Here is a 52,155-nt window from a genome sequence, read left to right on the forward strand (position 1 = left end):
GGCGAACAGGGGGACCGTGGCAGCTCCTGCGGCCAGGGGGGTGTAGCCGAGGTCGCTCTGCATGTAGATCATCAGGGGCAGGAACAGGCCGCCCAGGCCCTGTCCTCCCGAAGCTGCCGTGAAGTGACAAGTAGCTCTCTGTGATCAGAGTGACGCTCGGTCAGAGGTGGCGGGGCGGGGCTCGGGGACCGCGCCGGTCCGGTCGGCGGCGAAGTCGGCGCGGGCTTGCTCGACGGCTTCGGGGTACGCCTCGCGTTTGGCGTGCTCGGTCAGCGCCCGGTAGATGCTGGCGACCGAGGGGTGGTGCCCCTTGCGCTTGCCGGTGGGGATGATCAGGTCGGGCTGGATCTGCTCAACGGACTCTCCCCCCGCGCGGCGTCGGAGCACGGTGTGGAGCATGTCGTCGGTGATGACGGGGGGCCGGCCGCCGTGCTTGCCCTTGCGGGCTGCGGTGTCGAGCCCTTCCAGGGTCGACTCGCGGATGTTCTCCCGCTCGGTCTCCGCCATCGCCGCGAAGAACGCGAACAGCAGCTTGCCCGGGCCGGTGGGGTCGTAGATGCCGGGCAGGGGTCCGGCGAGCATCTCCAGGATGAGGCCGTGGGCGGTGAGGTGGTCGGCGAGCGCGGTGAGTTCGGCGGCGTCGCGGCCGAGGCGCTTCATCTCGTACACGGTGAAGATGACCCGGCAGTGCGGGGCGTGCGCCTTGACCTCCCGCGCGGTCCGCAGCGCCTCCTCGAAGCGGGGCCGGACCCGGACGCGGGTGCTGATCTTCTCGCTGAAGATCTTGTCCCGGGTGATGCCGTGTCCCGCGAGCGCGTCGAGCTGGGAGTCGAGTTCCTGGCCGAGGGTCGAGCAGCGGGCGTAGCCGATGCGGATGTCCGCGCCCGGCAGGTCCGGGTCGATCGGCGCGGGGGGCGGGGTGCCCGGCCGCCACGGCCGGCCCGGCTCGCGGTCGGTCGGGGTTGGCACCCTCAGCGCCTTCTTCAGCCGGGGCACCATGGTGAAGCGGCGGGTGTGGTAGGCGGAGGCGACGGCGCCGCCGCGCGAGCGGCAGGGCGATCCGGGCTGGGCATCGCACTTCGGACACGCGTGCTGTTCCCCGTCGTCCGCTTCCGACCGGTCGGTCGGGGAGGGCTGCTGAGGGTCCGTCATGGGCGGCGATCTTCGCACAATGCAAGTCTCAGAAGGGGGTCCGTGCCGCTTTCGGGTGAGAACGGGTTCTGAGAACGGAACCGGGCCCGGCGGCGGTCTGGCGACCCGTTTCCGATCTTGCTCGGGCAAAGGACCGTTTTTGAGACCGGCGCAGACTCGGTAGAGCTTGAGGTCGCAGGCCCGCGAGCGGCCGGTCGATCAGCGGGGCAGGATGCGCAGTACTGCCTCGCGTTCACCGTTGAGCCGCAGGCCTTGCTGTACTGCGGCGCTCAGATCGAGGTCGCCGAGCAGGGTCGCGGCCAGCAGGTGCGGCGGTCCGGTCAGTGACGCGGTGGGGTGGTCGACCCGGCCGGCGTGTGTGTGCACCGAGCCGTCCTTGACTTCGATAACCAGGTCCTCGCTGCCGTCGGCGTGCAGTTGCAGGGCGATTGCTGGCTGGTCGGGGCGGTGGTCGGTCAGTGCCCGGGCGGGCATGTCCAGCCAGTGGGTGCGGAAGGTGTCGCTGCCGCCCGGCTCACGCAACAGCGGCACGCCCCACCGGCTCAGCTCCTGCAGCACCGGCTCCAGCTCGCGGCCACGCTCGGTGAGGGAGAACAGGGTGGTGGCCACCGGCGGCGGGGCGGCCTTGCGGTGGATCAGGCCGGCTTCCTCGAGTTCGCGGAGCCGGTCGACCAGCAGGTTGCTGGCGATCCCGGGCAGCCCGTTGCGCAGGTCGGTGTGCCGGCACGGACCCAGGGCGAGCAGTTCACGGACGATCAGCAGGGTCCATCGGTCGCCGATGGTGTCCAGTGCTTTCGCGATGCCGCAGTACTGCCCGTAGGTGCGCATGCCACCACCCTACATCGTGGTGTTGAGATTCAAAACTCTCTTGTTGACTTTCTCAACAACCTCGGTCTAGCGTCGCTGCCCATGACCCCCACCCTTTCCGTGCGTCGGCTGGCCTGGGCCGGCGTCGAGATCCGTCTCGGCGACACCCGCCTGCTGATCGACCCGCTCGAGAACGTCGCTCCGCTGACGCCGGTGATGGGGCCGCCGCACCGGCCGGTCGACCCGGTCGATACCCCGCCCGGCACCCACGCCCTCATCACCCACCTGCACCCCGACCACTGCGACCACGACCTGATCGCCCGGATCGCGGCCACCGGCACGATCGGCTGCCACACCCCGAGCGCGGCGGCGCTGCACGAGGTGGGCATCACCCCCGTTGCCCAGGACCTGGGCCAGTCACGCCGCATCGGAGAGCTGACCGTCACCCCGGTGACCTCGCTGGACTGGCGCGGCAACGACTGTGACCAGGTCGCCTGGGTCGTCGAAGGCACCGGCCGGCGGGTCATTCACTGCGGCGACACCCAGTGGCACGGCAGCTGGTGGCAGATCGCCCGCGACCACGGCCCGTTCGACGTCGCGTTCGTCCCGGTCAACGGCGTCATCGCCCACTTCGAGGGCTACGCGGCCAACGTCCCGGCGACCATGACCCCCGAGCAGGGCGTCGAGGCCGCCGTCGCACTCGGCGCCGGCACCGTCTGCGCCATGCACTACGGCCTGTTCCACAACCCGCCGTTCTACACCGAACAACCCGACATCGAGCAGCGGTTCCAGCACGCCGCCGCCGAGCGCGGCATCACCGCGGCCATCGTCGCCGACGGCCAGCCCGTCCTCTGACCATCAGAACCAAGGAGCAACACATGAAGATCGTCCTGTTCGGTGCCAGCGGCAACATCGGCCGGCCCACCACCGAGGAACTACTGCGTCGCGGTCACACCGTCACCGCGGTCACCCGAGCCGGCCACGTCGACGGACTCAAGCACAAGGCCCTGACCGTGACCACCGGTGACGTCACAGACGCCGCCGCGGTCGCCGGCCTCGCCGCCTCCCACGACGCCGTACTGTCGGCCGTCGGTCCCCGGATCGGCCAGGAGAACGACCGCGCCACGATCGTCGGTGCCGCCCGTGCGCTGATCGACGGACTCCGCCGAGCCGGCGTCACCCGCCTGGTCACCATCGGCGGTGCCGGTAGCCTGCGCACGCCGACCGGCGCCCGGGTCATGGACGACCCGGACTTCCCCGCGCTGTGGAAGGCCAACGCTGAGGCCCAGTCCGAAGCGCTCGACCTCTACCGCGGCGTGCACGACCTCGACTGGACGTACGTGTCGCCCGCCGCGGTCATCGGAGCGGGCGAGCGGACCGGGGCCTACCGCAGCGCCGGGGACACCCTGCTCACCGACGACGACGGCAACAGCCGCATCTCGTACGCCGACTACGCGATCGCCTTGGCCGACACGATCGAGAGCGGCACCGCGATCCGCCGCCGCATCACCGTGGCGTACTGAGCCATGAGCAACGACGCCGCCGGCCGGCAAACCCGATTCATCGTCCTGCTCGCAGCGCTCGTGGCCCTGGGGCCACTGTCCATCGACGGCTACCTGCCCGGACTGCCGGACCTCGCCGGCGACCTGCGCGCCAGCGCCGCGGCCACCCAGCTCACCATCACCGCCTGCCTGGCCGGGCTGGCCATCGGGCAGCTGATCGCCGGGCCGCTGAGCGACACCTATGGCCGGCGGCGTCCGTTGCTGGCGGGCCTCGCCCTCTACACGATCGCCAGCGCGCTCTGCGCGGTGGCGCCCGACGTCCGGACCTTCGTCGGCCTACGCCTGGTCCAGGGCATCGGCGGGGCGTTCGGCATCGTCATCGCCAACGCCATGGTCCGCGACCGCACCTCCGGAACCCGCACCGCACGTCTCTTCTCCGCACTGACCTTGATCACCGGCCTGGCGCCGGTGTTCGCGCCGGTCCTCGGCGGCCAGCTACTGCGCGTCACGGCCTGGCCGGGGATCTTCGTGAGCCTGGCCGTACTCGGCGCCGTGATGCTGGCGGCCTCCGCCGCAGGACTGCCGGAGACCCGGTCCTCCGCGTCACGCCAGCCGCTGCTGGCTGTCGTCGGGCAGCTGCTCAGCGACCGGGTCTTCACCGGGTACGTCCTGGCCAACGGCCTGGTCTTCGCAGCGATGTTCGCCTACATCTCCGGCTCGCCGTTCGTCCTGCAGGAAATCCACGGCCTGTCACCGCAGCAGTACAGCGCCGTGTTCGCCGTCAACGCCGCCGGACTCATTGCGGCCGCCCAGATCAGCGGCCGGCTGGTGGCCCGGGCCGGCGCCCGCGTGCTGCTGCTCGCCGGTCTGCTGGGCGCGACAGCCGGTGGCACCACGGTCCTGGGCGCGGTGCTGACACGGGCACCCCTGCCCGTGCTCCTGATCGGCCTGTTCGTCCTGGTCTCCAGCGTGGGCCTGGTCATGCCGAACGCCGCGGCCCAGGCCCTGGCCGACCACGGCGGACACGCCGGGTCGGCCGCCGCTCTGCTCGGCTTCAGCCAGTTCATGATCGGCGGGGCACTTGCTCCGCTGGCCGGCACGGGTGGCGCCACCGACGCCTTGCCGATGGGAATCATCGTCGCCGTGCTGCCGGCGCTCGCTCTGCTCACACTCGGCGTCCTCACCCGGTCGATGCCCGGAGAGCGCACCCCCGGCTGAACTCAGCCCGGCCCTTCCACGCCCGCCCCGGGCTGCCCGAGGCTGCCCGTCAGGCCCTGACGGGCCCCGGCCCGGCGAGCCCGTCAGGCCGGGGCTGTGACCGGCTCGCTGCTGCGCGGGCCGGGCACTGAGGCCGTCACGGCGGCAACGAGGTCGAGGTGGGAGTTCATGTCCAGCTCGAACCGGCCGTAGGGGTTCACGTGCGTCCAGAACAGCGGGGACAGGGCCCGCCGGTCGGCGTCGGTGAGCTTCTTGTGCCACTTCTCCTCGGCGAGGATGTCCTGGAGGAGCAGGGTGTTGACGTGCACCAGCGCGGACTGGAGCAGGTGCAGCGCCAGCATCGAGACCTCCTGGGACTCCTTGTCGGAGCCGGTCAGGTCGCCGTCCTTGCCGTAGAACAGGTCGTGGTTGGCGGAGTTCCAGTTCTCCACGACCTGGAGCCCGTCGTTGATCTCGCGCCGCAGCTCGGCGTCGGCGAGGTAGTCGCAGATGAACGCCGTACGCACCGCCCGGCCCAGCTCTTCGATCGCCCGGTAGGTGGGGTGCTTGGGCCCGCCGCGGGTGAAGCGCCGCAGGACCTGCTCGGCCTCGGCGGTGCCCAGGCGCAGGGCGGTGGTGTACTTCACGATCTGGTCGTACTGCTGGGCGATCAGGTCCCAGTCGATCGTCTTGGTCGACAGCACCGGCGCCAGGTGCGGCCAGGTCTCGTCCTCACCGGCCGCCGGCCGGTACAGCCGTGTGGAGCCGACGTTCTTCAGCCTCGGCAGCAGGTTGAAGCCGAGCATGTGGGCGAAGGCGAATCCGACGATTGAGGCGCCGTGTGTGTCGGTGTACTGGCGGTCGATCTCCACGTCCGTGCAGTGCCGCAGCACGCCCTCGATCATCGCGGAGACCTCGGACGCGGAGCAGGACTTGAGCTGGGAGTAGACGCACAGCGACTTCTTCTCGACGTGCCAGTAGATCATCACGCCGGGCCCGCGGTAGCGCTGGTGCCACTCGGTCATGAAGTTGCTGGACCAGGACCCGAACTTCTTCGAATCGCTCGCGCAGGCGGTGCCCTCGCCCCACCATGCCTGATCACGGGCCGCGAAGGTGGTGTTGACGAGGCGGACCAGGGCGGCGCGCAGGTTGGTGCGGTTGACGAACAGGTGCCGCACCCGGCGCAGGACGGCCTCGCTCTCACCGTGCTTTCCGGTGACCGCGACCCGCTTGATGCCCATGTTCGTGCCCAGCGCGAAGAGCACCAGCAGCAGCCGGCGCCGCAGCACCGCCTTCGGGACCGCCTCCCTCGTGGCGACCGAGGCGAACTCGGACGTGAAGCCGGTGGCGAACTCGGCCTCCTTGAGGATGTCGATCAGGTCGATGGTGCCCCAGCGCCGCTCGATCTCCGCCTTCAGCGCCGCCAGGTTCTCCGGCTCCGCCTGCTTGCCCAGCGGCGAGACCTTGATCCACGGCTCGCCGTGCTTCTTGACGATGTCCACCCCGCCCGTGGTGCCCAGCTCCAGCGCGGTGTCGAGCCGGGTCAAGGACTCCCGCAGCCGCTTCTTCAATGCCCCGATGAACGCCCCGGGGTCCTGCGGCTGGCGGATCGCGTCGTAGTGCACGTCGCGGTTGTCCTCGAAGTCCGGCGGCAGGTCGTCCTCCGGGTTCTGCCACCGGCCCGCGCCCGGCACCCAGATCTCGCGGCGCCGCAGCGCGTCCCGCAGCGACACCAGCACGCACAGCTCGTACGGGATGCGCTCGACCCGTCCGCGCTCGTCCACCACAGCCTTGCGCCACTCCTCACGCACCACCCCGGCCAGCGGGATCCTCTCCGACTCGTCGAAGAACGCGCCATCCTTGGCGATGGGCTGGTCCAGGTAGCGCTTCAGCAGGTCGATGGCGTCCATCACCGGCCGGTAGGCGGTGTTGTTGCACTTCAGCTCCAGCGCCCCCAGCAGCGGGGAAAGCATCCGCCGCCAGTGCCCCGAGTACGACGACCGCAACACCGTACGCACTCGGGCCCGGTAGCGGGCCTCGTTCGCCGCGGCCTCCGCGGCCAGCGCCTTCAGCGTGGACTCCCCGGTCACCGGGAAGATCACCTTGCGGACCGTGCCGCCCGGCTCCGCGACCGCGGCCTCCGCCAGCCGCAGCAGGATGCCCTCCTTGCCGCGGACCCGCTTGAGGTCCTTGGTGAACTCGCCCTCGACCTTCTTCTCCGCCCGCGTGTTGATCCGCTGCACCAGCTGGATGAACAGCTCCACCAGCGAGTCGGTGATCTCCGTCCGCCGCACGTGGCACAGCGCGGCCAGCAGCGTGTACCGCACCGGCCCGGCCGCCGCCCGCAGGTCCGAGGGGTACTCCTTCGACGCCCGCGCCCGCCACGCCGCCACCAGCTTCTCCGACACGTCCCCGAACAGCTCCGGCGCCAGCTCCAGCGCGCGCACCCGCTGGAGCTTGCTCACCTCCGCCAGCAGACTGTCCAAGCCCAGCGCCCCCGGGTCCGCCTTCAGCTCGGAAAAGAACGAAACGCCGCCACCCGCCGACTCCTGCCCGCCGGTGTCCTCGGCGACCAGGTCGTCCAGCCGCGAACGGGTCGCCGCCGACAGCCGGTCCACGGTGGCCGCGCAGAACCGTTCCTCGAAGGTGGTGACCGCCGACCCGACCAGGCGGGCGATACGTCCCGGCGTCGGCGGCTCCATCCGGTCACCCGGCAGCGCACGACCACGGCCTCCGCCAGCCGGTCCCGGCTCAGCTCCACCCCACACAGCTCCGCCGCCAGCCACTCGGCGAGCTGGGCCTGGTCCTCCGCGGTGCACTCCCGGAACCCGAACGCACCCCGGATCTCCACCCGGTGCCGCTTGATCGCCCGGCCCGACCAGTCGTACCCGGCCCACTCCTCGGCCGGCACCTTCACCTGCTGGGCCACGTACGACACCGCAGGCGCCGGGATCTCGCCGGGATCCTCCGGGAACCGGGCCTCCACCTCGAAGAACTTCAGCAACAACGCGAACCCCAGCCGGTTCGCCCCCGACTTGTTCCGCAGCCGCTCCTGGTCCTCCCCCAGCAGCGTCCAGACCTCGATCAGGTCCTCCGGCTCCCAGTCCTGCCGCACCCCGCGCTCCCTCCGGTCGACGTGACCGGACCAACCTCGCGGAACCGCTCCCTCAACAACCCCAGAAGATCGAAAACCCGGACAAGCACACCCTCACCTTGCTACAGAGAGCTACTTGTCACTTCGCGGCAGCTTCGGGAGGACAGGGCCGAGACGGACGGTGGCCGGCCGCTGTGGCGGGTGCAGGGCAGCGGCGAGGCCCACCGTGACCTGGACGACGCGATCCGTTCCCTGCTACGCCCGTCGTCGTGGACCCGCGAGCGCGAGCAGGTCGCCGCCTGGGCCCGCCGCCTCCTCGCCGACGAGACGCTCCTCGCCATCGACGTGGAGACCACCGGGCTGGAGAACGCGTACGCGGTCCAGGTCGCCGCCGTCGACCGCCGGGGCACGGTGGTCTTCAACGAGCGGCATCAGCGAGCTGCCCGAAACCCTCCGCGAACTGCCGCCGCTCGTCGACCTCGACTGACGCCCGACAACTCGGCAGGCCCCGGCGAAGCAGTTGATCGCCGGGGCCCGCTGCTGCTCAAGATCCTTCTCACCGCCAACCGCTGTCCCGCTGTTCCCCGAGACCTCTGCCGATACCGGTGTTCACGCTCTGGGCGCGGTCCGTCGTGGCGGGTTCCCGTGGTGCCCGGATCATGCTCTCCCTGGAAGAGCAGAGCTCGCCGCGGCTGGTGTTGGTGATGAAGCCGAAGCGCTGATAGAACGCGTGCAGCCGATCCGGATCGCCACCGAAATTGCCGCTCGGGCTGAGCGCCACCGGCACACCGCGCAGGTCGGCCGCGGCGGTGATGCGCTCCATGACGCGCGTGCCGATCCCCTTCCCTCGCTCGCTCTCCGGGAGGACGATCCAGAACAGTACGAGATACGGACCGCGATCGAGGCCGAGTTCAAGCCGCACGCCCGGGTAGCCGGTCCGTATCTCCTCGGCCAGGTCATCGGCCCATGAAGTTGCTGGTTGGTCCATGAGCGCTCCTTTCGATGAGGCCCGCGCCGTGCGAGAACCTCCACGCTCGACGCGCTACGCCAGCAGGCCGTGATCGGCGACGGCCGCCAGGAACTCCTTCGTCTGCACCACCGGCGTCCCGCGCAACGGCGGGCTCGACGCCGGCGCCGAGCCGTCCAGGGCCGAGTACCTCGCGGACATGCGGTCGACCGCAGCCCGCATCTGGCGCTGCCGGTGTTCCTCCACGACCTTCGCGTACGGCTCCGGGATCTCACGCTTGTCATGGATGCCGATGAGCGTTGTCAAACCCTGGCCGCCGCCGGCCCCGTAGGTCCCGAACTTCCAGTCGAGCTCACGCGCCGCCTTGTGCAGCGCGGCCCGGATCAGGTCCAAACCGCCCAACTGCGCGGCTGTCTCGCTCGGCACGTGCACCTGGAACGTCCCGCCGTAGCCGCCGGCGCCCTCGGGCCCGTGCGTTGCAGAAGCAGCACCAACACCTTCGCCACTGAACTTGATTGGGTGATGTCGGGGCTGTTCGCCTGACAGTGGCCGTTCGGCTCCGCTAGTTCTGGGCTGTGAGGTACGCGCAGGGCGGCGGTTTGACCGACGCCGAGAGGGCCGCGCGGGAGCGGATCCGGCTGCAGGCCGTGGAACGCTTCGTGGGCGGGGAGAAGAACCGGCAGATCGCGGCCGCGTTGCGGGTGAGCGAGCGGTCGGTGGAGCGATGGCGCCGCCAGTGGCGGGAGGCCGGGGAGTGCGGGGTTCGCTCGAAGGGATCGCCGGGCAGGCCGAGGCTGAGCGAGAGACAAATGGACCGGCTTGAGCGGGAGTTGGAGCGTGGTCCGCTGGTTCACGGCTGGGCGGACCAGCGGTGGACGCTGGCCCGGGTGAAGACGCTGATCGGCCGGCTGTTCCACGTCACTTACACGGTGGAGGGAACGTGGCGGCTGCTCAAGCGTCACGGCTGGTCCTGGCAGCAGCCAGCCCGTCGGGCGATCGAGCGCGACGATGCGGCCGTCGAACTGTGGAAGAGGGAGGTCTGGCCGCGGGTAAAAGCGCCGCGGCGGCTCGCGGGGCCTGGATCGTCTTCGAGGACGAGGCCGGGCAGTCGCTGAGACCGCCGCGTGCCAGGACCTGGGGCCGGAGAGGCGGGACCCCGGTCGTCCGTGTCCGCTGCCGGGGCTCCGGCCGGGTCTCGATGGCCGGGATGACCTGCTTCCGACAGGGCGAGCGGTCCCGGATGTTCTACAGCTTCCACGTCTACCGGGGCCGCAAGGGCGAGCCAAAGGGCTTCACCTGGCGGGACTACCGGGACCTGATCGTGCGCGCACACATCCAGCTCGGCGCTCCGGTCGTGCTCGTCTGGGACAACCTCCGCGCTCACTTGCTGCCGCAGATGAAAGCGTTCATCGAAGCCAACGCCGACTGGCTGACGGTCTTCCAGTTCCCCTCCTACGCACCCGACCTCAACCCCCAGGAAGGTATCTGGTCGCTGGTCAAACGGACCATCGGCAACCTCGCTGCCGCCAACCTCGACCAGCTGGCCAGGGCCGTGAAACGAACCCTCAAGCAGATTCAGTACCGACCGCACCTCGTCGATGGATGCCTCACGGGAACCGGCCTGACCATGGACGACTGACCACGATCAGACCGACGTCACGTATTCAAGTTCAGTTCCAGATAAAATGCTTGGAACGCGCGCTCGGAGTCAAGTTGTTCACTCGGGATTCGAGCGGGGCTCGGCTCACCAGGGAAGGCCTCATGGCCCTTCCCTCCACGCGAGCCATACTGGCTCTCATTGACAACGTTAAAGTGGCTTACGAGGTCTGAGCAGCCATCGGCGGGTAATGATGTGCGGTTGATCATTGCTTGCCGAGAATGTATCGGCTCAGCCGATTTCAAGATTCCAGCCCATGATGACGGTGAGGGAGGATGCCACCACCAGGACTCCGATGAGAGCGACGGTCACTCGGCGAACCCTGCCAATGACGTCCTCTGTCGAACCGGTGTCCCTGAGGTACCGCAGCGCGGAACCGAGCAGGCATACGCCCATGGCGATGAACCAGGGCTCATAGAACAATATGTTCCACAGGTTCATCGAGGTCACATTCAGAGTTTCCCAGTCGTCCGGGTAATCTATCTCGATGGCGCCGCACAGTTCGAGCAGATGTGTGAAGGCTCCAGCGACGCCGTGCGTCACGCTGAAGACTCCGCCCAGCAGTACCGGGCTCAGACATGCGGCCAGCATGAGGGGCTTGGGTATCTGTTTCCCGGGGAGGATCGGCGACTGGTGCGGAATCGTCCGCACGCGCGGTTGGGTGAGGAAGAGGCAAGCCACCCCGCCAAGCAGGATGATCAGCCCGGCCACGTAGTTGGCCATGTACCAGGAGGGCAGGCTCTCTGGCGTGGAGGTCCCCGGCACTCCGATCGTGCCGCCCGCTCCCTGATAGAAGCGCACGAATACGGCGTATCCCACGGCAAGTCCGAAGCCCCAGTAGCCGGCCCGTGAGCCCCGGACGCCCAGCTGCCCGCCTTGGACGGATTCTGTCATCTCTCTCACCGCGGACTCCTCGATTAAAGGGCTGTTGACGGCATTTGACTGGGTCTCGGCAGCCGATGGCGCCCACAATCGCTGCCCGCCTGACGGTCGGCGGGGGCTGATGTGCGACATGCTGGATTCGGTGCGTCGACGTATGTCGTTACTCTGCCGAGGGACAAGAGGGCCGCGCATCCACCCAGGGCACAAGGTGTTCCTCCCCCATCCGGGGGAGATATGGAACCACCACGACCCCAGCCCACCCCAGTGACACCTACCGACTCGGCCAGCCCTCTCGGGCTCGGTCAAGCCGCCGCCCTGCGCGTATCTCACAGCCACAGGACTAGACCTACACACCGTCAGGCAAAGGGCCCGACATCACCCAATCAAGTTCAGTACCTACGAGAGAGGCTACGCCACTGGCTACCGAGTGGCTTACAGGTACTACTACAGGGTGCACCTCAGTCAGCACGCATGCGAGCTCCGGTCCGGACAGGAGCCTCCCGGGCCCATTACCCGCTGAAAGCAACTGCCCCACCACACTCAGCCTGTCTCCGAACGCTGTGCGAGGAAGACGACGGTTCAGCCTTTGATGAAGCGGCTGCACGCCACAGTCGCGGGGGCCGCCCGCCGTGCGGACCCCGTTGTGGCACGCGCGGGCGAGCGCGTGACGGCTCATGGCCAGAGGCAGGACTGTCCGGAAGTTTATGTTTGCCCCGGTGTGACCCGTAAGGCATGAGACGTGGTCTCTGCCGGGAAGGATCACCGTGGGGATCAAGGACGACCGGCCCCGTGAGGGCAACATCGTACGGACGGGAGCCGAGTTGGCCAGGCTTTCGGCATCAAGCGTGACCTGGCAGGTCACTTGGTGGAGCGGGCCCGCGCGGAGGGCTTGAACCTGGTCGGGGAGAACGGCCTGCTGAAAGGGCTGGTGAAGCTGGTCCTGGAAGGCGCTCTGGAGTCCGAGATGTCGGATCATCTCGGCTACGAGGAGGGCGATCGGGCCGGGGCGGGGTCGGGCAACTCCCGCAACGGCACCAGCCGCAAGCGGATCCTGACGGACGTGGGTGCGGTGGGGCTCGATATCCCGCGCGACCGGGCCGGCACCTTCAGCCCGCAGATCGTGCCCAAGCATCAGCGGCGGGTGGAGGGCTTCGACGAGGCGATCCTGTCCCTCTACGCCAAGTACTCCAGCCGTAGATCGTGATCGGTGGTGAGGGGCGCCGAGGCCACAGGTGGCCAGCGTCGATCATCTTGCCCGAGACCGCCCACGCCGTCGCAAGCGTCGGCTCCTTCTCCGCCTACCCGAGTTCACCGAGACGGAGGGCATCCCTTATCGCTGAGCTTCGCGGTCGTGGCCGGGGTCCGCTCCTGTGCTTGTTCAGCGAGTCGGAGGGCGTCGTCAATCTCGCTGAGCTTCACGGAGGACAGGACGGCCGCCCGCTCTATCAGAGGGCGGTACGTGAGCTGATGTCTGTTTCGGTGTCGCCTGATCGTGTGACTGTGGGAGCTTCTGGCTGGCCGACGGATCTGTCCGTGTTGCAGTCGCAGGGTGAGCGAACGCAGGCCCTACAAGAGCGACTTGTCCGACGAACGCTGGGCACTGATCGAGCCGGTGACCACTGGATGGAAGGCCAAGCACCCCTCCGTCAGCGGCCATCAGGGCAGATACGAGATGCGGGAGATCGTCAACGCGCTCCTGTACCAGTCCCGTACCGGCTGCCAGTGGGATTTCCTGCCGCACGACCTGCCACCGCCCGGCGCGGTGAAGTACCACTTCTATAAGTGGCGCGACGATGGCACTGACGAGGTCATCCACGACCTGCTGCGCTGGCAGGTGCGTGAGGGCCGGGGACGGTTAGCCGACCCGAGCCTGGTGGTGCTCGACACGCAGAGTCTCCATGCCGCCGCCGGAGTGCCCGCGGCCACGACCGGGCGGGACGCCTCGAAGAAGGTGCCAGGCCGCAAGCGCGGGTTGGCCGTTGACGTGCTGGGCCTGGTGGTCGCTGTGGTGGTGCTGGCCGCCTCCGTACACGACAACGCCTTCGGCACCGCGCTGCTGGACAAGGTCGCCGCCGGGACCTCCACGGTGACGAAGGCCCTGGTGGATCAGGGATTCAAGAAGACCGTGGTTGACCACGGCGCCGGCCTGGGCATCGCGGTGGAGATTGTCGAGCGCAACCCGGCCGACCGTGGCTTCGTTCCGCAACCGATCCGCTGGAGAGTCGAGCAGACCGACGGGATCTTGATGCTCCACCGCAGGCTGGTCCGCGACTACGAACACCGCCCGGCCTCGGCCGAGTCACGGGTGTACTGGGCGCTAAGCGACGTGATGGCCCGTCGGCTGACGGGCACCTCCGCCCTGGCCTGGCGCGGCGCGTGAGCGGCCACCCGCAGCAGACCCTCGGCGCCCTGCTGGCCCGCCTGGAGGTCCGCGAGCGGCAGATCGCCATGGAAGCGGAGGCTGCTCACGAGCAGATCGCACTGCTGGACGGACTCGCCCAGGCCGCCGAACACATCGCGATCACCCGCAAAACGCTCCTGGAACTGACGGACGAGGTACCCCTGGCGCCGGCTGCGGCCCTGCCGGACGGCCCCGCCTACCAGCAGGTCATGGCCGTGTTCGCCGAAGCCGACGCCCCCTTGCGTGCTCGCAACGTGTGCGAAGCGATAGACCTGAACGTCGCACCGAACAACATCAACAACGTCCGCATCAAACTGAAGCGTTTGACCAGGCGCAGAATCCTGGCCCAAACCGAGCCGGGACTGTTCACCAGGCCACGACCGCAATCGCCCGGAATTCAGCCCTGACCAGCGCGCCTACTCGAGGTCCATGGCCGAGTCGGCCGATGCCTCACGACCCATCGCCTCGGACGGCGCGGTCTTGATGCTGCCCGGAGCCCAGCCGAGGACTTCCTCGAAACTTCGCGCAACGATCGGGGTGGGCAGGTCTCCCCGGTCGCGTTCGAAGGTCCTGATGGTCGCCTCACTCAGCCAGGTGCGGCGCGCGAGTTCACGCTCCGAGATGCCTTCGGCCTCATGGAATCGATGAGGGCTTTTGCCAGCCGTGTCGATTCCTCTCCACTCATGACCGCAGTATGTCGCAGAGCCTGGGCTGGGATAGCCCTCTGGCCCGGCCCCATGCCAGGGGCACCCGGCCGCGGCAACACGCCCGCCAGGCCGTATCCCAGTCGATTTGTTCGTCCTCGCCGCGCAACCGGCGCTCGTTGACAGCCCTGACCTGCACGCTAATCCCATAGCAGAGTCAGATATCAGGCAAAAACTCGCATACAGCCCTCTAATAGTCGTCTCAGGTTCGCTCGGTAGGAAGTAGGCGTCCAGATAAGCGATGCAACCCGTATGTAGGAGGCTAGTGATGGCAGTCAACGCAGCGCCGTCCGGGGAAGCGCCGGCCGGTCGGTTGGCAGGCCGGTGGGTGCCATGGTTGGTGATTGGCTTGTGGCTGGTGCTGGCGGCGGGCATGGTGCCGCTGAGCGGAAAGTTGAGCTCGGTCACCACCGACAGCGCCGTAGACACCCTGCCGGCCAGTGCCGAGTCCACCAAGGTGGCGGTGCTGGACGACAGTCTCCCCGGCGGTGACAACAACACGTTCGTCTTCGTGTACCACCGCGCCAGCGGCATGACCGACGCCGACCGCGCGACGGTCGAGCGCCACTACAACACCCTTGCCAAGCGGTACCCGCCGAAGGCGACGGCGGCGGCCGGCGAGGACGACGAGGGCTCACCGACGAGCCCCTCCACCGACCGCAAGGCGATGATGTTCACCCTCGAGGTGAGCACGACCTACGGCGCACCAGAGGACATCGTCGGCCCGTTGCGTGACGCCGCGAAGGACCGCCCCTCCGGCCTGGAACTCGACGTGACCGGCCCGGCCGCGATCGACGGCGACATGGATGCCGTCTTCGACGGCATCGACGTGCAGGTCCTCCTCACCACCATCGTCGTCGTCACGCTCCTGCTCATCCTCACCTACCGCAGCCCGGTGTTGTGGATCATCCCGCTGGTGGCCGTCGGCGCGGCCGCACTGACCGCGATGGGGACCGTCTACCTGCTCGTCAAGGGCTTCGGCATCGTGGTCAACGACCAGAACTCGGCGCTGCTGACGATCCTGGTGTTCGGCGTCGGCACGGACTACGCGCTGTTGCTCATCGCTCGATATCGGGAGGCACTGCACCACCATGAGAACGTCCGGGTCGCGATGGTCCACGCGCTACGCGGCGCGGCGCCAGCCATTGTCGCGTCCGCGGCCACCGTGGTCGCCGGCCTGCTCTGCCTGCTCGTCGCGGACCTGAACAGCACCAGCGGGTTGGGCCCGATCGGTGCGGCTGGCATCCTGTGCGCGCTGGTGGCCATGCTGACGCTGTTCCCGGCGGTGCTCGTGGTGCTCGGCAGGCGGATCTTCTGGCCGGCCATCCCGCGGTTCAGCACGGCCGTGGAGGAGAAGCCGGGGCTGTGGGGACGGCTCGGCACCGCCATCAGCCGCCGCCGGTGGGTGGCGACGCTCGGCTCGCTCGGAGTCCTCGGCGTGCTCGCCCTCGGGCTGGCGGGCAACACCGGCACCCTGCGGGAGCAGGACCAGTTCCTGTCCGCGCCGGAGTCGGTCACCGGCTTCACCGTTCTCCGCCAGCACTTTCCGGAGCTCGGCGGCCAGCCGATGACGATCTTCACGCGGCCGGCGCACCAGGAGCGGGTGCTCGACATCGTCAGGGACACTCGCGGTGTGGCCCTGGCCATCCCGGAGCAGACCAGCGGTGGCTGGGCCAACATCTCCGTGTTCCCGAAGGACGCGCCGGACACCGTCGCAGAGTACGACACGATCAAGCGGGTGCGCACCGCCGTGCACGCGGTGAGCGGGGCGGAGGCGATCGTCGGCGGGCCGAGTGCGGAGAACCTCGACACCGAGGTGACCACCAAGCGCGACGAGAAGCTGGTGATCCCGCTGGTGCTCGCCGTCGTCCTGATCGTCCTCGGGCTGCTGCTGCGCGCGATCGTGGCCCCGCTGGTCTTGATGGCCACCGTGATCGTCTCATTCGCCGCAGCCTACGGCGGCAGCGTGTTCGTCTTCGACACGATCCTCGGGTTCAAGGGTGTCGACCATTCGGTGCCGCTGCTGGCATTCCTGTTCCTGGTGGCGCTCGGCGTCGACTACAACATCTTCCTGGCCAGCCGGGCCCGGGAGGAGACCGTGCGTCTCGGCACCAAAGAGGGCATGCTCAAAGCCCTCTCAGCCACCGGTGGCGTCATCACCTCGGCAGGCCTGGTCCTGGCGGCCACGTTCGCGGTCCTCGTCACACTTCCGCTGGTGATGCTGATCGAGGTCGGGTTCCTGGTGGCCTTCGGCGTGCTGCTCGACGCCCTGCTGGTGCGGTCGGTCCTGGTGCCCGCCCTCACCTTGCTGATCGGCCGGCGGATGTGGTGGCCGAGCCGGCTGTCCCTTCCAGCGGCGGAGCTGCCGGACGGTCAACAGCCGCTCGCCGACGACGAGGAGCCCGCGCTGCAGCGGTGAGCGCGGCGGCACGGACGAGTTCCGGGACGGGCCCCAGGCCCGTCCCGGATTTTCATGGGCCCGCGACCGCCGCCCTTTGGACCTGCGCCACGCGCCGGGGCCGGGGTCGGCGCATCGCGGTGTCCTGCCCCGACGGTGAGCCGTGCAGGGCCATGCCCGAGGGCCGCCGTCCCTTGTCCTGCGCTGCGCCGCCGGGGCGGGTCAGCGCACCGCGGTGTCCTCCCCGGCAGTGAGCCGCGCGATCGGGGCGGGCGGGGCCGCGGCCGGAAGGTCGACCCGAAGCAGCGCGCCACCGCGTGCGGAGCGGGCGACGGTGGCCCGGCCGCCGTGGGCGTCGACGACCCGCTGCACGATCGACAGCCCCAGACCGGATCCCGGCAACGCCCGGGCGCTGTCGGCACGGTAGAACCGGTCGAACACCCGCGGTACGTCGGCGGCGTCGATGCCCGGCCCGGCGTCGTCGACCTCGAGCACCGCCGACGCACCCTCGGCACGGAGCCGGACCTGGACCGGCTGGTCCGCGGGGGACCACTTGCCGGCGTTGTCGATGAGGTTGAGCACCGCCCGCTCGAGCGCAGCGGGACGCCCGCTCACCCACACGGAGGTCACGTCGAGCGTGACCTCGATGTCGGGCACGCGGGAACGCGCCCGGGTCACGGCGGCCACCACCACGTCGGCGAGGTCGAGCACCTCGGTGCTCTCGTCGCTGGTGTCACCGCGCGCCAGGTCGGTCAGCTCGGCGACAAGGGTGCTCAACTCGGCCACCTGGGCGCCGAGATCGTTGAGCAGCCGGGTCCGGCTCTCCGCCGGCAGTGCGCTGTCCAGGGTGCCGCGCCGATCGAGCCGGATCAGCAGCTCGACGTTGAGGCGCAGGCTGGTGAGCGGGGTCTTGAGCTCGTGGGCGGCGTCCTCTGCGAGCAGCCGCTGGGCCTGCCGGGAGTTCCGGAGCGCGGCGAGCATGTCGTTGATCGACTGGATCAGCCGCCGGATCTCCCCACCGCCCTCATCCGGGATGTCGGCGTCGAAATCCTGGGTGTGCGCGACACGTACCGCAGCGGCGGTCAGCCGGTCGATCGGTGCCAGCCCTGTCCGCGCCACGGTCCGCCCGACAAGGGCGCCGCCGACCACGCAGAGCAGCCCGATCAGCAGCATGCCCAACCCGAACCGGTTGATCGGGCTGTCGTCGACGACGCGGGCCACCTGGACCGCGCCGTCGCCCGCCCGCAGCGTGTAGACGATGTAGCCGTCGTCGTCGCTATCGTTCGACTCCATCAGGTCGGCCGACACGCCCTGCGCCACGCGCCCGGCGTGCTCGCTGACCGGGGGCAGCGCGGGTTGGCCGGCCGGCGTCCGGATCGAGCCGTCGGGCAGGATGACTCGCACCAGCCGACCGGATCCGGGATACGGCGGTAGCTGGACCTGCGCCAGACCGGCGCGCTCCGCGTTCGTCGCCAGGACGCGGGAGTCGGCGCGTAGCTGATTCTCGGCGGTGTCCTGCAGCTCCCAGTCCAGTAGCTCGCTGGCCACCTGGAAGGCCGCGAACACGCTGACCGCGATGGCCGTCGCCGCGATCACCGTCAGCCTGGTCCGCAGGGACCGCCGGCGCCACCATCGGGTCAGCCGGCGCGGTTCCCGGCCGGCGGGCCTGCTCACGGAGGAGTCTCCCGCAACGTGTATCCCAGGCCGCGCAGCGTGTAGATCAATCGCGGCTCACCCTCGGCCTCCATCTTGCGGCGCAGGTAGCTCACGTATACCTGGAGGTTGTTGGCGGTGGAGCTCATGCCGAAGCCCCAGATCGCCTCGAAAAGCGCGTCGCGGGTCAAGACCCGGGTCGCGTTGCGCATGAGGACCTGCAGGAGGGAGAACTCGGTCCGGGTCAGGCGCAGCGGCCGCCCGCCCCGCCACGCCTCGAACCTGTCGGGATCGAGCCGGACGTCGGCGAACGACAGGATCTGCGACTCCCCGTCGGTCGGCGTGCGCCGGCGCAGCAGGGCCCGCACCCGGGCCAGCAACTCCTCGGTGGCGAACGGCTTGGGCAGGTAGTCGTCGGCGCCCGCGTCCAGCCCCGCGACCCGGTCGGAGACCTGGTCACGGGCGGTCAGCATCAGCACCGGCAGATCCCGACCCGCGGCCCGCAACCGCCGGCAGGTCTCCAACCCGCCGAGGCGGGGCATCATCACGTCGAGGAGCAGCAGATCCAGCGTGTCACCGCCGGCCCCACCGACCCCGTCGAGCACGGCGAGACCGTTGGCGACGGTGCTGGTGTCGTAACCCTCGACCTGGAGCACCCGCTCCAGCGACTCACGGATGGCCACGTCATCATCCGCGATCATGATCCGCACGCCGGCCCGCCCCCTTCCAGTCGATGTTTTTACCGCGCATTGTCCCCGATCAACCTGAGACCAGAATTAGAGCGTCGCTGGGGACCGCGCTCTTACGGATGCCTAAGAAATGGAACCTACCTCGGCTCATGAGCAGGGGAGGACCAGATGACCAGCACCGCACCCGGCAACCAGACAGTAGATCCTCCGCGCCGGCGCACGAGAACACCGTCCGGATCGCGCTGTTGGACAAGGTCGCCGCCGACACCGACGCCGTGGAGAAGGCCCTGGTCGACCAGAGCTTCAAGAACGCCGTCGTCGCGCACGGGGAGAAGGTGGGCATCGGGGTGGAGGTCGTGGAGCGCAATCCCGCGCAGACCGGGCTCGTTCCCCAGGCCAAGCGGTGGGTCGTGGAACGCGCCTATGGGATCTTGATGCTGCACCGCAGGCTGGTGCGCGACTACGAGCATCTGCCCCGCAGTTCGCAGTCGCGGGTGGACTGGGCGATGACCGCGGTGATACTGCGTCGGCTGACCGGGGCGACCACACCGGTCTGGCGCACCGCATGACCGGCGGGAAGCTGACGCTCGGCGCGGTGCCGGCGCGGCTGGAGGAGCGGGAACGCGAGATCACCGCACAGGCCGAGACGATGCGGGAACAGGTCGCGCAGCTGACCGCACAGCTCGACGAACTCGGCCGGGCCGCCGAGAAAGTCTGGATCACCTGCAAGACACTGCTGGGGCTACCCGACCCCGGGCCGCCCGCGCTGCCAGCACCGAAGCTGCCGGATCATCCGGCCTACCAGCAGATCATGGCGGTGTTCAGCGCGGCCGACCACCCGCTGCGGGCCCGGCAGGTGTGCGAGGCCATGGACCTGGCAGTCGCGCCCAACAACATCAACAACGTCCGCCTCAAGCTCAAGCGGCTGGCCGACCGCGGGATCCTGACCGAGACCGAGTCAGGCTTGTTCACTCAGCCTCGGCCATAGCCGACCGACGTCGCCACGACCTGCCCGCTCGTCCCGCACGAAACGCAGAATTGGGCATCAGGTCTCATACCGCCCTCTCAGGTCGTCCCGGGACACAGTGGTCAGCCACGTGCACGGGGTGAAGCCTGGACGCGGGAACGCGAGCCGCAGCACGCCTTCGAACGGCAGTCCCTTCACCGGCGCCGACCGTCACTTCGATGCCCAGACCGCTGATGTCGACGCCCGCCGGAGCGACGACCTGCATCACCCGGATCCCAGACGTGTCGTCTCCCGACAGCAGTACGACCAACCTCCGCTCGTCGAACTGGACCCACCAGACTTCGCCACGTTGCACAAGTCCTCCAGACACATGACGGCAGGCAGACGCTGCGCGACCCTGACGCGCTGTGGAGACGGGTGCGGCCACCGTTGATCATCGGTGTGTGAAGACTGAAGATCATGCGGTGGCCGCAGGTCACAGCGTAGACCCTGCCCGCTGGCAGGAGGCGTTCGAGGGCCTGATGGCCCGGATCGCGGGCCGGTTCGCACGGGTCGAACCCCGACGTCGGGTCGGGCGGTTGGTGCTCGGGCTGCTGTCGGACCTGCCGCGCAAAAACTGCTGGACCATCGCAGAGTGGGCCGGAGAGAGCACCCCGGACGGCATGCAGCACCTGCTCGGGCGAGCCAAGTGGGACGCCGACCAGGTCCGCGACGACGTGCGGGCCTACATGGTGGAGCATCTGCGGGACGACCAGGCGGTTCTGGTGGTCGACGAGACCGGCGACGTGAAGAAGGGCACCGACACCGTCGGTGTCCAGCGCCAGTACACCGGCACCGCGGGCAGGATCGAGAACGCGCAGGTCGCCGTTTATCTCGTCTACGCCGGCCGCCGCGGACACGCCGCGGTAGACCGGGAACTGTACGTTCCGCGTTCCTGGACCTCGGACCCCGACCGCTGCCGGGCCGCCGGACTCGGTGACAAGACCGAATTCGCGACCAAACCGCAGCTTGCCGCCCGCATGGTCACCCGATTCCTGGACGCCGGCCACCGGGCCGCCTGGCTCGCGGGAGACGAGGTCTACGGCGGCAACCCGACGCTACGCGCCGCGCTGGAAGAACGCGGCACCGGCTACGTCCTCGCGGTGGCCTGCTCGCACGAAGTCACCACAGGCGCCGGGAAGTTCCGCGCGGACACGCTGGCCAGGAAGGTGCCCAAGAGGGCCTGGCAGAAGCTGTCCGCAGGGAGCGGAGCCAAGGGCCACCGCTTCTACGACTGGGCCGTCATCGGCCTCACTGACCCCCGGCCCGGGAGCCGGCAGTTGCTGATCCGCCGCAACCGCAGCACCGGCGAACTCGCGTACTACCGCTGCTACTCGCCGGCCGCCGCAGTGCCGCTAACCACCCTGGTGCGCGTCGCTGGATCAAGGTGGCGGGTCGAGGAGTTTTTCCAGTCCAGCAAGGGCCTGGCGGCCTTGGACGAGCACCAGGTCCGCCGCTACCCGTCCTGGTCCCGCTGGGTCACCCTGGCCATGCTCGCGCACGCCTTCCTCGCCGTCGTCCGCGCGAACGAACACGACCGCGATCCCGCACCAGACGCCCTCATACCGCTCACCTGCAACGAGAACCAACGGCTGTTCATCACGCTCGTCATCCGGCCCGCCTTTGACCCGGTCCACCGGCTCGGCCGGTCCGACTGGCGACGCCGCCACCAGACCCGATCCCAGACTAGCCACTACCGGCGGCAAGCCGCTCGAACGTGAAGATCACGATTTACGGCTGGAGTACAAGGGCCCGACCACGGGTGAGATTCAGGCTCATCTGGTGGAGATCCATGACGTGGACTTCTCGGCTGAAATGAGTGGGGCCGGTGGCGGGGGCACAGGGGTGGCCGGGGACGACGCCCCCGTTCGGGTAGCACTGTCCACTCGTCGGCGTGTCGGCGCTGACATCGGGTACAGCGGCTGGGGGATCCTTTCCCCACGGGCCACAGGGGGTGGCAAAGTGTGGCAGCAGATGGGGTCGATCGAGGCAGTGGCGGCCCCGCTTCGACAGGTGGTGCGATGTCATGGGGCCATCGGCGCCGTCCTGGGTCAGGTCACCTTCGTGTTCTACGTTGCTGGTGGTGCCCCCGGCGGTGGGCGGATACTGGCTCTTTCAGTCCGACTCCGCACGCTTCGAGGGGTCGGACGAATACCTCGCCTGGAGTGTCTGGGCCGGGGTCGCGATGGCGATCTGGCTCGCCATCGGGGTACGCCTGTCGGGGACGGTGCGGCAGCTTCGTACCTCGTTCGAACCACATACACCTGCCGCCCCGATGTGGGTCCTGTGCGTCGTCTACGCGCTGTTCGCCACGTTGATCGCCATCCCCTTCCATCAGGCCAAGCTCCCCGCGGCAGTGGCCTTCGATAGCTTCCAAGCGCGTGTCTGGGTGGTCGTCGTTATCGGGCTCATGTCCGCTGCGCCAGCCGTCTTCGCCATCTGGCTTGTCGCCGAGCGACTCCGCCAACTACGACAGCTACTCCAAACAGCCAACGGACTCGGCTCGCCAGGCCACCGGATCGATGAACTGCGCAGGCTCTGGCAACACTCGCTGACGGCGCTGGCCGCACTCAGCGTCGCCCTGTCCGTAGGGGTGTTCACGATCGAAGGACTGCGTGCCCTGGCCAGTACCGAGGCGTTTCCGCCATGGAAGATGCTGCTCCTTGGTCTGTTTCTCACTATCGCCTTCGCCTCGGTATACGTGCCCATGCTCCTTTCCTGGCGTGGCTGCTCGCGTCAACTGGTGAACGCCGTCTACATGACGCCGGCGACAGGCAAACCGGGGGAGAGCTGGACCCAAGGACGAGCGCGGCTGATGCGGCTCCTCGGTCTTGAGGTCGGACTCGTGAAACGACTGTCTGACGCTCTTATCGTCCTCGCCCCGCTCGCAGCCAGTCTCCTCCCTCTGCTCCCCGGAAGCAGCTGAGTGAGCCCCGGCCCCCGACCCCCCGTGACCGGGTCCTCCCCCTCCAGTCCACGCGGGCACGCGCCGCCACAGCCGGCGGGCAGGCTGAGGCGTACGGGAAGTTCGTAGAGGCGCATGTCCCGTCTCATTTGATCTTGCCTTTGGACGGCCCTGTAACCAGGGGTGATGCAAGGAAGGGTGAAACGATCTTCGGCTGCAGCGTCTGTGCTCAGCGGAGCGAAGTGCTCGACTCAGTCCATCGTGTTTTCAAGCAGCTCGGCCGACGGCTGGAACCCGGCCCGCTGGTAGAGCGGGACACTGCGCTCGGACGGCCAGACGATGAGGGAGTCCATGCCCCGCTGCTGAGCGTGCAGTTTCAGGGCTTTGAGCAGGGCAGCTCCGAACCCACGGTTGCGCTGGGAAGGGGCGACATAGAAGTTCGTCACATAGCCGGTGGGGGTGTTGTCCTCGTAGGGCTCGGGCACTCTCTCGATCAGGTGGAGGAAGACATGACCGCAGATCTCTCCTCCGCTTTCGACGACCCAGGCCAGCCAGCGTCCGCTGTCGAGTCGTTCCCGGATCCACTGCTCGGCCTGTTTCACGGACCGAGCCGGAGCGGCAGGGTCTCCTGCATGGTCCTCTCGCTTGAATGCCCAGCGCAGTCGGCCCAGGACGGGGGCATCGGCGGCGAGGGCTTGGCGCACGCGGACGTCTGTGGTCATCCGGGCAGTCTTGCGTACTCCGGACTTGTCCAACTCCCAATTTTCCAGCGCCTGGGCGTGCACAGTAGGTCACTGATCTCGGCTGTCTCACGGTGCTTTGTCCACGAGGGGCGAATCGGGCAAGGTCTCGTGAGGCAGAGGCGAGATTGGATGAGACGGGACAGCGCAGACGAGACCTGAGCTGGAGCGGTTCTTCCGCTGGTGCTCATCTATCAACCGATTGATGAGCAAGATCGGTAAGCACCGGTTCGCGGCCGGAGCAGCGCCGGATCATGCCCATCGAACGGTGTCTAAAACTCGGTATGCTGAAGAACTGCCGCACGACCCTTTTCTGTACGATCTGGGGTGCAACAGCCTACGGATGACGACGCCGCCGATCTCCTCGCCCCCGTTCCGGCTGTACGGGCTGGCGATCTTGTGGGATACGCACGTGTGTCCACCAAGGGGCAGCTGCTCGACCGGCAGATCCACGCGCTCACCGACGCCGGGTGCAGCCGGATCTTCTCGGACAAGAAGTCGGGCAAGAACGCCGAGCGCGAAGAACTCTGGAAGGCCCTCGACTACCTGCGGCCCGGCGACACCCTCGTCGTCCCGTCGCTCGACCGGCTCGGCCGCTCCATCCAAGACCTCATCGCCATCGTGTCCGGCCTGCGCAAGCGCGGCGTCGGCTTCACCTCGCTGCACGAGCTACTCGACACCACCACGCCCGGCGGGCGCCTGGTCTTCCACGTCTTCGCCGCCCTCGCGGAGTTCATCCGCGAACTCATCGTGCAGGGCACCAACGAGGGCCTGGACGCCGCCCGCGCCCGCCTCGGCCGCCCGCCGGCCATGACGCCGGAGCAAGTACGTCACGCCCGCGACCTGCTCACCCGCCCCGAGAACACCGTCACCTCGATCGCGAAGCTCCTCGGCGTCTCCCGCAACACCATCTACAACTACGTGCCCGAGCTGAAGGGCGGCCGCCAGGCGCTCGCCGAGGCAACCACCACGGCCGAGCTGCCGCGACCGGCCAAGCCCAATGACTGATCACCGCCGTTTGCGGCTGGTGACACGGTTCTTACCGGCACCCCAACTCCGGGGCACGTCCATGCTGCCGGCCGGGCCGGGAAGTGGGTGTGTTTCAGGCGCCAGCACACCGCCACCGGCTCCTGATCCCCGGCACAGGGAGGCAGGCCCTGACGCTTCACCGGCCGGTCTCGTGTCCGGCAGGCGTCACCGGCGCCCCCGCGGTCAGGCCGTCGCAACCGCAGCGTGATGGGTACGGGCCCGCATGCGTGCCGCGTCTGCGCGCGGCGGCGCGCCGAACTGCCGTTTGTACTCACGGCTGAATTGCGAGGGGCTGTCGTATCCCACGCTGGAGGCGACTCCGGTCACGTCGTTCGGGCGACGGGCCAGCAGCAGCCGTGCCGCCTGCAGGCGGATCTGCTTCTGGAACTGGATCGGGCTCATCGCCGTGACCGACTGGAAGTTCCGGTGGAACGCGGAGACGCTCATGCCGAAGGACCGGGCCAGGTCTTCGACGCGGAAGGCCTCGGCGTAGTTGTCGCGGATCCAGCCCACGGCTCGGGTGATGTGGGTCAAGCCACTGTCCGCCAGGCCGAGCTGCCGGACGGCTTCGCCCTGCTCCCCCGTCATCAGCAGCCACAGGATCTCGCGCTTGGCCAAGGGGACCAGCACCCGGCGGTCGCGCGGCCGATCCAGCAGGCGCAGCAGCCGCACGATCGCGTCGATCAACTCTGCCGGTGCGTCGCTGACCGTGATCCCGGGCCGGACCGACCGGGTCGAAGGCGGCAGATCGCCCGGCCCCGCCTGCAACATCAGCTCCGCGATGACGGCCGGCTCCAGCGTCATGCCGAAACCGAGTTCGGGTCCCTGGGCGATGCGTCCGACCACCGGCAGGTCGGCCGAGGCGACCAGGTACTGGCCGACGCCGTACTCGTACACCCTGTCTCCGAGCGCGAGCCGTTTGGCCCCCTGGGCGATGACCGCGAGCATTACGCCGGACATCGCGTACTCCGGCTCGGCGCCCGGTTCGGCTCGGCAGATCCGGACGCCGTCGATGGCCGTGCTCAGATCGGGCCGCGCATGGCGGCCCAGCAGGTCGCGGAGCTCGTCGAGGGACATGCCCCCATCTCACCACGCGGCCGGCGCGATCCCCCGCCTGGAGCAGGATCGTGCAAGGACGCGCGGAGATCGGGCGAGTTCCCGCGCGCCGGGTCGGAGGGAAAGGCGGGGCGGGCCGCCGGGCGGCTACGCCCCGGTCCCCTGCTCCTCGTAGTGGGCGATCAGCCGGCCGCGGGCGATGGCGTGGAACCGCAGGTGGAATCCCACCAGGGCCGGCGTCGCGTCCGCGTCCGGGCCCAGGTTCTCCCGGTCGACGGCGTACACCGTGAACACGTACCGGTGCGGGCCGTCTCCTTCCGGAGGCGCTGCCCCGCCGAAGTCCCTGCTGCCGTAGTCGTTACGCACCTGCACGGCACCGGCAGGCAATCCTTCGAAGCCTCCGGTTCCGGCCCCCGCCGGCAGCTCGGCGACATCCGCCGGGATATCGAAGACCGTCCAGTGCCAGAACCCGCTGCCGGTCGGTGCGTCCGGGTCATAGCACGTGACCGCGTAGCTGCCGGTACCATCCGGCCCGGCCGACCAGCCGATCTGCGGCGAGGAGTTGCCCTTCGCGTACACATGGGCATCCTGGAGGGTCCCACCGGCGGTCAGGTCCGTGCTGCTCACCGACAACTCGGGCACCGGCGGGTGGAAGTCGTGCGGCAGCGGACGCCGTAGCACCTGATCACTCAACTTCTTCGTCCTTCTTCGTGTCAATAAAGGGGTGTTGCCCCGGAGACCCGGGGCACGTCCCCATCGGAGCACGAATCCGGCGGGAGGTGCATGCCGCCGGGAGGATCATGCAAGAACGCGCGACCTTTACCCGGCACGAAGCGCGGGTGCCACGTCAAGGGCACGACGCCGAGAGCCGGCAGCAGCGGCCCACGGGCGTTGGCCACAGGACACAAGGCGCTCAACCCCCCTCACCGTCAACGTCACCGCGAGCGGCGTCCGGCCCCTCGTACCGGCCGCTGTGTCTGGCGCATGCCAAGGCAGATCATGCGGGAGCCGCACGGGCGGTCCTCGGGTACCCGTGCACCGATGTCGAGTCGCTCGGGCAGATCGACACACCCACGGTGGACACGATGTTCCGCGACAGCTACGCGGCATGGACCCCTGATTTCATCGGGTCATCTGGGCTCAGGCACAAATTCCGAGAAAACGATCAACGGGTTTCGTCTCGGTGACGTAGCGTCATCTGAGACCGTGGTGCGGTGTGATGACCTCGTCGGTGACCTGTTTCCGCACCTCAGCGCGCTACTCGTGGAGCGTGTGCTCTTCGAGTGCGGGATGATTCGCCTGGTCGCGTGAACCCAGGAGATCGGGGTGGCCTGCCCCGGTTGCGCGGTAGTGTCCAGTCGAGTCCACAGCACGTACGGAAGACGCCTTGCCGACACACCGGTCGGCGATCGCCAGTGCTGATCGAGCTGACCGTGCGGCGTCTGTACTGCGAGAACTTCCATTGTCCACGGCGTACGTTCGCCGAGCAGGTCACGGAACTGACCGTGCGCTACGGCCGTCGCACGCCAGCTGCCCGGCGGGTCCTGGAGGCCGTCGGAGTCGCACTGGCCGGCCGAGCCGGAAGCCGTTTCGGCGCCGTCCTGCATGCAGGGGTGAGCCGGACGACACTCCTACGGGCGGTCATGGCCCTGCCCGACCCTGTCTGGACCGTCCCTAAGGTACTGGGAGTCGACGACTTTGCCACCCGTCGTGGACAGCATTACGGCACCGTCCTGATCGACTGCGAGACCGGACAGCTTCTCGACCTGCTGCCCGGCCGCGACGCCGCGACCCTTGCCGGCTGGCTGCATGAGCATCCTGGCTCCGAGATCGTCTGCCGTGACCGGGCCGGGTCCTACGCCGACGGCGCCCGGACCGGTGCTCCGGATGCGGTCCAGGTGGCCGACCGGTTCCACCTCTGGCAGAATCTCGGCACCGCCGTCGAAGCCAGCGTGCGTCTCCACAACACCTGCCTCAAGACGGCTGTCACCAGCCCTGATGGCCGGACCGCGGTGGAGCAGGCCGGCGGCGACCCGGCAGCCTGGTACCTCACCGATCAGCGCATCACAGCAGAGCACTGGGGCAGCGTGATCCGCATCGACACAAACGAAACGCTCCACAGCACGGACCTCGCCGACCAACCGGTCTCGTCCTGGGCGACGATGCCCATCCCCACCCGGATCGCCGAAGCCATCCGCCGCCTCGACCGGCTCAGGCCGTCCGACCCATTCCGCGCCTACCGGATCGATCAGCAGATCGCGACTCTGAAAGCCATCGTCGACCAGGACGAAACACAACAACGCCAACGAGCAGCATGGCGGACGCTGAGGGCCGAACTCGCGGCCTTCCCGAAACCACCGACTCAGTAAGGCCGAAGGAACCACCGATCGCCCCAGAACAGCCGACTTGGTGTACCCACCGCAAGAGGGCGAACCACATGTCAGGCCGAGATCTGCCGACCTCTGCCGGTCGGAATACCCATGGGCGCCAAGCCGAGGACTTGATCAACGTAGAGAGGGGCGTCCTTGGAGCGTCCTCGCTCCGTCCTTGCGGGATCCGTACGCCGGGACGGACCGGGGCGCCGGGAGGCGGGCGGACCGGGAAACGGGGAGACTGAGGGAGAGCGTGACGCCTGACCGCTGCGGCCCGGACGGTCCGCGGCGGACGGTCCCGCGCAGGGGCCGGGCCATCGACCTACGTCCGCGCGCGCCCCCGGGGGTGGGTGCCACGGCCCTGTCCAGGAGTCCCCATCGTGACTTTGACCCCACAGCGATCCGAACGCCCTCGGCGCACGGCCCGACGGGCCGCGCTCCTGCTCGCCGCCGCGGCGCTGCCGGCGACCCTGGTGGTGCCCGCGGCGCCCGCCGCAGCGGCGCCCGTGACCAAGACCTTCACCGCCGGCGCCAACCAGCGGTTCGTCGTCCCAGCCGGCGTCACCCGACTGGCCGTCACCGCCACAGGCGAGCCGGGACGGTCCGCCATCGAGGGCGGAGCGGGCGGGACCGGCGCCACCGTCACCGGCACCCTCACCGTGGTGCCCGGCACCACCTACTACGTCAACGTCGACACGGGCGGCGGAGCCGTCACCGGTCAGCGCCCTGGCGGCAGCGGCGGCGGTGCCAGTGACGTCCGCACCTGCAGCTCGGCGCGCGCGAGCTGTGCCCTGACCGGCGTTCCCGGCACCGACCCTCGCCTCATCGTCGCCGCCGGCGGCGGGGGCGGCGGAGGCGGCTCCAGCTTCACCGGATTCCCCGTCCGCGAGGCCACCGGCGGAGACGCGGGCGACACCGGGAAGCCCGGCGGCGAGCGACCGGACAGCGGCGGCGGGGGTGGCGGCGGAACCCAGACCCTCGGCGGCAAGGGCGGAGCCGCCTGCCCCGAGGGCTTCAGGGCCGGCACCGACGGCACGCCCGGTACCGGCGGCACGGGCGGTGGCGGATTCGGCGGGGGCGGTGGTGGCGGCGGCTGGCACGGCGGCGGAGGCGGCGGCGGCTGCTTCCTGGTCGTCGCCGACGGCACCGCCGGGCCCGGCGGCGGCGGTGGCGGGTCGAACCTCGTCCCGGCGGGCGGCACTTCCGGCCCCGCCATCGGATCGGCACAGGTGTCCATCACTTACGGTGCCTGAACCGTCGCCCGTGGGGTGCAGAGTACCGGTTTCGTAGCAGCACCCGACAAGGCCAAACGCCACCCCGTGTCAGTACAGCAAGGCCGGGCACCGCCTTCGTGTCAGCGAACGCAAGGCCCCTGAGCACCGTGCTAGCGGGAATCTGACCCGCTGTCCCCCGCACCGCCAGTGCCACGAACGCGGCCCCCGGCTCGGCACCTTCATGCCCTCGCGCAGACATGGAGCAGCAGGGCATCGGTGCCGGACCGCCCGCCCGATCACCTCCGCCGAGGCCCTCCCCCGCGCCAACTGATACTCCTCGACAGCAATGGCGAACTCCTCGGGAATCTCCCGCCGGTCCACCACACCCGCCACCGCAACCTGCGGGAAGGAACCACCGAACATCTGCAGCCGCGACCACCCCAACGACCGGCCGGCCTTCCGCAGCGCCGAACAGATCAGATCTACCCAGCCCAACTCCTCCGCCTCGTCAACCCCGAGCCGGAGTTCGTACAACCCGCCGAAGCCACCCCCACCCGGCGGACACGAACGACGCAACAACGGCACCAACACGGCGACAAGACGCCCACAGGGGGCGACAAACACCCCACACACCAAACGACAACAGCTTTCACCGGCAAAACGACACCCCAGTACCGCCGCACCCCAACCCAGCACCAGTGAAAACCAATGACGCACACCCAGTGCACATCACGCGACGCCCATCAACCAGCGAGAGCCGTCTGTCGTCGTCATGGTCCGATCGTAGGCACGCGAGGCCGGCCCCGCACGGGCATCCACCCACACCACCACCGGCGCCGGCCGGCAACGGCCGGCCCCGAGCCGGGACGGATCAGGACGCCCCGGGTACGGGCACGCGCGGCGAGCAGGCCCGGGTGACATCATCGAGCGTCGCGCCAGAGCTCTCCCGCGCGGTCAGAACGGCGTAGACCGCGAGCGTCACCGCCGCCGCCTCGCCCTCGGACCGGCTCAGACGGTCAAGGAGATCAGCACCCCGGTGCACCACCGCAAAGGCACCTTCCAGGCCGTGCGCGAGGAAAGTGCCCCCGGCCGGCAGGCATGAGGATCCCTGGGATTTTGTTCCCGCGCCGGCCAGGGGCACTCAAGCGACGACAGAATCTGCATTGACGGCGAAGACGGCGTCGCAACGGTCGCGGACGCGGTCATCATGGGTGGCAATGACAACGGCGCATCCGGCATCGCTCATCTCACGGAGGATGTCTATGACTGCTGTGGCATTGGCGTGGTCGAGGGCGCCGGTTGGCTCGTCGGCGAGCACTAGAGCCGGTTGTTTGACCATGAGTCGGGCGAGCGCCACACGCTGCTGCTCTCCGCCGCTGAGGTGGTGGATTTTCTCTTCCTCCCGCCCAGCCAGGCCGACGCGGTCGAGGGCTTCGGCGATCGTCACGTTGGTCCTGCCCCGCAAGATCCGCTGCGGTTTGACAGCGACCTCCAGATTGGCGGCGACGGTGGCGTTCTCGATGAGGGCGTAGTTCTGGAATAGGTAGCCGAGAACGTCGCGGCGGAACCGTCGGGTCTCGCGTCGCCCGAACCGGGTTATGTCGTTTCCTTCATGGCGGATCTCCCCCGCACTCGGCTTGTCGAGAAGGCCGATGCAGTTAAGCAGGGTGGACTTCCCCGATCCGCTGGGGCCAACAAGGGCGAGCATCTCGCCGCGGTTGACGGTGGTGGTGACATCGGACCACAAGGTCCGGGTGCCGAATTTCTTCGACAGCTTGACAATATCGATCACAACTGCGCTCCTGCTATGTGGAAGGAATTCCTCTGTGCGGGTCTCACGTATCAATCGCCCCCTCGTTGACGATGCGTCGGTGAAATACGCCAAGAGCGATGAGAACAGCGCAGAATTCAATGGCGACAAGGCCGGCAATAGCACCGAGGTCCAGTCCGGTGATCTGGACGGGAGGGAAGGGGGCAGGGATGCCCTGGGAGGTGAGCTCCTTGAGATCCTGGTTCTGCTGCCACGCCTGAATCGGCACCCACCAGGCAAGGGAAGCTGCCAGAAGCCCCTCCACTGCGAGGATGAAGCGGTGGGTTGCAGTAAATCGCCAACCGCTGATGTGCTGCGCGAACACGGCCTGGGCATGCTTGCGTGAGTGGATTATGCAGACGCCGACCCCGGTGATGAGGAGCACGGCCACGGCTGCAATGAGATTGAAGATCATCAGTCGGAAGTCATTGACTGCTTCTCTCAGCTTCAGTGCAGCGTTCTGCCCCACTGGATTGACTGCTGCCACATATTTTTGCAGTTCGTTTATATTGGCGGCAAAAGGGTTCAGAACGTCGTCGGGCTCAGGGAATATGATTCCGTCCTGAGTCGCGAACGTTGTGTAAGCATCGTCGGTGACGATATTCGAACCGTTTGGAACCACGATAAGGACCGGGTCGCGCACCAAAGACCGGTCATCGTCCGGGCTGTAGGCGGCATTTGGGCTTCGATCGCCGGAGTTATAGGCGAAGATTCGCTGACCGCTCTTCGCTTGGAGTATCTCCACCTTCAGATTCCGGCGGAGATCCGGATCCAGTCTGCCGAATACATCAGGGATCGTCGCCCTGATGTCCGATGCGTGACGGGCAAGGGATTCGGGGATGACCAGCCGCACCGAACGGGTGTCTGCGGTCCCCCCGTTGCGCGGCACTGGGGAGTACCGCTGTCCCCTCGGGTCGAGGACCGGCTGTTGCGCGAGGAAGGTTTCGTTGACGATGAGGATCTCGCCCCGTGGCAGGCGCGCGTTCGAGGAGACATTCTGGAGGTCCTCGCGGCCGGCAACAATGATCTCCCCTGCTGCGTCGGCTTGGCGCAGCCACCGACCCACCTGCGTGATCACCGGCTTTGAGTCTCCGCCCCAGCTGCCGTTGAGGCGGATGGTGACGGCCTCGCCCGCCTTGGCGTAGGTGTCCTGGTTGTCCTGGCGCACCATCACGTGCTGGCCTGCCAGAGTGACCTCCATGGCGAAGCCAAGTGCAAGCAGCACCGCGGGGATGCGCACCAGGTACGTAGAGACAAATGCCGCCCGGGCAGGCAGCTCACCCTTGAGGGCTCGCCGTACCTCAACCTTGAAGGTGAGAGCGAGCGCGGCAGCGTGGGCGGCCAGCGCCAACAGGGCGAGCAGGCCCGCGAGGCATACGGCCACCAAAGCGAACAGACCGAACCAAGCAAGGCCGTTGTAGAGGCCAAGGAAGACCAGTACCGCAGCCGCCACAATGCCGGCTGCCAGCGACCAGAACACCGCCAGCTGCTTGAGATCACGAGCAAGGAGGTCCATGAAGGACTTGCCCTGCAGGCGTAGTACCCCGTAGGCCTTCGCGCTCAGCAGCACGCTTGCGCCGGTCATCGTCACCGCGGCGAGAGCGACCACCCAGAAAGACCAGAGCAGGTCGTCGCTTGAGAAGAGAAGCGCCAGCTCGCTGTATGCGAGGGGGTGCTGAACACTTGCGCCCAGGCCGAGCTCGGCGAGCTCAGCCACCAGCAAATCTGCGGTCTTGGGCGATCCAAAGACGTAGTAGAAGCCCCGTGGGTCACGCTGTCCAATATCGACGATCGGGTGCACGGCCGTGGCGACATTCCTACTGAACGCCGGGTAGCCGTCGTTCAGCCATGACGCTGCATCGGAGTCCGGATCACCCGAGGCCAAATAAAGGTGCCGAAGGCCGTCGGGGTTCTTCACATCGGGCAACTCGCGAGCCACCGCGACCTCATGGTCATCCGAGAATTTGGCGATCGCGCGCGCAATCTGAGCGCCGCTCACTGAATCCTCGGATTGAGAAACCCAGATCTGAGCCGAACTGCCCAGCACCAACTCCTCGTCCAGCCCTCGCACGAACAGAAAGGACATCATCGCCGAGAAGACCAGCATGGCGGCATGGACGAACTTGATACCTCGGTGGAGCATCGGCTACCTAGGATCGGGCACTCTGGAGCGCGCAGGTCAATAACAATTAACTGAAAAGATCTGGCTGCGGGGCGAAACGGATACCCCGCAGCCAGGGGCGGCGACTCAGAGTTTCAGAGCCGCACACACATGGTGTTTAGCAAGCGGGGTCGTAGTACGCCTTGCTGGTCCCCCAGGCCTTCTTCGCAGAGGCCTTAGCCCACACCTTTTCCTTCTGGCAGCCGCTCTTGGCCCAGTACTCCCCTTCAACGGAAGAGGAGTGGTAGTTGTCCTTGTGGTAGTAGTTCGAGTAGACATAGTTGGCTCCGATGCCATGGCTCCACTTGCCACCACCAGCGTCTTCCGCAGCCAGCGCAGGAGCGGCAGCGGCAGCGATTATCGCGCCGGCCGCAGCAACAGCCTTAAGCCCATTTTTCATGTTCATAATTAACTCGCTTTCATTTTGCAGTCTGACTTGCATTTTGATCTTAGGGCGCACCACAGGTATGACCCATTCATGTCTAGGCAACCTGAATCATGCGGCTACTGATCGGTATTTGGCAGAGCGCTTCCGCCTCGCCCGGTCTACGTGCCGGGCGTGTGACAGATGAGCCAGCTTCTTGCCGTATCACCCCGGCGTAAAATCGGGGGGTCCTTTCGGGATTCGCCCTGAGTGCTCTTCCCCGAAGACGTTGGCCGATCATCTATATGATGTGCGGCAGTTCGGCCACTGCAGCTCTGCGGCTAGCGTGACCTGCAAGGTAGCCAGCTCAGGCGGCGATCCATGGAACACGACAGACGTGAGGCGCCGCACCCTCCGGACACAAGGCCTTGATCACTGCCTTACGGATTGCCCGCCATGTCCTCAAAGAGCACGCCAAATAGACGCACAGCTCAACCGGTTCCCGCGCACCGCTGCTCTGGCCAGGATGTTCCCAGGCCCACTGTTCCGCCAAAAATTCGTACGCGTCGGCGGTCGTGAGCTCACTTCCAAAGACCGTGTGCGCGACGGTCTCCCTGACGATACGCGCATTGCGGGAACCCACGACCTCCTCGACAAGCCGCCTGGCACATGCCAGCCCCTGCTCGTCTGCGTACAGGCCGAAGTTCAAGGTGCGCGTCCTCATGGCATCAGCCCCTCGTGATCTTCTTCTTGGTGCAGTGCTTCGCCCGGTAGCCCTGGGGCATCTGGTCGTTGGCGTGCTTGATCGCTGCCTTCCATGCGTCCGGCTGCGTCTTGGCCCAGCCGTGCCCGTTGAAAAACCCATGGCCGGAGCTGTCCGAGATGCGCCACTTGGTGCACTGTACGGTCGCGTTCCATCCGTTCGCCGCATGCGCGGGTGCGGCGACGCCCAGGGTGAGCACGGCCGCTACGGCAGTGGTGACGAGGGGGGTGACGGCAAGGAACTTGCGCATGACTGTTTCTTCTCCAAGGGGTCGACGTGCCGTACGGCAGGGGGCAGGTTGTCGATGCTGTGGCCCACACTCGCCCTACTGCTGCCAGGCACATCCACCTCGGCCGCACAAGCAAGACGGAATCCGAGCGTTGGTCCCCTACCCCCTGAGCGCCACCCGTCGTCGGAGGTCAACCGACCGGGTGGGCATGCGACACAACCTACGAAACGAAAACGATCTTTAGCCAGCGATTATTGACGTGACCACAATCATGGCCAGCGCAATGAACCTTGAGCCCGCCTGGCTGCCGGTTCGTTCACTAAGTGGTGGTACGTCACCTTTGCGGGGAACCTTGCAGCCACGCGACCGTCTGCTGTGGCTGACCGCTGTCACGGACGAGTCCCACTCCTCGGGGCCGGCTCCTCGCCACTCGACGAAGCCGGTGTCGGTGAGGTCGTTGTCTTCGGCGTTCTCCAGCCCAGCCGCGGCGAGGAATCGCGGATATCGGCCGGGCGGCCCGGCCGCATCCGAACGGGTGACGACCATGCCCCGGATCAGCCGGCTTCGGCAGGCATCAGCCTCCGCGACGTCGCCGCTGCGGCTGGAGACGGCGATCAAGGCGCGCTGGGACAGGCCGTAGTCGAATGCGGACCACGACAGCCGGGCCGGTGTCTCGCGTGCGAGACACCTCGGTGCCGGCGGCGACAGCGCCCTGGATCGCGGCCGGGGCGCGGGCGACATCCAGGAGCCGGTACGCCTGGGCGCGGCTGATACCGAACTCGGCATCGCAGAGCGACGCCCAGTCGTTGTGGCCGAGCGGCACCCAGACCCGGGCGGCGAGCACCGCCGCGGAGCGCCGGACGTCGTCCATCGCCTCGCGCAGACCTGCCGTCACCTCCCGGGTCTGCGCCGCAGTGAGCGGCGGCCTCGCCGTTCGGCTACACGCTGGTGCTGGTCGCGGGTGCCCACCCCTCCATCGTCCTCCGAGCCGGCGGGCCTTTGCCAGGGCGTACGGAAACACGGGTGGCAGCTCCACCTCACAGCATCGGGCACATCCAGGATTCTGCGAGGCCGTGGTCGGCTACCTCCGCGAAGCAGGCACCGCCCATGACCGTTGTCGATCGGGAAGGCGACGTTGAGTCGGCCGGGGGGCCAGGTCTGCAGTGAGCGCTTCGGGTTCGGCGTTTCGCTGCTGCTGGTGCTCTCGGTCTGGCTGCTCACGGCTGCTTCGCTGTGGTCTCCGGGACACCGGGCGCCCGCACATCCCGGCGGTACTCGTGCGGGAGGTCTACGCCGTGGCCCGCTTCGCACCCGCCGAGCACGAGTTCGCCGTCACCACCGCTACGTACGCCGCCCGTCCAGCATCAGCCCGCGCAGACAGCAGTCGCCTTTCGCCCGCTGATCCTTGCACGGCACCGACTCGAACACGTCAGCTGCGAATCGCCAACTTCGCCTGGGCACGGTTCACTTCATCTGCATCCACGCCGCCAACATGCCCCCAAGCAGGACCATGAGACAGACCTGACGGAGTTCTCTAGTTGGTCGTGATGTCTGGGATGCCAGTCGGGGCGGGCACGGAATCGAAGGTAAAGACCTGACCGGTCTCCGCCGTGCTGCACGGCAGCTGGACGACGGGGGCGCCGGGAGTGCCGATGCCGCCGGGGATCGTTACGCAGGCACCGGTATGAACGGGCGTGATCCGGTATGTCTGGTCGCCGGACCGGGCCGGGCGGATACGGAACCGCTCGGCGGTGCCGCGCCGGCCACAGTAGTCGTTCATGAGCCGGGCGCCGTTGGAGCGCAGGCCGGAGTCGACGCCGAGGCATCCATGGCCCATGACGGGGTGTAAGGAGCGGATCATGTACTGGTCGCTGCCGAACGGCTCCAGAAGGTAGATCGGCACGCTGTTCGAGCAGTCGAACTGACCAACGCGACCCCCGCTGTCTTGGGTGACAGACTCGGACAGGCACAGGTCAGAGCCGGTTACGCGGATGCGATACGTGCCAGGCTGGACCAAACCGGGCTTCGTGGCCAGCCGGGCGGCAGAGGAGTCCGCAGCTCCCGGGCGACTGGGACCGTCATCGCCGCTGCCGGACTGGAAGGCGTAGCCGCCAATGGCGACAGCGCAGACGGCAAGTACCGCCGCCCCGAGTGACCAGGGGCGGCGACGCAGCCGCAGGATGCCACCCGTGGTACCGCCGTCGGCGGGTGCCATCGCTGGACCGGTGGTCTCGACGGTCCGGAAAGCACCGGCCGCACCCGCCAGCTCCTGCACCCCAGGGCCGCCATCGGCCTCCACGGCTTCAGATGAACCGCCTGCCTGGATTCCAGCACCAGGCCCAGCGGCCCCATCCAACGTCCCCGGCCCCTGCCTCTCATGCGCCCCCGACGCAATGCGGTCCCGTGCCGCCAACCACGCATCAACCGGGCCGTCGTATCCGCAGGCCACCAGAAACGCGCGCAGCACCTCCGGCCGAGGCAACAGGTCATGGCGTAGTACCGTCGCCAGGGTGCTGCGCGGGAGCATCTCTCCCAAGTCCGCCGCGCGCCGCTCCAGGTCGCGGTACGTCAGACCCGAGACGTCACGTAACTGCCGCATGAACGCCACTAGTTCAGCGGTCTGCGTAGCCTGGTCGGGGTCCGGATGGGGAAGCTCGGGATGGCTCATGATCTGAGCATTCCGGTGCGGTGCAGATCAAGACCAGCCGGAATCCGGACGTCGCCCGCGCGCTATGGCTCACTCCCGATACCCCCAGGCCTGAAAAGGGAATGAGCCGCAACCGGCGGAACGCGTCCGGACCGCCCGGTGTCGGCAGCACCCAGACGTCCTCAACGGTGTTGGGCGGTCTCATTCGGGGCCTCCGGGGCGGGTGGCAGGTTGAGCAAGCCTCGGACAGCTCTCTGGGAGAGTTCGACGTCGTAGGGAGCGTGGTCGGCGAGCTGGATCCCGACTGCTTCGACGACGCCGAGACAAGCCGACGCCGTCTCGGCGGGCGGCGGCTCCGGCGGGATGGCCCCGCTGCTGCGACCAGCGATCAGGTCGGCGCAGTCGGCTTCGAGCCGCGCGCCCGTACAGCGCGCCGCATGAGCGGCGTACCCAGCGCCGGGCACCCGCAGCGACCGCGGGCAGCCCATCGTGCACTGCCAAGACTGCGGCTGAGCCCAAGTCGTGGCGGGATACCTGCGGACGTGTGGCCGGTGTTCAACCACAACTGCTTGGCGATCTTCCGTTCGGACTCGGCAGACGGCGGCCTGGACTCCGCGGTGACCGCGAACGCCCGCCGACCGGTCATGAGGCCCTTTCACTGATCAGTTTCGGCTCAGCCGGACCGGCGAGGGGCCGCCCGGTCTGCGTCCGGACAGCCCCTCAGCAGGAACCGCGTCAGCCTTCTAGGCGTTGTTGTTGATCCACGGTGCGGCGCTGATGTCGCTGGGAGTGCAGGAGGTGTTCAGAAGGTCGCGACGGCAGGTCTGGAAGCGAACCCTGCTGCCCTGGCCTTCGTAGTAGTTGGTGCTGGAGGACTCGTAGTAGTCCTTGTTGCACGCACCCCAGTTGGGGGCACCCAGGTTGTTGTTGCACCAGCCGTGTCGGTACGGCTGCCAGACGCCGTTCGCGCCCCTGAGCCAGTTCTCCCAGTAGATGAAGGTCTGGTTCCCTTCCGCGAGGGAGTCCTGGATGGTCCACTTGTCGCCGTACCTGGTGAAGCAGCCTTTGGCGGTCCTGTCGTACGAGAGCGATTTGGGGTTCCAGACGAAGACTTCCGAGCAGGACTCACCCGCCGTTTCATAGGAGAGCGTGGACATCTGATCTTCGAACGGTTTCTCGAAGTCCACAGCAAGGGCCTGGCCCTGCCCCGCTATGAGAACGGTGAAGATGACTGCAGTCGCTGCTACTACCGAACGGATGCGCATCTGTCTCCTCGGAGATCACGCGGACGAATGGAGAGGCTTCGGGTGGCTGCCAGGGAAGACCGCGGCCCGCCTGGCGACGCCGTACCAGGCCGATCACTTCACCTTGGTTTCGGCTTGGTTCCTCGTGGCATCGAGCATGCCGACATCGTCCGCGCCGGAGCAACAGTTTGCGATGTCCCGGACAACCGCTGCCTGTCCGACCTGGTCAGCGGCTTGTCCCGGACACTGTCCGGTTCGCTGGGCGTGACGCCCAAGGCCTCGCGCGCACCGGTTCTGACACACGGCCGTGCGAAGACGGCCTCGCAGTTCATTCCGGGCTGGCCCTACTCCTTCGTCGCCATACTGGAGCCGGGCGCCACCTCCTGGACCGCGATCCTGGACGTGATCCGGCTCGGACCGGCGGATGACGCGACCGCGGTCACCGCCGATCAGCTGCGGGGTGTCGTCGAACGGCTCGTCACCGTGGGGCAGTGGCAGGACGGGGACCCGCATATCGTGATCGTCAGCGACGCCGGCTACGACGTCACCCGCCTGGCCTGGGTCCTGCGCGACCTGCCAGTCGAGCTGGTCGGCCGGGTCCGCTCCGACCGCGTCACGCGTCTGCCGAAACCACCGAGAATGCACGGCGTCAACGGCCGGCCACCCAAGCACGGCCCGGAATTCCGCTTCACCAAGCCGGAGACCTGGCCCGAGCCCGCGAACACCACCGTCACGGACACCACCAACTACGGCAAGGCCGAAACCCAGGCATGGGAGCGGGTCCACCCAAGGCTCACTCACCGATCCTCATGGCTCGATCACGATGGTGAACTTCCCCTGGTCGAGGGAACATTGATCCGGCTGAAGGTCGAGCACCTATCGAAGGACCGGGACGCTCCACCGGTGTGGTTATGGTCTTCGAAGACTGGTTCTACACCGGAGGATGTGGACCGCTTCTGGCAGGCATTTCTCCGCCGCTTCGACCTCGAACACACCTTCCGTTTCGCGAAACAGACCCTGGGCCAGATCACTCCGAAACTCCGCACGCCCGAAGCCGCGGACCGCTGGACCTGGATTCTGATTGTTGCCCACTGGCTCTGTCCACGAGAAGGAGCAGCAATTCGACGTCGGTTGGGGAGCCGCACTCGGCCTGGGAGTGCCTCGCAGTGTTCACGAGAACTGCCAGCACCGGGCCTTCCTCCCCACATAGCCGTCAGTGAAGCGTGATGGGCTCCCTGATCTTGATCTTCGCGCGGCGCTACGTTCATGATCGTCCTATGAGTCAGCACTCGGTAACTTTGGACAAGATTGTTTTGGAGGACTGGCCGGCCGTTCACTCGTGGGCGTGCCTCCCGGAGGTGTGCCGCTATCAGTCCTGGGGGCCGAACACAGAGGTCCAGACGCAGGACTTCGTGGACTCCGCGGTCAAGGCCTGGTCGGGTACCCCTCAGCGCCGGTTCCCCTACGTCGCCCGCGTCGGGCCGGACGTGGTGGGCATGGGTGAGCTGCATGTCCGCAGCCATAAGCAGCGCCAGGGTGAGATCTCATACATCGTGCATCCCCGGGTATGGGGGCAGGGCATCGGCACGGAAATAGGCCGGCAGCTCCTCGCGCACGGGTTCGGCGAGCTGGGGCTCCATCGGATCCATGCCACCTGTGACCCGAGGAATCTCGGCTCCTCCCGAGTGCTGTCCAAGATCGGCATGACGCATGAGGGACGCCTACGAGACACGGCGCTGCTCCGCGACGGCTGGCGAGACTCCATGATCTTCAGCAGCCTCGAAGGAGAAAGCTGGAAGCCCGCGCCGCGCAGGAACGCCAAGCGCAGGCCGAGTGGGCCCTGGGGAAGGCCGGCTTCGCAGCCACCTCCGCCGCAAGCCCACCACCGGCCAGAAAGACGGCAACCGAGTCCTGGCCACCGGACGCGCCCCCGTCAAACACGGCTTCGTCCACCTCAAGGACTGGCGGGCCCTCACCAAACTCCGCACCGACCCCACCCGTGCGCTCCGCCGCCTGCGCGGCCTGCTCGTCCTGACGAACCTCGAAGTCAACCGCTGACAAACGATCTATCCCGCAGACTGCCGCACGCGACCAGCATGAGCACCCCAGAAGACGGTCACACCAGCCCTCCTACCTCGGGCGCCCCGGAGCATGGACTGTCGCTCTCGACGGGCAGGCCATGGGTCTGCTCACCCTCGGGGCGGACCACCGCGTGGCCGGCCGGGCGGAACTGTCCTACCAGTTGACGCCGTCGGTCTGGGGCAACGGAATCGGCCGGGAGGCGGCCGGTGCGGTCCTCGCGTGGTGGAGCGCGGCCGTACGACAGCCCGCTCCGATCGTCGCCGTGGCCCAGAAGGCAAACTCGGCCTCGCGCCGGCTGCTGGAGGCCGTCGGCATGGCGCACATGGACACCATCGTCGAGCACGGCGCACCCCAGTGCGTCAATCTCCTCCCAGGCCCGGAAGGCGACAGTCTGCCCCGGCTGCGGCACACGCCGCAGGCGATGGAGGCGACCGAGCGACAGCGGGCGAAGGCCGTACTGGCGACGGAAGAAGGCAGCAGTCTCCCCACGGAGCTGTCCGAGGTGAATCTCGAGGCGCTTGCCCGGCAGTGTCCGGCACGACACGGGGTGTACGGCAAGATCTGCGCGCGGAAGGCTGGGCATCGTCCTGATCTGCATGTGGGACGTACCGCAGATAGGCAGTGGCTGTGCTGGACTGGGAATTCGGACCTGTGACTCCCCCCGGCCCTGGGCGCGACGAACCCGGCGGTCTCGACCGTGGCAGGGCACTCAGTTACCCGAATTCCGGGCCTGCCCAGGATCTCCACCACCGGGACGCCGACCAACAGCGCGGCATGGAGGAGCCGCACGCGATCCGTCACGAGGGGGTGGTGGTCAAAGACGAGGCGGAGGGCACCTTCCCCCGCATCTACCAGGATGAGACCCGGCCAGCTGCCCTGGGCGGCGGCTTTCAGCACCGACACGATGGCCGGTGCTGCGTGAGGCCTGCGACGGCGACGGGCATCACTACGAAGGGGTCCCCGCGCGGCTCAACCTGGACCGTCGCGGCCTGCACTCCGGACGCAGGCTGGCAGCGCGCTCGGCGTGCGGAACGCGCTGCGTCGCCTTCCCTTCAGGATGCGGCAGGTGGGGTGTGTCGTGTGAGGGCGAGGTCGAAGACGTACCGCTCGTCCTCGGGGCAGGAACGGAAGGCCACGCCCAGGTCGAGGTCGGGGTCCTCATCGAGTTCGTCGAGGACCCTGGCGAAGTAGTCGGCGGTGGCCTGGCGGCCGGACCAGGACACGTGGCCTTCGTAGAGACCGGGCTGAGGAAGGGCGGCCTCCCCCGCCGGGCCCATCGTGAATTCGTTGATGATGAGAAGGCCGGTCGGGGATTCGATGCTGATGGGGACGTATCCGTCCGCGTCGGCCGGTGCGGGTGGGAGGGTGTCCCAGATACGGATCACGACGGTGGTCTTGATGCCGGACTGCAAGCTGTGCAGGAAGGCGTGGCGGCCGTCGCCGCCCACCACGTCCTGATGGGCGGCTTCCAGTGCCTGGTCGCTGCCGCGATAGGCATCGGCGTCATAGACCTGCAAGAGCTGCCGGTCGGGCTTGGCGTCGACGCTGTGTTCGCTCAAGAGTGGCATGCACACACCTTTCACCTAGTTGGTGATCTTCACATAGAAGGGGTCACCGTCGAGGACTCGGTTGGCTGAGTACATCTCGTTGATGCGCTGCCCTCCGAAGTTGTTGTCCTTTCCGTCGATCAGACGGACGGAGAATCGGCTGTCACCTGCGAGCGATCCTTCCTTGGTGCTGGCGAAGGGATACTCGTCGCATTCGAGGCCGGTACCGGTGTAGTTGCCCCAGACCTTCCTGCACTCCTTGATCGACTTCTCGCGCTGGTCGTCCTGCCGCTTCTTGTCGATCAGCCGGTGCAGGGGCTCCTTCTCACCCGGCACGGTCTTGCTTGCGAAGGAAGGGAAGGTGAGCTCGGGCCGCTTCAGCGCGTCGTAGATGTGCTGAGTGCTTGCCTTGATCTCAGGGGCCTTCCGGCTGAGCGCCAGATCGACACGCGCCTCCTTGAACACGGTGCCCTTGTGCTTGCCGACAACGGGGCCGGCGTAGTCGTACCGCACGTTGGAGTGGTGCGCTACGGCCTGCGCGTAGGGGGTGGCGTTGGGAGAGTCCGCGGTCACGTCGAGATAGACCGTGCTCGAGACGCGTTGCTGGTTGCCGTTCGCGTGCTGCGGGCCCTTGTCAGGGGATGTGTAGGTCAGAGCCCATCGGGGCGTTGCGTCCCATGCCTTGAGGAGTTCGTCGCGTTGGGTCGTCTGGGGCCGGATCACTGTGGCATCGGGGTCGCTGCCACTGGCGTAGATGTCGTGGCGGAAGTGCTGGCCGACGCGCCACTTCCTTGCGTCTTCTCCGCCCACGGTCTGGACGCGGATGTTCTCGATGCTGGTGTAGTAGTCCACGCGGCGTTCGCCGTCGGTGGCGAAGCCGAGGGTCCACATGTCGAACCAGAGCCGGCCGATGGTTTTCGTGCCTCGCTTGTCGCGCAGGACGAGGTCGTAGGGACGCTTTTGGCAGCTGGTGAAGCGGCTCGCGATCCAGCCTTTGGGGTGCTGGGCAGGACCGGTCTGGAGAGCGCATTGCTTGCGAAGTTCCGCCTCACCGGGGTGCGGGAGAGTCGCCTGGGCGGGAACGGGTTCGCGGCTGTCTCCGCGTGCCGCGGCGTACTCGGCGTACGAAATGGGCTCATCGAGGCCGGTCAGGTCGTCCGCCGTCGCCTGCGCGGCGTCGACGAACTCCAGCGGTGCGGTTGCCTGCGAGGGCTCGGACGGCGGGACGGGGTCGGCGGCGGCGGGCGTGGCGGTCACCAGCAGCAGGGCCGCGGACGCCGCGAGGCAGCGGCCGACCGTGGAGAGGTGGAGGCGTCGGCTCACAGGAGCACTCCTTCGTTGCGCGGGTGGCGGAAGCGCGGTTGGGGTGGCGTCATGAGTCGCACATGTCACCCCAGCAGGCGTCCAACAGAGCACCGGTCTGCGCGGAGTAGTGAGCGGTGAACCCGCGGAAGGATCGTTTCTGCGCCCCGAGGCCCGTTGTGGAGGCCTGTGAGGTCACTGTCCAGGTCACCGCGGCGTCGGTGTCGAGTGCATGGTCGGTGGGTGGCGTGATGCTGACCGATTCGGGAGTCACGCCGAACGTGGCGGCGGCAGCGGCCTGGACCTCGGCTGCCGAGGGCTGAGGCTCACCCGCACCGAGGGACGCGGCTGCCGCAGTGGCAGGAGTCTCGCCTTCAGCGAGTGCTGCCGCATTGCAGACCCGAGCGGTTTCCACGCACTCCGACAGGCCTGGCACCGTCTCCAGGCAACCTTCAGGGTCCTGTTCCAAGCACGCCTGGAGGGCGTTCTGGTCGACGCCGTTGAACGTCGCCGGGAGCGAGGCACCAGCGGTCACGGGAGGCAGAACCGGCGCATCGGTCGTGGTCCCCGCCTTCCTCGGCTTGCTCACCGTCCACTGGGTGAACGTCTGGCCACCGGTCAGACGGCTCTTGAAGCAATACGGCGGCAGGTTGGTCGTACTGCAGCCGGGCAGGCTCACGACCTTGGCCGTGTTCGCGGATGCCACCTGCTTCCATGCCTTGTGCTGGTTCATGTACTGCATGCGATTGCCGATGGACGGTACGTCCGTGTGCTGGGGGCCCATCGCCTCCAGTCCCATGTCGACCCGGTTGACGCTGTTGACCTTCAGCTGGCCCTTGGTTTGGCCGACTTTGTTGAAGCCTTCAGTGCAACGGGTGGGACCGTATGCCGATCAGGCGGGACGAAGCTCAGCCCGTTCTCGTCGAGAGCATTGAAGACGGTCACCCGACTCGTCTCGAAGACGAAGCTGACGTCGACGTTTCCCTGAGCCAGATCCCCGCCCGTCCACTCGAGCAGCTCAACCCCTTTGAGAGACAAGCCCCACAGAGCCTGAAGTCCGGCAAGAGGCTCAGTACGCCACTGCAGGTCGAAATCGGGCCACCGGACCGGTTACTCGGGTCGATCATGTTCCACGTGAGGGAGAGATCGTCGAACTTTTGATGATTGATCTCGACCTGCTCGCCCTCAAAATCGAGCAGAACCGGGCAGTCACAGAACCACTCGTCGTCCCGACGGTCCCAGACCATCCAGACCTTCGTCAGAGTCCGTCCGACAAGACCACGCAGTCGATGCGCATGCTCCCGCGCGACGTCACTGCGGCGGTTCAACCACAACGGCTGGTAGCCCACGATGCCAAATCGAACATTGCGTCATCTTGCCAGTGCTCCCTCACGTCAGCTCGACGCAAGCGGTCAGGACAGTCTGTGAGTGGAAAGGTGCGGGCGGCGGCTCGCGGCCTGGGGCGACGATCGACAGCCACGCTTGCCAGGCCTGCCGTCCACCCTGACGGCTGGCTTGCTCGGCACATCACCCGCACCCTTCGCCGCTGGCTGGCCTGGCAGGCCCCGATTCCGTCATGCCATGCATGGCTTCGTAGGTGAGAACGGGCTCTGGCTCAACTTCTGTGATGTGCCTACTCCCTGTGACCATTGAGCTTGCTGGCACCCCCGCGAGATCCTCTGGAAACTGCCGGAGCCGACCTCGTTCAGGCTGATGGTTCTGGGTTGTGCGCGAGGTACTGCTCCGGCTGGAAGAGTTGCTCTTCCTGGCGGCTCCGGAGATCAGGGTGGTGTCGGTGCAGGACGACGGCGAGGTGATCCGAGTCGGTGTCAGGTGTCGAACAGCCGGGGCCCTGTGTCCGGGTTGCGGGATCTGGTCGCGGCGGGTGCATGGCTCCTACCTGCGGTTTCCCGCTGATCTTCCCGTGGCGGGACGGCGGGTGGTGCTGCGGCTTCGTGTCCGGCGCTTCACGTGCGAAGACGTCTCCTGCGGTCGGCGCTGGCCGAGGTCGGCCTCGCCCTCGCTGGCCGCGCCGGTGCCCGGCTGGCCGACATCCCTGGGGCGAGGGTCAGCCGGAACACGGTCCTGCGCCTGGTCGATGCCCTGCCGGAGCCGCAACCGCGGAGCCCACGGGTGGTCGGTGTCGATGAGTACGCGATGCGCAAGGGGCGTGTTTACGGGACCGTGCTCGTCGACGTCGAGACCCGCAGACCGGTGGACCTGCTGCCAGATCGCGATGCGGGCACGCTCGCGGCCTGGCTGACCCAGCACCCGGGGATCGAGGTCGTCTGTCGCGACTGTGCCCCGTTCTTCGCCGAGGGCGCCAGCATCGGGGCGCCCTCGGCCGTCCAGGTTGCCGACCGGTTCCACCTCTGGCGCAACCTTGGCGAAGCGGCCGAGCGGTGCGTCTCCCGCCACCGGCCCTGCCTTCGCGCGACCACCGCCGAGTCGACCACGGAGAAGGAGCTGGCTTCAGAATCTCCCGACCGTGATTCGCCGTGGCCCACCGGGCACCGGTTCGCGGACCGTACTCGCGCCAAGCACGCCACCGTCCACGCACTGTTGGCCGCCGGCCATAGCCGACGCTCGATCCAGCGCCAGCTCGGCATGACCTACCGCACCGTCCAGCGGCTGGCGGACGCAGCGAGGCCGGAAGACCTGTTCCAGGGACAGTGGCAGAACCGCAGGACCAAGCTCGACGACTTCAAGCCGTACCTGCACGAGCGATGGGCCGAGGGCTGCACAAACGCCTGGACCCTCTGGGAAGAGATCAAGACACACGGCTACACCGGCGGCTACGGAGCCGTCCGCGCCTACCTCCAGCCGTTTCGCACAAGCCCGACCGCACCGACGGCCCGTCCGCCGTCCCCACGCACGGTCACCGGCTGGATGCTGACCCACCCCGACACCCTGCCGGAGGGCGAACGTCTGAAGCTGAAATCCGTCCTCGCCAGCTGCCCCGAACTGGATGCCCTCACCGGGCACGTCCGCGCTTTCGGAAGGATGCTCACCCAGCTCCAGGGCGACCAGCTCCCGCAGTGGATCAAGGCAGTCCGCGCCGACGACCTGCCCAGGCTCCACACCTTCGTCAACGGCCTCGAACGGGACCTCGCCGCCGTCACCGCAGGCCTCACGCTGCCCTGGAGCTCCGGCGTCGTCGAAGGCCACGTGAACCGGATCAAAATGATCAAGCGCCAGATGTACGGCCGGGCCAGCTTCGGCCTGCTGCGGAAGCGGGTTCTTCTTGCCTGACCGCAGCTCTGTCGCTCGACAAGCAGGTCCGTTCAGCTGATCGCGAGCGGTACGGGATCCAGGCCCAGTTTGCTCCGGCATGAATCAACAGCTCGCGTGACCCATGCGGTCACGGCGTCGCGATCTGCCGCGATCGCGTGAAGCTCACGTGCCTTCTCCTGGGCTTCGACCATCCAGGGCGCCAGCGCGTCCTCTCGAAGCACCCGCTCGAAGTGATCGCGGGCCGTGTCCGGGTCCCCAACCAGGGCTACTGCGATCCCGGCGTCAAGGCTCTCCCAGAGGAACCCCCGCCGCACCGGCCTGGACGTCAGGTATCGGGCAACGTCCGGCAGAGCCGGGAGCTTCTCCCTCAGCATGGTCACCTCCGCCGCGGCCCGTCGGCCGAGGCCGAGTGCCAGCGGAGTGAACTGGTCCTCGGCACGGAACAACTCGGGGCCGGACCGGGCGGTGTCTACATGGAAGGCCAAGTGGTCCACGTCGTGCCACAGCCACATCGCACCGACGTGCAGACCGCTGCCAGCAGTGCGTGGCGGAGTGAACTCCACAATCCCGAGCCACCACCTGTGATCATCAATCCACAGCCGCGACCGCCCGCGCTGGGCCAGGCCGAGCGGTTTCAGAGAGTCCCGCGCCGCCGAGGTGATGATCCGGAGGACCGGACTTCGATCTGCCATGACCGGCATTATCAACCGTCCCACCGACACCACAGTCGGCCGCGATAGCACACCACCATGCACAGAGCCGTCCAACAACACTGAGCGTCACCGCTCCGCAGAAGTTGGACCAGAACCGCGAATGGTTCTGATCAACATTTCGGCATCACCCTGTGTGATCGACTACTGGTCAGGGTCCGGCTACCGGAGCGGAGCTGCGATCATTGCGGCGGCTCCCGGATGGTCGACACCGGAAGCCAAGCGGGGGTGTGACGTGTTCGGGGAGTTGCTCGTGGGGGCTCTCGCGCGACGCCGGTCGCCAGTGTCATCGTGCCGTCGGGCAGGGTCGTGGCACATCGGACTGGGTGCTCGGGCGAGGAGGTCACAGCGACCGTCCTGATCCCCGCCGACCTCAGCCATCAGCATTACAAAAGGGAATCAACTATGCGTTTCAGGTTAAGATATTCACTTTCGCCGCTGGCTGCACCGGCGGCAGACCGCCAGGTGCTCGCACCTTGGCGGGCTGGGACAGCGGTGTCCTGTGTGCTGGCACTCCTCATGGGCCTGGTCGGCGTGATCGCCACGGCAGCGCCGGCCTCCGCTGCTCCGCCGGACCGGAAGAGGTTCATGGCAACGTTCAACATGCTGCACTCCACTGCCGGTGGAGATATGTGGTTGGCGGTCGCGGAGATTTCCCGAAGCTTCGGTGTCATCGCCCTTCAGGAGGTCCCGCGCGACGGCCAGCTCGAGCCGGTTGCTCCCCACTCTCCGCGTAGGAGCACCCTCCTGCGGCAGATAGGTCCGGACATCTGGGAGTATGAGTGGAGAATTGGCAGAGACGCGGGCGACGTCCGGTACGTATATCTGGCGAGAAATGCCACCCAGCCCTTGGGGATCATTACCACTCAACGGGCAGATCACGTGACACTGGTCCAGCACCCGACCATTCCGAATTCTCGTACGGCGCTGGTTATTGCACACAATGATATCCGGATGGTGTACGCCTCGATCCACGGTTTCTCCGGGAACGGCAACGACGGGGTGGGATTGGTCACTGCAGTACGTGACGCGACAGCAGCCTATGGGGCCGCGAATCCCCCACCTCAGGGAGGGGACCCGTGGAACTGGGCGGTTCTGGGGGACTTCAACCGCGACCCGTCGCTGATGCGCAACGATCCTAACCGGCCGGCGAATTCAACTGTGGTGAGCCCCACTCAGGGTTCGCAGCTGCGGCAGGGGAACACACTTGATTACATGGTGACGTCGTTGGGTGCAAACTTCTTCAACGCGTCGACTGCGGCTCCTTGGAGTACAATCCGCAACAGCGGAAGTGACCATCTCCCTGTGTTGTTCAGCCCGATGGCAGCCGGGGGGCCGAACCAGGGCTGGACCTACCGCTTCACCAATCCCACCGGACCCAAGCACTCGGTGATCTCCATCCCCAACGGCACCACGGTGGACGGCGCCGCCGCGGCACGAGAGGCGTGGAAGCGCGAACTGAGCCAGATCTGGAGGGCTGAGGACTTCGTCTCCGACGGAATCAACACCGCGCATAAATTGATCAACACGCAGACGAACAAGTGTCTCACCCTCGACGTCTCACGCAACGTTCTCCAGCAAGCGGAATGTCGCGACAGGGACTCCTTGGACCAGCTGTGGCTGTACAGCACGCCAAGTCTCCAAAACATGGCACGCGACATAGGTCCAGGATTTGTTGCCCGGTCGACGGACCCCGCCAACGGGTATCTCACCACCGGTGGCTTCACACACGAAATTCCTGACGAATTTCGATGGGCCATGGAACCCATTGACCTCCGACACTGGGACACGGCTGGCTTTCCCGCCGGCGACCAGGGTTCCAATCCCGTATACATCATGGACGGCAATGCGAATCAGAGTCTGACTGCAGGTGCGGACCATGTATCGGGAGGACATTCGGACCACGGCAACAATGATTACCACAGCGAGGAGTTGTGGAATCATCAGCCGTCAGGTGTTCCCGGTGGGCGTCACGTGGTCAACGAGAGCACCAAAGAATGCCTCACAATCCCGGCTTCGGGTCAGTTGAAACCCACCATGGAGCCCTGCCAGCCCGGCAACCGACACCAGGCATGGGAGTACGTTAACGGGCATCTCGTAGGTTTTGCCCTGGGAGTCATGGTCATCCTTTCAGGCGGGGAGCTCGTTCTGGCTGCGGGCGCGGCGGTCGTCGGTGTCATCAGCTTCATCACCGGTCGCAAGATGGGGGGACACATAAGTCTCGCGGTGATGCCGCTGGGTGACTCCATCACTTTGGGAGTGGGGAGCAGTACGCGGACCGGCTACCGGCCCGCGCTCGCACAGATGCTCGCCCAGGACACGGCGGACGTGAAGTTCGTGGGTTCCATGCAGGATGCGGACGGGTCCCGGCACGAAGGCCACTCCGGGTGGCGCATCGACCAGATCAGCGCGAACATCGACCGCTGGATGGCCGATGCCAAGCCCAACGTGGTAGTCCTGCATCTTGGCACCAACGACATGAACCGCAACTACGAGGTGGCTACCGCACCGCAGCGGCTCGGCCGGCTCATCGATCAGATCCACGACTCGTCCCCGGACACGGTGGTCGTGGTCGCCTCGCTGGTGCCGGCCGCCGATCCGGCCGTACAGGCCCGGGTCAACGCCTACAACCGGGCCATCCCCGGGATCGTCACCGACCGCGCCGCACGCGGCTACCGCATCACCCAGGTCAGCATGGGCGAGCTGTCGGTGGCAGACCTGAACGACAACCTCCACCCGAACAACAACGGCTACGCCAAGATGGCCCGGGCCTTCCAGGGCGGCGTCGCCACCGCTTCCCAGAAGAAGTGGATCGTCCCGGACGTCACGGTCAAGCCCGCACCCCCCGAGGCCGGCCAGGGCGCGGCGGCCGGTGACTACCGCGTCGATGTTAACGGCGACGGACGCTCGGACTACCTCGTCGTCCAGGACAACGGAGCAGTTCGCGCGTGGGTGAACTCCACCGGCGCGGACGGCAAGGTGAAGTGGTCCGACTACGGCTCCATCGCCTCCGGCTCACCGTCATGGACCGGTGCACAGGTGCGTTTCGCCGATGTGGGGGGTGATGCCCGTGCCGACTACCTCGTCCTCTCCCCCAACGGAGCGGTCCGCGCACTCATCAACCAGGGCGGTGACGGCCGCGGCGGCTGGCAGGACGCCGGCACCATCGCCTCCGGTTCGACCTCCTGGAACGCCTCCCAGGTGCGTTTCGCCGATGTCGGGGGTGATGCCCGTGCCGACTACCTCATCCTCTCGCCCAACGGAGCGGTCCGCGCGTTCGTCAACACCACCCGGGCTGACGGAACACTCAAATGGGACGACTACGGCACCATCGCCTCGGGCTCTGCTCAGTGGACGGCCGAGGACGTGCGTTTCGCCGACGTCGGCGGGGACGCCCGGGCCGACTACCTGATCGTCGAGGACAACGGCGCCGTCCGCTCATTCATCAACCAGGGTGGTGACGGCCACGGCGGCTGGGGCAAGGTGAACACCATCGCCACCGGCTCCGCATCCTGGACTGCAACCCAGGTCCGTTTCGCTGACGTCGGCGGCGACTCCCGGGCCGACTACCTCATCCTCGCCGACAACGGGGCGCTGACCGCCTACTTCAACGAGACCAACGAAGCAGGCGCGACTACCTGGTCAAACCAGGGCACCATTGCCTCCGGCACAGGCAACCCCAGCTACCGCGTCAGAATCGGATGACCCCGTAGGCCCGGCAAACCGCTGGCATGGCGAGGTCACAGCCCTTCGGCGCTGCGACCTCAAAGGCGATCGCTGACCGCTCAGCAGGCTTGATCAGTCGAACAGGGTCCTGCTCGACTGACTATCGCGCGGTCGGTGCATGAAGGCAGGGCCTCTCGGTAGCTCGGGGCTGTCGAAACCAACGAGCTGTTCCGGGAGGCCCTGTTGACGCAGTCCTTCGCGCTCGCGTCCGCGGAGTCGAGCGCGCCGCCCCTTACTTTTTCGATCACCATGGTGGGGTTCTTCGGAGGCATCCTGGGCGTTCCCAGCGGGATGATCTGGGCCGGTGCCTGGCGCCGCTACTCCGGCGCCTTGCTCTGCACACGCGGACGCCTGCCGTGGCGCCTCGGACGCTTCCTCGCCTGGGCTTCCGACGCCGGCTTGCTCCGGATCGCCGGGAACGCGTACCAGTTCAGGCACCGTGAACTCCAGGACCATCTCGCAGATACTGCGGCCCGCGCCGCCGGGCGGGCGGCAGGCGGAGCACCCCGCAGCCGCGCATGACTGCATCGACGGCAAAACTGCTCGTTCCGGCCGACGCGTCATCCCAGTGACACCACCCATGGTGCGCCGCGCGGGCACAGTCGATACCTCTCGTGGACACCATCACCAAATGGGCCAGCCTCGCGGCGACCGTGGTGATGGTCGTCGGCGGCGTCATGTTGATCTCGGAGCATAACCGCAAGCGCCGCGAGCGGAAGAAGGCCCGCTCAGTTCAGTAGATGAAGCTGTCCGACCGGCGCAGCGAGGGATGCCAGAACCGAAGGCTGGACTGGACTGGATTGGATGAGACGACGACTAGTCTTCTGAGTCGGGAATTCTGTTCAGATATGAGGCGAGGCGTTCGAGGATCTCGTCCGCGGTCCTGGTCCAGACGTAGGGCCTGGGGTCGG

Annotated in this window: 42 protein-coding genes and 7 pseudogenes; 22 read left to right on the top strand and 27 right to left on the bottom strand. The window is 67.5% G+C overall.

All coding sequences use genetic code 11. The annotated features are described in order from the left end of the window. Positions 1-144: 144 nt before the first annotated feature. Positions 145-1,152 carry a recombinase family protein gene (locus tag ABT123_RS32720; RefSeq protein ID WP_351321377.1) on the bottom strand — a complete coding sequence of 336 codons (1,008 nt, stop codon included), beginning with the start codon at positions 1,150-1,152 and terminating at the stop codon, positions 145-147. A 198-nt stretch (positions 1,153-1,350) separates the two neighbouring features. Continuing rightward, a complete protein-coding gene (locus ABT123_RS32725) occupies positions 1,351-1,980 on the bottom strand; it encodes a winged helix-turn-helix transcriptional regulator (protein WP_351321379.1) in 630 nt (209 codons plus the stop codon). A gap of 81 nt (positions 1,981-2,061) precedes the next feature. On the opposite strand from ABT123_RS32725, the gene ABT123_RS32730 reads away from it, so the two are divergent. Genes ABT123_RS32730 through ABT123_RS32740 form a run of 3 tightly spaced genes read left to right on the top strand, consistent with a single transcriptional unit; the run spans position 2,062 to position 4,679 of the window. Continuing rightward, on the top strand, positions 2,062-2,814 hold the full coding sequence (locus ABT123_RS32730) for an MBL fold metallo-hydrolase (protein WP_351321381.1): 753 nt from the start codon (positions 2,062-2,064) through the stop codon (positions 2,812-2,814). Positions 2,815-2,837: 23 nt separating this feature from the next. Then, entirely contained in the window at positions 2,838-3,482 is a 645-nt protein-coding gene (locus tag ABT123_RS32735; RefSeq protein ID WP_351321382.1) for an NAD(P)-dependent oxidoreductase, read from the top strand. A 3-nt stretch (positions 3,483-3,485) separates the two neighbouring features. Further along, complete coding sequence (locus ABT123_RS32740) at positions 3,486-4,679, top strand: multidrug effflux MFS transporter (RefSeq protein WP_351321384.1); 1,194 nt, start codon at positions 3,486-3,488, stop codon at positions 4,677-4,679. A gap of 83 nt (positions 4,680-4,762) precedes the next feature. On the opposite strand, the gene ABT123_RS32745 is transcribed toward ABT123_RS32740, so the two are convergent. From ABT123_RS32745 to ABT123_RS32765, 5 genes and pseudogenes are all read right to left on the bottom strand, one after another. After that, a complete protein-coding gene (locus tag ABT123_RS32745) occupies positions 4,763-7,360 on the bottom strand; it encodes a Tn3 family transposase (RefSeq protein WP_351321386.1) in 2,598 nt (865 codons plus the stop codon). Positions 7,361-7,428: 68 nt separating this feature from the next. After that, a pseudogene (locus tag ABT123_RS32750) lies at positions 7,429-7,773 on the bottom strand (DUF4158 domain-containing protein); the annotation flags it as partial. Between the two features lie 234 nt (positions 7,774-8,007). Continuing rightward, complete coding sequence (locus tag ABT123_RS32755) at positions 8,008-8,184, bottom strand: hypothetical protein (RefSeq protein WP_351321388.1); 177 nt, start codon at positions 8,182-8,184, stop codon at positions 8,008-8,010. A 124-nt stretch (positions 8,185-8,308) separates the two neighbouring features. Next, the gene (locus ABT123_RS32760) at positions 8,309-8,740 is read right to left on the bottom strand and encodes a GNAT family N-acetyltransferase (RefSeq protein WP_351321390.1); all 432 of its coding nucleotides are present in this window, start codon (positions 8,738-8,740) and stop codon (positions 8,309-8,311) included. A 54-nt stretch (positions 8,741-8,794) separates the two neighbouring features. After that, positions 8,795-9,145 carry a hypothetical protein gene (locus tag ABT123_RS32765; RefSeq protein WP_351321392.1) on the bottom strand — a complete coding sequence of 117 codons (351 nt, stop codon included), beginning with the start codon at positions 9,143-9,145 and terminating at the stop codon, positions 8,795-8,797. Positions 9,146-9,294: 149 nt separating this feature from the next. On the opposite strand from ABT123_RS32765, the gene ABT123_RS36805 reads away from it, so the two are divergent. Next, positions 9,295-10,358, top strand: a protein-coding gene (locus tag ABT123_RS36805; protein ID WP_502971124.1) for an IS630 family transposase whose coding sequence is annotated in 2 segments (ribosomal slippage) — positions 9,295-9,742 and positions 9,742-10,358 — 1,065 coding nt in all. Because the reading frame shifts where the segments join, the coding sequence is not laid out codon by codon here. Between the two features lie 249 nt (positions 10,359-10,607). Here the strand turns inward: ABT123_RS36805 and ABT123_RS32780 are convergent. Next, positions 10,608-11,279, bottom strand: coding sequence for a hypothetical protein (locus ABT123_RS32780; protein WP_351321396.1), 672 nt, complete (start codon positions 11,277-11,279; stop codon positions 10,608-10,610). A gap of 800 nt (positions 11,280-12,079) precedes the next feature. Here ABT123_RS32780 and ABT123_RS32785 point away from each other — a divergent pair. After that, positions 12,080-12,438, top strand: a pseudogene (locus ABT123_RS32785) (transposase); the annotation flags it as partial. Between the two features lie 118 nt (positions 12,439-12,556). Here ABT123_RS32785 and ABT123_RS32790 read toward each other — a convergent pair. Then, a pseudogene (locus tag ABT123_RS32790) lies at positions 12,557-12,707 on the bottom strand (type II toxin-antitoxin system PemK/MazF family toxin); the annotation flags it as partial. 100 nt (positions 12,708-12,807) lie between these two features. Between ABT123_RS32790 and ABT123_RS32795 the strand changes: the two are divergent. The 3 genes from ABT123_RS32795 (at position 12,808) to ABT123_RS32805 (ending at position 16,782) form a co-directional block, all read left to right on the top strand. Beyond that, positions 12,808-13,638: an IS5 family transposase gene (locus ABT123_RS32795; protein WP_351321398.1), complete on the top strand. Its 831-nt coding sequence runs from the start codon at positions 12,808-12,810 to the stop codon at positions 13,636-13,638. After that, positions 13,635-14,066: a hypothetical protein gene (locus tag ABT123_RS32800; RefSeq protein ID WP_351321400.1), complete on the top strand. Its 432-nt coding sequence runs from the start codon at positions 13,635-13,637 to the stop codon at positions 14,064-14,066. The genes ABT123_RS32795 and ABT123_RS32800 overlap by 4 nt, the downstream gene beginning before the upstream one ends. 565 nt (positions 14,067-14,631) lie before the next feature. Next, positions 14,632-16,782: an MMPL family transporter gene (locus tag ABT123_RS32805; RefSeq protein ID WP_351321402.1), complete on the top strand. Its 2,151-nt coding sequence runs from the start codon at positions 14,632-14,634 to the stop codon at positions 16,780-16,782. 201 nt (positions 16,783-16,983) lie between these two features. Here the strand turns inward: ABT123_RS32805 and ABT123_RS32810 are convergent, their stop codons facing one another. Next, positions 16,984-18,435 (bottom strand): HAMP domain-containing sensor histidine kinase, encoded by a 1,452-nt coding sequence (locus tag ABT123_RS32810; protein ID WP_351321404.1) that lies wholly within the window; start codon positions 18,433-18,435, stop codon positions 16,984-16,986. Further along, positions 18,432-19,124 (bottom strand): response regulator transcription factor, encoded by a 693-nt coding sequence (locus tag ABT123_RS32815; RefSeq protein WP_351321406.1) that lies wholly within the window; start codon positions 19,122-19,124, stop codon positions 18,432-18,434. The genes ABT123_RS32810 and ABT123_RS32815 overlap by 4 nt, the downstream gene beginning before the upstream one ends. Positions 19,125-19,252: 128 nt before the next feature. Here ABT123_RS32815 and ABT123_RS32820 point away from each other — a divergent pair, with 128 nt between their 5' ends. Continuing rightward, positions 19,253-19,672: a hypothetical protein gene (locus tag ABT123_RS32820; protein ID WP_351321408.1), complete on the top strand. Its 420-nt coding sequence runs from the start codon at positions 19,253-19,255 to the stop codon at positions 19,670-19,672. Beyond that, a complete protein-coding gene (locus ABT123_RS32825; protein WP_351321409.1) occupies positions 19,669-20,091 on the top strand; it encodes a hypothetical protein in 423 nt (140 codons plus the stop codon). Before ABT123_RS32820 ends, ABT123_RS32825 begins: the two co-directional genes overlap by 4 nt. A gap of 57 nt (positions 20,092-20,148) precedes the next feature. On the opposite strand, the pseudogene ABT123_RS32830 reads toward ABT123_RS32825, so the two are convergent. After that, a pseudogene (locus ABT123_RS32830) lies at positions 20,149-20,425 on the bottom strand (type II toxin-antitoxin system PemK/MazF family toxin). A 166-nt stretch (positions 20,426-20,591) separates the two neighbouring features. Here ABT123_RS32830 and ABT123_RS32835 point away from each other — a divergent pair. Both ABT123_RS32835 and ABT123_RS32840 read left to right on the top strand, forming a co-directional pair. Next, the gene (locus ABT123_RS32835; protein ID WP_351321455.1) at positions 20,592-21,830 is read left to right on the top strand and encodes an IS701 family transposase; all 1,239 of its coding nucleotides are present in this window, start codon (positions 20,592-20,594) and stop codon (positions 21,828-21,830) included. Between the two features lie 353 nt (positions 21,831-22,183). Next, entirely contained in the window at positions 22,184-23,035 is an 852-nt protein-coding gene (locus ABT123_RS32840; RefSeq protein ID WP_351321411.1) for a hypothetical protein, read from the top strand. Between the two features lie 230 nt (positions 23,036-23,265). Here the strand turns inward: ABT123_RS32840 and ABT123_RS32845 are convergent, their stop codons facing one another. Continuing rightward, positions 23,266-23,736 carry a GNAT family N-acetyltransferase gene (locus tag ABT123_RS32845; protein ID WP_351321413.1) on the bottom strand — a complete coding sequence of 157 codons (471 nt, stop codon included), beginning with the start codon at positions 23,734-23,736 and terminating at the stop codon, positions 23,266-23,268. A 417-nt stretch (positions 23,737-24,153) separates the two neighbouring features. Here ABT123_RS32845 and ABT123_RS32850 point away from each other — a divergent pair, with 417 nt between their 5' ends. Beyond that, complete coding sequence (locus tag ABT123_RS32850) at positions 24,154-24,762, top strand: recombinase family protein (RefSeq protein ID WP_351321415.1); 609 nt, start codon at positions 24,154-24,156, stop codon at positions 24,760-24,762. A 204-nt stretch (positions 24,763-24,966) separates the two neighbouring features. Here ABT123_RS32850 and ABT123_RS32855 read toward each other — a convergent pair whose 3' ends face one another. Together ABT123_RS32855 and ABT123_RS32860 are read right to left on the bottom strand one after the other, a co-directional pair. Further along, positions 24,967-25,860, bottom strand: coding sequence for an AraC family transcriptional regulator (locus ABT123_RS32855; RefSeq protein WP_351321417.1), 894 nt, complete (start codon positions 25,858-25,860; stop codon positions 24,967-24,969). Positions 25,861-25,986: 126 nt separating this feature from the next. After that, positions 25,987-26,532, bottom strand: coding sequence for a YbhB/YbcL family Raf kinase inhibitor-like protein (locus tag ABT123_RS32860; protein WP_351321419.1), 546 nt, complete (start codon positions 26,530-26,532; stop codon positions 25,987-25,989). A gap of 722 nt (positions 26,533-27,254) precedes the next feature. On the opposite strand from ABT123_RS32860, the gene ABT123_RS32865 reads away from it, so the two are divergent. Together ABT123_RS32865 and ABT123_RS32870 are read left to right on the top strand one after the other, a co-directional pair. Then, positions 27,255-28,208: a transposase gene (locus tag ABT123_RS32865; RefSeq protein WP_351321421.1), complete on the top strand. Its 954-nt coding sequence runs from the start codon at positions 27,255-27,257 to the stop codon at positions 28,206-28,208. Between the two features lie 383 nt (positions 28,209-28,591). Continuing rightward, positions 28,592-29,464 (top strand): hypothetical protein, encoded by an 873-nt coding sequence (locus ABT123_RS32870; protein WP_351321423.1) that lies wholly within the window; start codon positions 28,592-28,594, stop codon positions 29,462-29,464. 1,102 nt (positions 29,465-30,566) lie between these two features. Here ABT123_RS32870 and ABT123_RS32875 read toward each other — a convergent pair. The 8 genes and pseudogenes from ABT123_RS32875 to ABT123_RS32910 form a co-directional block, all read right to left on the bottom strand. Next, on the bottom strand, positions 30,567-31,217 hold the full coding sequence (locus ABT123_RS32875) for an ATP-binding cassette domain-containing protein (RefSeq protein WP_351321425.1): 651 nt from the start codon (positions 31,215-31,217) through the stop codon (positions 30,567-30,569). A gap of 43 nt (positions 31,218-31,260) precedes the next feature. Next, the gene (locus ABT123_RS32880) at positions 31,261-33,342 is read right to left on the bottom strand and encodes a bacteriocin-associated integral membrane family protein (protein ID WP_351321427.1); all 2,082 of its coding nucleotides are present in this window, start codon (positions 33,340-33,342) and stop codon (positions 31,261-31,263) included. A gap of 172 nt (positions 33,343-33,514) precedes the next feature. Continuing rightward, the gene (locus tag ABT123_RS32885) at positions 33,515-33,856 is read right to left on the bottom strand and encodes a lactococcin 972 family bacteriocin (RefSeq protein WP_351321429.1); all 342 of its coding nucleotides are present in this window, start codon (positions 33,854-33,856) and stop codon (positions 33,515-33,517) included. 632 nt (positions 33,857-34,488) lie between these two features. After that, positions 34,489-34,773, bottom strand: coding sequence for a hypothetical protein (locus ABT123_RS32890; RefSeq protein ID WP_351321431.1), 285 nt, complete (start codon positions 34,771-34,773; stop codon positions 34,489-34,491). Between the two features lie 553 nt (positions 34,774-35,326). Next, positions 35,327-35,647 (bottom strand): hypothetical protein, encoded by a 321-nt coding sequence (locus tag ABT123_RS32895; protein WP_351321433.1) that lies wholly within the window; start codon positions 35,645-35,647, stop codon positions 35,327-35,329. A gap of 452 nt (positions 35,648-36,099) precedes the next feature. After that, positions 36,100-36,235: pseudogene (locus tag ABT123_RS32900) on the bottom strand (IS701 family transposase); the annotation flags it as partial. Positions 36,236-36,286: 51 nt separating this feature from the next. Then, the gene (locus ABT123_RS32905) at positions 36,287-37,420 is read right to left on the bottom strand and encodes an RICIN domain-containing protein (RefSeq protein ID WP_351321435.1); all 1,134 of its coding nucleotides are present in this window, start codon (positions 37,418-37,420) and stop codon (positions 36,287-36,289) included. Positions 37,421-38,142: 722 nt separating this feature from the next. Beyond that, positions 38,143-38,556: a hypothetical protein gene (locus tag ABT123_RS32910; RefSeq protein ID WP_351321437.1), complete on the bottom strand. Its 414-nt coding sequence runs from the start codon at positions 38,554-38,556 to the stop codon at positions 38,143-38,145. A gap of 366 nt (positions 38,557-38,922) precedes the next feature. On the opposite strand from ABT123_RS32910, the pseudogene ABT123_RS32915 reads away from it, so the two are divergent. The 4 genes and pseudogenes from ABT123_RS32915 to ABT123_RS32930 form a co-directional block, all read left to right on the top strand. Then, positions 38,923-39,774: pseudogene (locus ABT123_RS32915) on the top strand (transposase); the annotation flags it as partial. A 146-nt stretch (positions 39,775-39,920) separates the two neighbouring features. Continuing rightward, positions 39,921-40,340: pseudogene (locus ABT123_RS32920) on the top strand (GNAT family N-acetyltransferase); the annotation flags it as partial. 136 nt (positions 40,341-40,476) lie between these two features. Beyond that, complete coding sequence (locus ABT123_RS32925; protein WP_351321459.1) at positions 40,477-40,701, top strand: hypothetical protein; 225 nt, start codon at positions 40,477-40,479, stop codon at positions 40,699-40,701. Positions 40,702-40,711: 10 nt separating this feature from the next. After that, a complete protein-coding gene (locus ABT123_RS32930; RefSeq protein WP_351321457.1) occupies positions 40,712-41,380 on the top strand; it encodes a GNAT family N-acetyltransferase in 669 nt (222 codons plus the stop codon). A 397-nt stretch (positions 41,381-41,777) separates the two neighbouring features. Here ABT123_RS32930 and ABT123_RS32935 read toward each other — a convergent pair whose 3' ends face one another. The 3 genes from ABT123_RS32935 to ABT123_RS32945 are packed head-to-tail and all read right to left on the bottom strand — an operon-like array spanning position 41,778 to position 44,307. Next, the gene (locus ABT123_RS32935) at positions 41,778-42,293 is read right to left on the bottom strand and encodes a hypothetical protein (RefSeq protein ID WP_351321439.1); all 516 of its coding nucleotides are present in this window, start codon (positions 42,291-42,293) and stop codon (positions 41,778-41,780) included. Between the two features lie 15 nt (positions 42,294-42,308). After that, positions 42,309-43,595, bottom strand: a complete 1,287-nt coding sequence (locus tag ABT123_RS32940; protein WP_351321441.1) for a NucA/NucB deoxyribonuclease domain-containing protein — start codon at positions 43,593-43,595, stop codon at positions 42,309-42,311. Between the two features lie 49 nt (positions 43,596-43,644). Continuing rightward, a complete protein-coding gene (locus tag ABT123_RS32945) occupies positions 43,645-44,307 on the bottom strand; it encodes a hypothetical protein (protein WP_351321443.1) in 663 nt (220 codons plus the stop codon). A gap of 1,238 nt (positions 44,308-45,545) precedes the next feature. On the opposite strand from ABT123_RS32945, the gene ABT123_RS32950 reads away from it, so the two are divergent. Next, a complete protein-coding gene (locus ABT123_RS32950; protein WP_351321445.1) occupies positions 45,546-46,826 on the top strand; it encodes an ISL3 family transposase in 1,281 nt (426 codons plus the stop codon). Between the two features lie 32 nt (positions 46,827-46,858). On the opposite strand, the gene ABT123_RS32955 is transcribed toward ABT123_RS32950, so the two are convergent. Further along, entirely contained in the window at positions 46,859-47,500 is a 642-nt protein-coding gene (locus tag ABT123_RS32955; RefSeq protein ID WP_351321447.1) for a hypothetical protein, read from the bottom strand. Positions 47,501-48,022: 522 nt separating this feature from the next. On the opposite strand from ABT123_RS32955, the gene ABT123_RS32960 reads away from it, so the two are divergent. Beyond that, a complete protein-coding gene (locus tag ABT123_RS32960) occupies positions 48,023-51,223 on the top strand; it encodes a GDSL-type esterase/lipase family protein (RefSeq protein ID WP_351321449.1) in 3,201 nt (1,066 codons plus the stop codon). Positions 51,224-51,858: 635 nt separating this feature from the next. After that, complete coding sequence (locus ABT123_RS32965; protein ID WP_351321451.1) at positions 51,859-51,984, top strand: hypothetical protein; 126 nt, start codon at positions 51,859-51,861, stop codon at positions 51,982-51,984. Positions 51,985-52,155: the final 171 nt, after the last annotated feature.

Origin of the sequence: Streptomyces sp. NPDC002054, from assembly GCF_040296685.1 — a bacterium.
Classification (GTDB): Bacteria; Actinomycetota; Actinomycetes; order Streptomycetales; family Streptomycetaceae; genus Streptomyces.

Coding starts and splice junctions, on each gene's coding strand:
- ABT123_RS32735 (WP_351321382.1), top strand. CDS start 2,838: ATGAAGATCGTCCTGTTCGGTGCCAGCGGCAACATCGGCCGGCCCACC.
- ABT123_RS32880 (WP_351321427.1), bottom strand. CDS start 33,342: ATGCTGGTCTTCTCGGCGATGATGTCCTTTCTGTTCGTGCGAGGGCTG.
- ABT123_RS32760 (WP_351321390.1), bottom strand. CDS start 8,740: ATGGACCAACCAGCAACTTCATGGGCCGATGACCTGGCCGAGGAGATA.
- ABT123_RS32855 (WP_351321417.1), bottom strand. CDS start 25,860: ATGTCCCTCGACGAGCTCCGCGACCTGCTGGGCCGCCATGCGCGGCCC.
- ABT123_RS32845 (WP_351321413.1), bottom strand. CDS start 23,736: ATGACCACAGACGTCCGCGTGCGCCAAGCCCTCGCCGCCGATGCCCCC.
- ABT123_RS32825 (WP_351321409.1), top strand. CDS start 19,669: ATGACCGGCGGGAAGCTGACGCTCGGCGCGGTGCCGGCGCGGCTGGAG.
- ABT123_RS32820 (WP_351321408.1), top strand. CDS start 19,253: ATGAGCAGGGGAGGACCAGATGACCAGCACCGCACCCGGCAACCAGAC.
- ABT123_RS32835 (WP_351321455.1), top strand. CDS start 20,592: ATGGCCCGGATCGCGGGCCGGTTCGCACGGGTCGAACCCCGACGTCGG.
- ABT123_RS32945 (WP_351321443.1), bottom strand. CDS start 44,307: ATGAACCAGCACAAGGCATGGAAGCAGGTGGCATCCGCGAACACGGCC.
- ABT123_RS32905 (WP_351321435.1), bottom strand. CDS start 37,420: ATGAGCCATCCCGAGCTTCCCCATCCGGACCCCGACCAGGCTACGCAG.
- ABT123_RS32755 (WP_351321388.1), bottom strand. CDS start 8,184: ATGCCGCTCGTTGAAGACCACCGTGCCCCGGCGGTCGACGGCGGCGAC.
- ABT123_RS32805 (WP_351321402.1), top strand. CDS start 14,632: ATGGCAGTCAACGCAGCGCCGTCCGGGGAAGCGCCGGCCGGTCGGTTG.
- ABT123_RS32910 (WP_351321437.1), bottom strand. CDS start 38,556: ATGTCCACGCTCTCCTATGAAACGGCGGGTGAGTCCTGCTCGGAAGTC.
- ABT123_RS32725 (WP_351321379.1), bottom strand. CDS start 1,980: ATGCGCACCTACGGGCAGTACTGCGGCATCGCGAAAGCACTGGACACC.
- ABT123_RS32720 (WP_351321377.1), bottom strand. CDS start 1,152: ATGACGGACCCTCAGCAGCCCTCCCCGACCGACCGGTCGGAAGCGGAC.
- ABT123_RS32745 (WP_351321386.1), bottom strand. CDS start 7,360: ATGGAGCCGCCGACGCCGGGACGTATCGCCCGCCTGGTCGGGTCGGCG.
- ABT123_RS32730 (WP_351321381.1), top strand. CDS start 2,062: ATGACCCCCACCCTTTCCGTGCGTCGGCTGGCCTGGGCCGGCGTCGAG.
- ABT123_RS32935 (WP_351321439.1), bottom strand. CDS start 42,293: ATGCCACTCTTGAGCGAACACAGCGTCGACGCCAAGCCCGACCGGCAG.
- ABT123_RS32955 (WP_351321447.1), bottom strand. CDS start 47,500: ATGGCAGATCGAAGTCCGGTCCTCCGGATCATCACCTCGGCGGCGCGG.
- ABT123_RS32890 (WP_351321431.1), bottom strand. CDS start 34,773: ATGCGCAAGTTCCTTGCCGTCACCCCCCTCGTCACCACTGCCGTAGCG.
- ABT123_RS32740 (WP_351321384.1), top strand. CDS start 3,486: ATGAGCAACGACGCCGCCGGCCGGCAAACCCGATTCATCGTCCTGCTC.